The organism is Lacrimispora amygdalina, from assembly GCF_003432035.1.
Taxonomy (GTDB): domain Bacteria; phylum Bacillota; class Clostridia; order Lachnospirales; family Lachnospiraceae; genus Lacrimispora; species Lacrimispora amygdalina.
On record NZ_QOHO01000036.1, the window covers coordinates 1 to 46,598 of the forward strand.

At 44.1% G+C, this 46,598-nt stretch carries 45 protein-coding genes; 30 read left to right on the forward strand and 15 right to left on the reverse strand.

The features are described 5' to 3' along the window. Positions 1–116 precede the first annotated feature (116 nt). The 11 genes from DS742_RS13050 (at position 117) to spoIVB (ending at position 11,634) form a co-directional block, all read left to right on the forward strand. Positions 117–1,544, forward strand: a complete 1,428-nt coding sequence (locus DS742_RS13050; RefSeq protein ID WP_117417426.1) for a sensor domain-containing diguanylate cyclase — start codon at positions 117–119, stop codon at positions 1,542–1,544. Positions 1,545–1,648: 104 nt separating this feature from the next. Further along, positions 1,649–2,092 (forward strand): transcription antitermination factor NusB, encoded by a 444-nt coding sequence (gene nusB / locus DS742_RS13055; RefSeq protein WP_117417427.1) that lies wholly within the window; start codon positions 1,649–1,651, stop codon positions 2,090–2,092. A 2-nt stretch (positions 2,093–2,094) separates the two neighbouring features. After that, the gene (xseA, locus tag DS742_RS13060) at positions 2,095–3,381 is read left to right on the forward strand and encodes an exodeoxyribonuclease VII large subunit (RefSeq protein WP_117417428.1); all 1,287 of its coding nucleotides are present in this window, start codon (positions 2,095–2,097) and stop codon (positions 3,379–3,381) included. Positions 3,382–3,395: 14 nt separating this feature from the next. Beyond that, positions 3,396–3,611, forward strand: coding sequence for an exodeoxyribonuclease VII small subunit (gene xseB, locus DS742_RS13065; RefSeq protein ID WP_117417429.1), 216 nt, complete (start codon positions 3,396–3,398; stop codon positions 3,609–3,611). Then, entirely contained in the window at positions 3,598–4,485 is an 888-nt protein-coding gene (locus DS742_RS13070) for a polyprenyl synthetase family protein (protein WP_117417468.1), read from the forward strand. The genes xseB and DS742_RS13070 overlap by 14 nt, the downstream gene beginning before the upstream one ends. Before the next feature lie 15 nt (positions 4,486–4,500). Further along, a complete protein-coding gene (gene dxs, locus DS742_RS13075; RefSeq protein ID WP_117417430.1) occupies positions 4,501–6,402 on the forward strand; it encodes a 1-deoxy-D-xylulose-5-phosphate synthase in 1,902 nt (633 codons plus the stop codon). Position 6,403: 1 nt separating this feature from the next. Next, positions 6,404–7,219, forward strand: coding sequence for a TlyA family RNA methyltransferase (locus tag DS742_RS13080; protein ID WP_117417431.1), 816 nt, complete (start codon positions 6,404–6,406; stop codon positions 7,217–7,219). Positions 7,220–7,230: 11 nt separating this feature from the next. Further along, entirely contained in the window at positions 7,231–8,088 is an 858-nt protein-coding gene (locus DS742_RS13085; protein WP_117417432.1) for an NAD(+)/NADH kinase, read from the forward strand. Positions 8,089–8,100: 12 nt separating this feature from the next. Then, positions 8,101–8,550: an arginine repressor gene (gene argR / locus DS742_RS13090; RefSeq protein ID WP_097003032.1), complete on the forward strand. Its 450-nt coding sequence runs from the start codon at positions 8,101–8,103 to the stop codon at positions 8,548–8,550. 13 nt (positions 8,551–8,563) lie between these two features. Next, positions 8,564–10,234 carry a DNA repair protein RecN gene (recN, locus tag DS742_RS13095; protein WP_117417433.1) on the forward strand — a complete coding sequence of 557 codons (1,671 nt, stop codon included), beginning with the start codon at positions 8,564–8,566 and terminating at the stop codon, positions 10,232–10,234. 125 nt (positions 10,235–10,359) lie between these two features. Then, positions 10,360–11,634, forward strand: coding sequence for a SpoIVB peptidase (spoIVB, locus tag DS742_RS13100; RefSeq protein ID WP_117417434.1), 1,275 nt, complete (start codon positions 10,360–10,362; stop codon positions 11,632–11,634). A 93-nt stretch (positions 11,635–11,727) separates the two neighbouring features. Here the strand turns inward: spoIVB and DS742_RS13105 are convergent, their stop codons facing one another. Further along, a complete protein-coding gene (locus DS742_RS13105; protein ID WP_117417435.1) occupies positions 11,728–12,075 on the reverse strand; it encodes a PqqD family protein in 348 nt (115 codons plus the stop codon). Continuing rightward, positions 12,072–13,982, reverse strand: coding sequence for an OPT family oligopeptide transporter (locus DS742_RS13110; protein WP_117417436.1), 1,911 nt, complete (start codon positions 13,980–13,982; stop codon positions 12,072–12,074). Before DS742_RS13110 ends, DS742_RS13105 begins: the two co-directional genes overlap by 4 nt. Positions 13,983–14,457: 475 nt before the next feature. Here DS742_RS13110 and spo0A point away from each other — a divergent pair, with 475 nt between their 5' ends. The 9 genes from spo0A (at position 14,458) to DS742_RS13155 (ending at position 21,265) form a co-directional block, all read left to right on the forward strand. After that, positions 14,458–15,264 (forward strand): sporulation transcription factor Spo0A, encoded by an 807-nt coding sequence (gene spo0A, locus DS742_RS13115; RefSeq protein ID WP_117417437.1) that lies wholly within the window; start codon positions 14,458–14,460, stop codon positions 15,262–15,264. Positions 15,265–15,362: 98 nt separating this feature from the next. After that, complete coding sequence (gene glgA / locus DS742_RS13120; RefSeq protein WP_117417438.1) at positions 15,363–16,808, forward strand: glycogen synthase GlgA; 1,446 nt, start codon at positions 15,363–15,365, stop codon at positions 16,806–16,808. Positions 16,809–16,847: 39 nt separating this feature from the next. Next, the gene (locus DS742_RS13125) at positions 16,848–17,417 is read left to right on the forward strand and encodes an HD domain-containing protein (RefSeq protein ID WP_117417439.1); all 570 of its coding nucleotides are present in this window, start codon (positions 16,848–16,850) and stop codon (positions 17,415–17,417) included. 13 nt (positions 17,418–17,430) lie between these two features. Continuing rightward, positions 17,431–17,889 carry a divergent PAP2 family protein gene (locus tag DS742_RS13130; RefSeq protein WP_117417440.1) on the forward strand — a complete coding sequence of 153 codons (459 nt, stop codon included), beginning with the start codon at positions 17,431–17,433 and terminating at the stop codon, positions 17,887–17,889. 111 nt (positions 17,890–18,000) lie between these two features. Then, positions 18,001–18,558: a putative ABC transporter permease gene (locus tag DS742_RS13135; protein WP_117417441.1), complete on the forward strand. Its 558-nt coding sequence runs from the start codon at positions 18,001–18,003 to the stop codon at positions 18,556–18,558. 79 nt (positions 18,559–18,637) lie between these two features. Next, positions 18,638–19,234 carry a Maf family protein gene (locus tag DS742_RS13140; protein WP_117417442.1) on the forward strand — a complete coding sequence of 199 codons (597 nt, stop codon included), beginning with the start codon at positions 18,638–18,640 and terminating at the stop codon, positions 19,232–19,234. Beyond that, positions 19,231–20,016, forward strand: a complete 786-nt coding sequence (locus DS742_RS13145; protein ID WP_117417443.1) for an HAD family hydrolase — start codon at positions 19,231–19,233, stop codon at positions 20,014–20,016. The genes DS742_RS13140 and DS742_RS13145 overlap by 4 nt, the downstream gene beginning before the upstream one ends. A gap of 15 nt (positions 20,017–20,031) precedes the next feature. Next, entirely contained in the window at positions 20,032–21,003 is a 972-nt protein-coding gene (locus tag DS742_RS13150) for a peptidylprolyl isomerase (RefSeq protein WP_117417444.1), read from the forward strand. Positions 21,004–21,031: 28 nt separating this feature from the next. Beyond that, positions 21,032–21,265: a hypothetical protein gene (locus DS742_RS13155; RefSeq protein ID WP_117417445.1), complete on the forward strand. Its 234-nt coding sequence runs from the start codon at positions 21,032–21,034 to the stop codon at positions 21,263–21,265. Between the two features lie 39 nt (positions 21,266–21,304). Here the strand turns inward: DS742_RS13155 and DS742_RS13160 are convergent, their stop codons facing one another. Then, positions 21,305–22,591, reverse strand: coding sequence for a M18 family aminopeptidase (locus DS742_RS13160; RefSeq protein WP_117417446.1), 1,287 nt, complete (start codon positions 22,589–22,591; stop codon positions 21,305–21,307). 190 nt (positions 22,592–22,781) lie between these two features. Here DS742_RS13160 and DS742_RS13165 point away from each other — a divergent pair, with 190 nt between their 5' ends. The 4 genes from DS742_RS13165 (at position 22,782) to DS742_RS13180 (ending at position 28,005) form a co-directional block, all read left to right on the forward strand. Next, positions 22,782–23,279 carry a DUF5721 family protein gene (locus tag DS742_RS13165; protein ID WP_117417447.1) on the forward strand — a complete coding sequence of 166 codons (498 nt, stop codon included), beginning with the start codon at positions 22,782–22,784 and terminating at the stop codon, positions 23,277–23,279. A 149-nt stretch (positions 23,280–23,428) separates the two neighbouring features. After that, on the forward strand, positions 23,429–25,432 hold the full coding sequence (gene htpG, locus DS742_RS13170) for a molecular chaperone HtpG (RefSeq protein ID WP_117417448.1): 2,004 nt from the start codon (positions 23,429–23,431) through the stop codon (positions 25,430–25,432). Positions 25,433–25,623: 191 nt separating this feature from the next. Further along, on the forward strand, positions 25,624–26,466 hold the full coding sequence (locus tag DS742_RS13175; RefSeq protein ID WP_117417449.1) for a DegV family protein: 843 nt from the start codon (positions 25,624–25,626) through the stop codon (positions 26,464–26,466). Positions 26,467–26,799: 333 nt separating this feature from the next. Further along, positions 26,800–28,005 (forward strand): CapA family protein, encoded by a 1,206-nt coding sequence (locus DS742_RS13180; RefSeq protein ID WP_117417450.1) that lies wholly within the window; start codon positions 26,800–26,802, stop codon positions 28,003–28,005. A 1-nt stretch (position 28,006) separates the two neighbouring features. Here the strand turns inward: DS742_RS13180 and mnmL are convergent, their stop codons facing one another. Then, positions 28,007–28,951 carry a tRNA modification radical SAM protein MnmL/YtqA gene (gene mnmL, locus DS742_RS13185; protein WP_117417451.1) on the reverse strand — a complete coding sequence of 315 codons (945 nt, stop codon included), beginning with the start codon at positions 28,949–28,951 and terminating at the stop codon, positions 28,007–28,009. Positions 28,952–29,119: 168 nt separating this feature from the next. Between mnmL and DS742_RS13190 the strand changes: the two genes are divergently transcribed. The 3 genes from DS742_RS13190 to DS742_RS13200 all read left to right on the forward strand — a co-directional run bounded on the left by DS742_RS13190 (position 29,120) and on the right by DS742_RS13200 (position 33,117). Further along, entirely contained in the window at positions 29,120–30,415 is a 1,296-nt protein-coding gene (locus DS742_RS13190; RefSeq protein ID WP_117417452.1) for a galactokinase, read from the forward strand. 83 nt (positions 30,416–30,498) lie between these two features. Then, a complete protein-coding gene (locus tag DS742_RS13195) occupies positions 30,499–31,146 on the forward strand; it encodes a cytidylate kinase-like family protein (RefSeq protein WP_117417453.1) in 648 nt (215 codons plus the stop codon). Positions 31,147–31,266: 120 nt separating this feature from the next. Beyond that, a complete protein-coding gene (locus DS742_RS13200) occupies positions 31,267–33,117 on the forward strand; it encodes a sensor domain-containing diguanylate cyclase (protein ID WP_117417454.1) in 1,851 nt (616 codons plus the stop codon). 55 nt (positions 33,118–33,172) lie between these two features. On the opposite strand, the gene DS742_RS13205 is transcribed toward DS742_RS13200, so the two are convergent. The 7 genes from DS742_RS13205 to DS742_RS13235 all read right to left on the reverse strand — a co-directional run bounded on the left by DS742_RS13205 (position 33,173) and on the right by DS742_RS13235 (position 39,008). Beyond that, positions 33,173–33,595, reverse strand: coding sequence for a DUF134 domain-containing protein (locus DS742_RS13205; RefSeq protein WP_117417455.1), 423 nt, complete (start codon positions 33,593–33,595; stop codon positions 33,173–33,175). A gap of 137 nt (positions 33,596–33,732) precedes the next feature. Beyond that, positions 33,733–36,189 (reverse strand): DsrE/DsrF/DrsH-like family protein, encoded by a 2,457-nt coding sequence (locus tag DS742_RS13210; protein WP_117417456.1) that lies wholly within the window; start codon positions 36,187–36,189, stop codon positions 33,733–33,735. 134 nt (positions 36,190–36,323) lie between these two features. Beyond that, a complete protein-coding gene (locus DS742_RS13215) occupies positions 36,324–36,860 on the reverse strand; it encodes a flavodoxin family protein (RefSeq protein ID WP_242996469.1) in 537 nt (178 codons plus the stop codon). Positions 36,861–36,873: 13 nt separating this feature from the next. Next, positions 36,874–37,716, reverse strand: coding sequence for a nitroreductase family protein (locus DS742_RS13220; protein WP_117417458.1), 843 nt, complete (start codon positions 37,714–37,716; stop codon positions 36,874–36,876). 17 nt (positions 37,717–37,733) lie between these two features. After that, a complete protein-coding gene (locus DS742_RS13225; RefSeq protein WP_117417459.1) occupies positions 37,734–38,024 on the reverse strand; it encodes a putative quinol monooxygenase in 291 nt (96 codons plus the stop codon). Positions 38,025–38,039: 15 nt separating this feature from the next. Continuing rightward, positions 38,040–38,546: a nitroreductase family protein gene (locus tag DS742_RS13230; RefSeq protein WP_117417460.1), complete on the reverse strand. Its 507-nt coding sequence runs from the start codon at positions 38,544–38,546 to the stop codon at positions 38,040–38,042. A 12-nt stretch (positions 38,547–38,558) separates the two neighbouring features. Then, a complete protein-coding gene (locus DS742_RS13235) occupies positions 38,559–39,008 on the reverse strand; it encodes a MarR family winged helix-turn-helix transcriptional regulator (protein ID WP_117417461.1) in 450 nt (149 codons plus the stop codon). Between the two features lie 192 nt (positions 39,009–39,200). Here DS742_RS13235 and DS742_RS13240 point away from each other — a divergent pair, with 192 nt between their 5' ends. Beyond that, a complete protein-coding gene (locus tag DS742_RS13240; RefSeq protein WP_117417462.1) occupies positions 39,201–39,746 on the forward strand; it encodes a glutathione peroxidase in 546 nt (181 codons plus the stop codon). Positions 39,747–39,780: 34 nt separating this feature from the next. Further along, positions 39,781–40,221: a MarR family winged helix-turn-helix transcriptional regulator gene (locus tag DS742_RS13245; RefSeq protein ID WP_117417463.1), complete on the forward strand. Its 441-nt coding sequence runs from the start codon at positions 39,781–39,783 to the stop codon at positions 40,219–40,221. Between the two features lie 51 nt (positions 40,222–40,272). Here DS742_RS13245 and DS742_RS13250 read toward each other — a convergent pair whose 3' ends face one another. The 4 genes from DS742_RS13250 to DS742_RS13265 all read right to left on the reverse strand — a co-directional run bounded on the left by DS742_RS13250 (position 40,273) and on the right by DS742_RS13265 (position 45,680). Beyond that, complete coding sequence (locus DS742_RS13250) at positions 40,273–41,637, reverse strand: FAD-binding oxidoreductase (RefSeq protein WP_117417464.1); 1,365 nt, start codon at positions 41,635–41,637, stop codon at positions 40,273–40,275. Positions 41,638–41,705: 68 nt separating this feature from the next. Beyond that, entirely contained in the window at positions 41,706–42,455 is a 750-nt protein-coding gene (locus tag DS742_RS13255; protein WP_117417465.1) for an MBL fold metallo-hydrolase, read from the reverse strand. Positions 42,456–42,505: 50 nt separating this feature from the next. After that, positions 42,506–42,979 (reverse strand): glutathione peroxidase, encoded by a 474-nt coding sequence (locus DS742_RS13260; protein WP_117417466.1) that lies wholly within the window; start codon positions 42,977–42,979, stop codon positions 42,506–42,508. 157 nt (positions 42,980–43,136) lie between these two features. Further along, positions 43,137–45,680 (reverse strand): PAS domain S-box protein, encoded by a 2,544-nt coding sequence (locus DS742_RS13265; RefSeq protein WP_117417467.1) that lies wholly within the window; start codon positions 45,678–45,680, stop codon positions 43,137–43,139. A 670-nt stretch (positions 45,681–46,350) separates the two neighbouring features. Here DS742_RS13265 and DS742_RS29465 point away from each other — a divergent pair. Then, the coding region (locus tag DS742_RS29465; protein ID WP_242996470.1) for a hypothetical protein at positions 46,351–46,598 on the forward strand (248 nt) is incomplete at its 3' end.

Consider the following 46,598-nt stretch of genomic DNA (forward strand, 5'->3'; position numbering starts at 1 on the left):
AAGCCGGTGGTCATGATTTATGAAAAGATGAAATTCTCCTTGTAATGGAATAGGACAGGATTTATAATGGACCATATTGTGAGTCGAAAGATTCTTAAGGACAGGTGTTTTTTTATATGATGAATCGTAGAAACGGGGGGCACTATCCGCCGAATTTGCTGATCCTGGCAAGTCTTGTAATGTCGGTGATTATCGGAATCTGCGTTTTGAATTTCTATTATTTTCATGAAGTGGACCAGAGTTTGTTTTTGCAGACCCATAGAGATTTAAAGCAGGAGAACGATAAAGCACTGAATTATATTGAATCCATGATGCAGACAAAATTCGAGTGGCTGGAATTGTTTGCGGTTTACTGTGATCTGCCCGATGGCTCAGGGAACGAGCAGTGGTGGGAGCAGGTACAGGATTATGAAAAAGAGGATTCCCGGTTTGGCGTCGCAGATGCGTCTGGAACTCTTTACTATGGAAATCGTGAAACTCAGGATATTTCTTCCCGTGACTATTTTAAAAAAGCGTTAGACGGTGAAAAAAATGTATCCGGATTGCTGAAAGCAGGTTTTCAGGGTCAGGACAGTGTGGTTTTGGCTGTCCCCATTATCAGAGAGGGCACCGTAAAGGGTGTGGCATGTCTGGAATTGTCTGCAGATAAGCTGAAGCAGTATTTAAGTGATACAGATTTAAGCCGTTACGGGGCCAACATGATATTTAAAAAAGATGGAGAGATTCTGATTTCCTGCACAGCGTGCGAGAACGAGATTTCTCTCTTTGAAATGCTTAAAACCAGGAAGTTGGGACAGGGACAGACCTTTTCTGAGATGGAAGCCGGGATTAAGGCTGGTCAATCCGGTTATATTACTTATTATGAAAATGATTACAGACGGCTTCTTTACTATCAGCCTATGGGGATTAATGACTGGTTTATGGGAACCTTTGTGGAGACTGAAGGATATGAGAATACCTTTCTACAGATCAAGGCCCTTTCCGCAAAATTCATTGCAGGATCCACCTTCCTGCTGGTATGCGGGGTGGTGCTCACTCTTTTAATTTTCCATACCAGAAAGAAAGAGGAAAAGCGGCTGCAGAAGGATTACCTCACCGGAGTTTATACCAGAGAGACGGCAAAAAAGCTGGTGGAGCACGGACTGAAGGCGGGAGGAAAAAACCGCTTCTATGCATGTATGTTCCTTGACATCGATGATTTTAAGAAAATAAACGATACCTTTGGCCACCATAAGGGAGATTTGGTTCTCGTTCAGGCAGGCCAGATTTTAAATGCCTGTACAAGACAGGAGGATGTGATCGTACGGTTCGGAGGAGATGAATTCTGTATCTGGCTCTATGGAATGAGAGGAAGAAAACAGCCGGAAGCCATTGCCCAGCGCATTATTAATGCGTTCCATATTTCAGGAAAGGTCCATGCAAGCATTGGAATCACTCTGATCGAAGAAGAGGAAACGGAATACGATGCGATTTTAAAACGGGCGGATCAGGCATTATACCAGGCAAAGGGAAAAGGGAAAAACCAGTATGCTGTTTATAATTAAGCCTCCTATACCGGCGTACAAAAGTTTCTATTGTATAAAAAACCCTGTTAAGGTATAATAATTCCAAACGTCCAGCAAAATCACCAATAGGAGGACCATGGTAAATGACCAGAAGTAAAATGCGCGAACACTGCTTTAAGATGCTTTTCTGCGCCGATTTTCACCCCGCAGAGGAGAAGCTTTGGCAGATTAATCAATATTTTGAGGAACCAAAAGAGGATGATTTCAATACGGAAGGCGTAGAAGAAATTGTTCATGACGTAGATATGAGTGATGAGAATTCTGCCTTTTTAAAGGAAAAGACAGAAGCAGTCATGAATAAAATTCCGGAACTGGATGAAAAGATCAATGAAGTGGCAGAAGGCTGGAAGACAAAGCGTATGGGAAGGGCGGAGTTAACCATCCTTAGGCTGGCTCTTTATGAAATATTATTCGATGAAGATGTGCCGGAAAAGGTAGCCATCAACGAGGCAGTGGAACTGGCTAAAAAATACGGCGGGAACGAAGCTCCGGCTTTCATTAACGGAGTTCTGGCAAAGCTGGTGTAATTATGGCAGGTGTTTATTCCGTAACCCAGATTAATGCTTATATTAAAAATATGTTTGCCCAGGATTTTGCACTGAACCGGATTTCCATCAAAGGGGAAGTGTCCAACTGCAAATATCATACTTCCGGTCATATATATTTTACCTTAAAAGATAAAGCCTCTTCTATTTCGGCAGTGATGTTTGCCGGATCCAGGAAAGGTCTTTCCTTTCATCTGGAAGAAGGACAGCAGATCGTCGCAAAGGGAAGCGTTGAGGTCTATGAGAGGGACGGAAGATACCAGCTTTATGCCCAGGAGATTACGAAGGAAGGAATGGGAGATTTATTTGAACGTTTCTTAAAGCTTCGTAATGAACTGGAGGAGATGGGGATGTTTTCCCCTGAATATAAAAAAGAAATTCCCAGATATGCAAGGCGTGTGGGAGTGGTGACTGCCCCCACAGGCGCTGCAATCCGGGATATTATGAATATATCCGCCAGGCGGAACCCCTTTGTACAGCTTTATCTTTACCCGGCTCTTGTACAGGGAAACGGTGCTGCAGAAAGCATAGTAAAGGGAATTGAAATGTTAGACCAGATGGGACTTGATGTTCTCATTGTGGGAAGAGGCGGCGGGTCCATCGAGGATCTGTGGGCATTTAATGAAGAAGCTGTTGCCAGGGCAATTTTTAACTGCTCTGTACCGGTAATTTCAGCAGTTGGCCATGAAACCGACGTGACTATAGCAGATTATGTTGCGGACATGCGGGCGCCAACCCCTTCGGCAGCTGCAGAGCTTGCTGTTTTTGATTACAGACAGTTTAAGGAACAGACGGACAGCATCCGGTATACGTTAAGAACCATGATGGAGAGGAAGCTGGAGCGCTGCCGCTTTTCCATCAGACAATATGAGCTAAAATTAAAGTATTTTGATCCAAAACGCAGTATTCGTGAGCAGCGGCAGCGGCTTCATGATCTGGAAGAGAAGTTAAAAAACTTAACTCTTCATCAGATTGAGGCCGAACGGAGGCATCTTGATGAATCAGCTTTTCTTATGAGCCAGCTCATTAAGAAGCAGACTTTACGGGACAGGCACAGGCTGGAACTGCTTGCCGGACGTCTTCATGCCTGTTCCCCTCTGGGAAGGATAGGCGGCGGATATGGTTTTATCACTGATTCGCAGAACAGGAGAATTGACTCCGTTTTGCAGGTGGGAACCGGGGATACGCTTCGTCTTAAACTGCGGGATGGTATGATTGAGTCCGTAGTATCAGGGGTGGAACCATCAGAAGTGTCAGAAGCAGACAAATAAGGAGAAATAAGCTTATGGCAGTAAAAAAAGAAAGAACCATTGAAGAGACCTTAAAAGATTTGGAGGAGCTGGTCAAAAAGCTGGAAAGCGGAGAAAGCTCATTAGAAGAATCTTTTGCGTATTATGAGACAGGCATGAAGCTTGTAAAGTCCTGCAATGATAAAATAGATAAAGTGGAAAAAAAGATAATTGTGCTGGAGGAAAATGGTGAAGAACATGAACTTTCATGAAGAACTGTCCGGACGGACCAATGAAGTATGGAAGATTGTGGAGAGCTTCCTTCCGGCTGTAGAAGGATATCAGAGTACCGTTCTTGAGGCTATGGATTACAGTATGAGGGCCGGAGGAAAGAGGCTTCGCCCCATGCTGATGCAGGAGACATACCGCCTTTTTGGAGGAACGGGAAAAGAGATAGAGCCCTTTATGGCGGCCATAGAGATGATTCATACCTCTTCTCTGATTCACGACGATCTCCCGTGTATGGATAACGATACCCTCCGCAGAGGACTTCCTACTGCATGGGTGAAATTTGGATATGATATGGCAGTGCTGGCAGGTGACGGTCTTTTGATTTATTCCATGGAGACGGCAGCGAAGGCACTTGACTTTTCGGACAGGCCGGACCGGGTTGCCACAGCTATGGGAATTCTGGCGCAAAAGACAGGAATATTCGGCATGATAGGCGGTCAGACCGTTGATGTGGAGCTGGCTGGAAAGCCGATTCCAGGTGATAAACTGGATTTCATCTACCGGTTAAAGACGGGAGCTCTTTTAGAGGCTTCCATGATGATCGGAGCGGTGCTTGGCGGAGCGGGGGAAGACGAGTTAAAAGCAGTGGAAGAGATGGCATCTAAAATCGGACTTGCATTTCAGATTCAGGATGATATTTTAGATGTGACCAGCGATGCAAAGACTTTGGGAAAACCCGTATTCAGTGATGAAAAAAATCATAAAACCACCTATGTAACATTGGAGGGAATGGAACAGGCGAAGAAGGCTGTGGAGAGAATTTCTGAGGAAGCAGTTGCCTGCCTTCAAAAGCTGCCGGGAGAGAACGGCTTTCTGGAAGAACTGATCCGGATGCTGGTTAACCGGGAAAAATAAAGGATCTGAAAAAATATGATACTGGAACTGATTAACGGACCTGACGATATTAAGAAATTCTCCAAACAGGAGCTGACGATTTTAAGTCAGGAAATCCGTGATTTTTTAATAGAAAAAATAAGTACAACAGGCGGTCATCTGGCCTCCAATTTAGGTGTGGTGGAACTTACCATGGCTATTTATCTTGCGTTTAATCTTCCAAAGGATAAAATTGTCTGGGATGTGGGGCATCAGTCCTACACCCATAAAATCTTAAGCGGAAGAAGAACGGAATTTGATGAACTGCGCCAGTACGGCGGCATAAGCGGTTTTCCAAAGCGTAAGGAAAGCCCTTGTGATGCCTTTGATACCGGTCACAGTTCCACTTCTATTTCTGCAGGACTTGGACTTGCCCAGGCAAGAGATGTGCTGGGAGAAGATCATTTTGTTGTTTCCGTAATCGGAGATGGTTCCTTAACAGGAGGAATGGCATACGAGGCTTTAAATAATGCAGCCCAGATGAAGAAAAACTTTGTTATTATTCTGAACGATAACAATATGTCCATTTCCGAAAATGTGGGGGGCATGTCAACCTATTTAAACAGCATACGGACCGGCAACGGATATCTGGATTTGAAAAAGCATGTAACCAACACGCTTTCCAGAATTCCGGTTATTGGAGAACAGCTCATTGATAAAATCAGCCGGACGAAAAACGGCATTAAACAGCTTCTGATTCCCGGAATGCTGTTTGAAAATATGGGAATCACCTATTTAGGACCGGTAGACGGCCATAATGTGAAGGCTCTTACAAGGGCCTTAAAAGAAGCAAAGAATCTGGATCATACCGTACTGGTTCATGTGATTACCAAAAAGGGAAAAGGATATGCCCCGGCAGAAAAATATCCATCTAAATTTCATGGAGTGGAGCCCTTTGATATCCTGACGGGCAGACCCAAAAACGAAAAGAAGAATTTAAGCTATACAGATGTGTTTTCAAAGACCATCTGCCGTCTGGCAAAAGACGATAAAAAGATTGTGGCTGTTACCGCCGCAATGCCTGACGGAACCGGATTAAAACGGTTCTCCAGTTTATACCCGGACCGCTTTTTCGATGTGGGGATCGCAGAAGAGCATGCGGTGACTTCGGCAGCGGGAATGGCAGCAGGCGGCTTGAAGCCGGTAGTGGCAGTTTATTCCTCATTTTTACAGAGAGGTTTTGACCAGGTGCTGCATGATGTGTGCATTCAGAACCTCCCGGTGGTCTTTGCAGTTGACCGGGCAGGGCTTGTGGGCAGTGACGGAGAAACCCATCAGGGTATCTTTGATCTTTCTTTCCTAAGCGCCATACCCAATATGAGTATTTTTGCACCGAAAAATGACTGGGAGCTGGCAAAAGGGCTGGAATTTGCATTTTCCCTTGACAGTCCCATCGCAGTGCGCTACCCGAGAGGGACGGCTTATCAGGGGCTGGAAGATTTTAAAGCACCTATTGAATACGGAAAAGGCGAGATCATCTATCAGGAAAAGGAGATCGCCCTTCTGGCAGTGGGAAGCATGGTAAGCACAGGCGAGCACGTAAGGCAGAAGTTAAAAGCGGAGGGCTGGAACTGCACTCTTGCAAACGGGCGCTTTATCAAGCCCTTTGATAAAAAGCTGATCGATGATCTGGCGAGCAGACACTGGCTGATTGTGACCATGGAGGAGAATGTTCTTCAGGGCGGATTTGGCTGTCAGATCAACGGTTATATTCATGAGCATTATCCTGATGTAAAGATATTAAACATTGCCCTGCCGGATGCATATGTGGAGCACGGAAACGTTTCACTGCTGCGCAAAGGACTTGGGATTGACAGTGATTCCATAATCTGGCGCATGAAGAAGGAATATTTAGATATGGAACGCCAGAACAGGGAATGGAAGGATAAGATGAATTGAAATGAAAGAACGATTGGATGTGCTATTAGTAAAGCAGGGACATGCGGAGTCCAGGGAAAAGGCAAAGGCCATCATCATGTCCGGAATCGTATACGTTGACGGTGATAAAGAGGACAAGGCAGGTTCCACATTTGAAGAGACAGCAGTCATTGAAGTGAGAGGCAGCACGTTAAAATATGTAAGCCGCGGCGGGCTTAAGCTTGAAAAGGCCATGACTCATTTTGACGTCACACTGGAGGGGAAGGTCTGTATGGACGTAGGCTCTTCTACCGGCGGTTTTACAGACTGCATGCTTCAAAACGGTGCTGTTAAAGTTTATGCCGTGGATGTAGGGCATGGACAGCTTGCATGGAAGCTTCGCAACGATGACCGGGTGGTCTGTATGGAAAAGACCAATATCCGTTATGTGACGCATGAGGATATTAAGGACAGAATTGAGTTTTCTTCTATAGATGTATCTTTTATCTCCCTTACCAAGGTACTTTTACCGGTTAAAAATCTTCTTACGGAAGATGGGGAGATCGTCTGCCTGATTAAGCCGCAGTTTGAAGCAGGGCGTGAAAAGGTAGGCAAAAAAGGCGTAGTAAGAGAAAAATCCGTACATCTGGAAGTGATCCGGTCGGTGATATCCTATGGAATCAGCATTGGATTTGAGATTCTTCACCTGGAGTTTTCTCCAATCAAGGGGCCGGAAGGTAATATCGAATATCTTCTCCATTTAAAGAATCATACGGATGGGGAAAGCTTCCCGGACTACAGTGTAAATCCTGAAAAAGTGGTGGAAGAAGCTCACAAAGACTTAAGCGATGGCAAATAAGGAGTCTTAGAATGAAATATTTTTACGTAATCATGAATCCGGATAAAAAGGGAGCCCGGGAGACCGCGGAACAGATCCGGGAATTTCTCACTGCCAAGGGAGCAGTCTGTCTGATCGGCAGAGGAGAAAAGGTAGAATGGCAGGCAGGGAAACATTACACTGATTCAGCCATGGTGCCCCAGGAAACGGAATGCGTGATTACTCTGGGGGGAGACGGAACTTTAATTCAGGCAGCCAGAGATTTATCCGGACGCAATCTTCCAATTCTTGGGATTAACAGGGGAACTCTGGGTTACTTAACCCAGGTGTCCAGAACCGAAGATATTGAATCAGCCCTTTTGGCCCTTTATTATGATGACTATAAGCTGGAAGAGCGGATGATGTTAAGCGGGAGTGCATTCCGGAAAGGGCAAGAGATTTACCGGGATATCGCTCTGAATGAGATTGTCATAACAAGAGGCGAATACTTAAAGATGCTTCAGTTTAAGGTGTTTGTAAATGGAGAATTCTTAACGGAGTACAGAGCGGACGGGCTCATTGCGGCAACTCCAACAGGTTCCACCGCCTACAATTTATCTGCAGGCGGACCGATTATCGTACCTGATTCCAGGATGCTGGTGCTCACACCCATCTGTTCCCATGCCCTCAATGCAAGAAGCATCGTGCTTTCTGCAGAAGACAGGATACGGATTGAAATCATGGGGCAGGAAGGAATCAGCCAGGCAGCGGTGTTTGACGGAGATTCGGCAGTCAGTCTTTTGCCTGGAGACTGGATTGATCTTGGGCGTGCTGAGATCAAAACTGTATTGGTGAAATTAAAAAATTTATCATTTTTGGATAATCTTCGAAATAAGATGGCCGGTATATAAGGAGGTGACAGGATGAAACTGGAAAGACACAGCAAAATAGTAGAACTGATCGGAAAATATGAGATTGAGACTCAGGAAGAACTGGCGGATTATTTAAATCAGGCCGGTTTTGCAGTAACACAGGCAACCGTATCCAGAGATATCAGGGAGCTGAAGCTGACGAAGGTGCAGTCAGAATCCGGAAAACAGCGTTATATGGTGCTTCAGAATCAGGGATCTTTCAGCGATAAATACATACGGATCTTAAGAGACGGTTATTTATCCATGGATATGGCACAGAATATACTGGTAATCAAGACGGTGTCCGGAATGGCAATGGCGGTAGCTGCAGCACTTGACGCCCTTCATTTCAGTGAAATGGTAGGCTGCATTGCAGGAGATGATACCATCATGTGTGCCATCAGGACTGTAGATGATACCATATTGATGATGGACAAACTGAAAAAACTCGTTACGGGATAAAAGGAGGCAAGCCATGCTTTCAGAATTACACGTAAAGAACTTAGCGTTAATTGAAAAAGCCGATGTGGAATTTAAAGAAGGACTCAATGTCTTAACCGGTGAGACTGGTGCCGGAAAATCCATTATCATCGGCTCGGTAACCATTGCCTTAGGAGGCAAGGTGCCGAAGGACATGATCAGAAATGGGGCGGAGTATGCCTACATAGAGCTGATTTTTACAGTCAGCGATCCGCGCAAGATTCATCTGTTAAAAGAAATGGATGTATATCCGGATCAGGACGGCATCGTTATCATTTCAAAGAAAATCATGCCGTCAAAAAGTTTCAGCAAAATTAACGATGAAACTGTAACTGCAGGAAAACTGCGGGATATCACCGGTCTTCTGATCGATATTCATGGACAGCATGAACATCAGTCTTTACTTTACAAGTCAGTACATCTTGAGATCCTGGATCGTTATCAGGAGAAAAAGTCCCATGAGCTAAAACTGAATATTGCAGAGACTTATAAGGAATATGTGCGGTTGAAGGACCGCCTTGCGTCGTTTCAGCTTGATGAGGATACCAGACTCCGGGAGATGGATTTTATCCGCTATGAGATAGAAGAAATTGAGAACGCCGGACTGAGAGAGGGAGAAGAGGAAGAACTTTCCTCCAGGTACCGTCTGTTTCTTCATGGAAAAAGGATCATGGAAAGTCTGTCTGTAGCTTATGACGCAGTGAATTCAGATGTGACAGGACGGGCATTAAAAGAGGTGGAATCGGCAGCAGTCTATGATGAACGTCTGCTGACCATCAGAGACCAGCTTTTTGATGTGGATTCCATCTTAAGCGATATCAATCATGAGATTACTTCATATCTGGAGGATTTGTCTTTTGATGAAGAAGACTATCAGAAAATAGAAGAGCGTCTGGATTTAATCCATAATCTGGAAGCAAAATATGGAAAAGGCGCTGATCTGATTTTTAAAAATCTGGAAGAAAAGAAAATAAGACTGGGTGAGCTGGAAGATTATGATCTTTTAAAACAGCAGACAGAAAAAGAGATACTTATGACAGAGGATAAACTGGAAGGTTTATGCGGACAATTATCTTATATGAGAAAAGAAACGGCAAAGGAACTTACTGAAAAAATCAAGGAAGGCCTGCACGATTTAAATTTTATTGATGTAAATTTTGATATGGAGTTTGGCAGACTGGACCATTATACGGCCAATGGGTTTGATGAAGCGGAATTTATGATTTCCGCCAACCCGGGAGAGGCCTTAAAGCCTTTAAAATCCGTGGCTTCCGGAGGTGAGATGTCAAGAATTATGCTGGCCATTAAAACCGTTCTTGCCGATTCCGATGATATCCCAACCCTGATTTTTGATGAAATTGATACCGGCATCAGCGGCAGAACCGCTCAGAAGGTTTCAGAGAAACTTTCCTATATTGCAAAAAATCATCAGGTAATCTGCATCACCCATCTGCCGCAGATTGCAGCCATGGCAGATGCTCATTTTGAAATTAAAAAATCGGCAGAAGCTGGTAAAACCACCACAGGAATCCATGCGCTGCATAATGAGGAAATGGTGGAAGAACTTGCAAGGCTTCTTGGCGGAGCAGAGATTACAGATGCAGTAAGAGAGAATGCAAGAGAGATGAAGCGTCTTGCAGCTGAAAAAAAGTTAAAAAAGTCATAACTGGTCCAATCACCAGAATTAAATGAATTCAACTAAAATATAACAGAGTGTTTTTAACGAATTCTCACATACTATGAAAGGAGTCAAAAAATTGTCTCCTTTATTCTTCTAAGGAGGTATGTGAGATGGCAAAAAAGAAATTTCATAAACTAATTGTAAGGGCGTTCTGGATCAGCCTGATCTTTTGTATCGGTTTTACCTGGTTCTATATGAAACGGGTCATTCCGGACAAATTGAACATCGTTGCAGCAGAAGAAGAACAGTTTCATTTCTCCATGCCTTTTGATGTGACGCTGCATTCCGACAGCGAGGAAGTGGTACTGAAAAATAGTTCCAACATTCCTTCTGATCAAATCCACTTACAGGTGAATCAGCCGTTCTCCGTGTATTCAAAGAATCTTGGAAGCTATAAGCTGGGATTAAAGCTGTTCGGCTGGATACAGTTAAAAGATATTCAGGTAAATGTAGTAGATACCAAATACGCTGTTCCATGCGGCACTCCGGTGGGAATTTATTTAAAATCAAACGGAGTTATGGTAATCGGTACTGGAGATGTAACAAAAAAAGATGGAATGGTTGTGGAACCCGCTTTCGGAATTTTACAGTCAGGGGATTATCTGGAATCAATCAATGGAATCGCCCTTAGCGATAAGGAAACACTGATGAATGAACTGAATAAACTAGGCGGTTCTGAAGCAGTTTTAAAGGTGAGAAGAGGCCAGGAAAACATTGATATAAAGATGAATCCCATAGAAACGGAGGACGGATCCTATAAACTGGGAGTCTGGGTTCGTGACGATACCCAGGGAATCGGAACCATGACCTATGTGGATATGAATGGACAATTTGGAGCGCTGGGCCACGGGATCAGTGACAGTGATACTGGAAATGTTGTTCAGATCACAGATGGGGCACTCTATGAAACAGCAATTCTTGGAATCGAAAAGGGGACGTTTGGAAAACCGGGTGTGATGAGCGGGATCATTTATTACGGTCCGGGATCTAATCTGGGTACAATTAAAGAAAATACAGAAGAAGGAATATTCGGTACAGTAAATGAACGGTTTAAGGAGAGCATTGCCCAGGACGCCGTACCCATCGGTTACAGACAGGATGTAAAGAAGGGAAAAGCTTATATACGAAGTGATGTATCCGGAAAAGTGCGGGATTACGAAATTGAAATCCAGCGGGTAGATTATTCCACTACGCATAAAAGCAAGGGCATGGTAATCAAAGTCACGGATCCCGATCTTCTGGCACTGACCGGGGGAATTGTTCAGGGGATGTCCGGAAGTCCTATCATTCAGGATGGAAAGCTGATAGGAGCTGTTACCCATGTTTTTATACAGGACTCAACAAGAGGCTACGGAATCTTTATAGAAAATATGATCAATCATTGACAGAAAGTGCCAGGAAAGAAAAGGACAGAATCGTAAGTAGCCTTACGGTGCCGTCCTTTTTTTTCAATTTAATATGTAATTTTATAATGATTTTTACCTGAAACTGATAAATCCATAGCTGTGGAGTACCTGGAAGTACTTGGAGAGACGTTCATATAATGGTGAGGCTTCTTCACCAAACCGTTCCTTTACGGAAGCGGAAAGGTTTAAAATATCCCTGCTGCCATCAATCAGGCACCAGACAAAGCTTCCCATGGGATCCAGATGAATGTGGCTGATCTTTGGTTTATGAAAAAATCTCTGGGCAAAACGGTGAAATATTCCCCTGTTTTCCACATCCAGTGTCACCAGACCGCTTTCCTCCACAGTCCAGAGAATATGTTCCGCCCGTACCGGAATCCGATCCAGATAGTTTCCGCTTTTTTTATTTCTATCACTCATTTTTTCACTTTCTTCCAGACTGTAAATTTAAGCAGGCTTAAGATCACAAGCCCAAACAGAACAAGGCTGCCAAGATCCATTACAGGAGAAGGAAGATTGAGTTTTGTGGATAAATCCAGGGACTTGTCCAGACCAAATACTGCTAAAAGCGCCAGCAGGATACCTACCAGACCTTCTCCGGCAATCATTCCGGAACAATAGAGCATTCCGTCGCTGATGAGCTGCTCTTTTTCTTTTTTGTCTTCCTTTTTCATTCTGTCAAAGTAGAGGCGTACCAGACCGCCCACCATGATGCAGGCATTTAACTGAACGGGAAGATAGACACCGATTGCAAAGGGAAGAACCGGAATTCCAAGTATCTCCACAGCTGCAGCTAAAAAGACTCCCATAAATACCAGTGCCCAGGGAAGGTTGTTATCCATAACGCCTTCAATGATCATCTTCATCAGCATGGCCTGGGGAGCACCCAGCTGCTCAGAACCAAAGCCCCATGCTGCGTTTAACAGATATAAAACGCCGCCGATGGCAAAAGCGGCAGCAATGACTCCGATCAGCTCACCGATCTGCTGCTTTTTCGGTGTGGCTCCCAGCAGATAGCCGGTTTTTAAATCCTGTGACGTATCACCGGCAATCGCAGCAACGATACAGATAATGGAACCGATGGCAATCGCGCCTTTCATTCCATGGATTCCGCTGTCCCCGGTTGCTTTTAACGCGATGGTTGCAATCAGAAGTGTTGCAATTGCCATACCGGAAACAGGGTTATTGCTGCTTCCTACCAGACCTACCATTCTGGAAGATACGGTGGCGAAGAAAAATCCGAAGATTACAACAATGACGGCGCCTATAAAACTCACCGGAATGACCGGGACCAGCCAGACGAGAATGGTGAGAAGTGCGATGCCTCCCAGGATTATCTGAAAGCTTAAATCCTGGTCTGTACGAAGACCGCTGCCGGCACTGTTCTGACCGAGTCCTTTTATGGCATCCCGGAAGGTACGGATAATTAAGGGCAGAGATTTAACAAGACTGATGATACCTCCTGCAGCAAGTGCACCGGCGCCGATGTAACGGATGTAGGTTCCCCAGATTGCTCCGGCTCCACCCTGTGCAAACATTTCGCCAATGGGAGCAGAACCCGGATACAGGGTTAAATCCGCTCCGAACAGAACGATTGCAGGAATGAACACCAGCCAGCTGATGATACCTCCTGCAAACATATAGGAGGAAATCCTTGGCCCGCAGATATATCCCACGCTCATGACCGCCGGGTAAATCTGTGTTCCGATCTCACCGGCATAGCCCTTTACCCGGAAGGAAACTTCCCCTGGAACCAGTTTGATACCATCGATGATAAACTTAAAGACTGCGGCAAATCCCATTCCGGCAAATACCGTAGACGCATTGGCGCCGCCCTCCTCGCCCGCAAGCAGAACCTCCGCACATGCGGTTCCTTCCGGATAAGGAAGAATTCCGTGTTCTTTTACTATCAGTGCGTTTCTGAGCGGAACCATGAAAAGAACACCGAGGATGCCTCCGATCAGAGAGATGAGGGTGATCTCCAGGATACCAGGTGTTTCCATTTTTCCTTCTGCAGCCCATAAAAAAAGAGCAGGAAGCGTAAAGATAGCTCCTGCAGCCAGGGATTCGCCTGCGGAACCGACCGTCTGAACGATGTTGCTTTCCAGAATGGAGTTTTTCTTCATGATTACCCGGATCACACCCATGGAGATCACTGCGGCGGGTATGGATGCGGAAATGGTCATACCTACGCGGAGCCCGAGATAGGCGTTTGCAGCACCGAAGACTACAGCCAGAATGATACCCAGAACAATAGAGGTAACAGTAAATTCCGGAGTGACCTTTTCAGCAGGTATGTACGGTTTAAATTCGTTTTGTTCTTTCATATGTATTTCCCCCTAATTTTTTATTCAGTACCAATTATATCCATTTCTTTAAAAAGGAGCAAGCATAATTGTACTTTTTTTATAATAAAAAATACTTAAGTCATAATTTTATTAGCATAATGCTTAAATAATCATTGCCATAAATATGCCAAATCTCCATGAAAGGCTTTTCATCCCATTCCTTATGTGTTAGTATAAGAGATAGTAGTATTGGGATAGGCATTTTTTTTGACGACAAGTAGTTTCAATTTTCAACACCGGTAAAAAAAAGGGGGAAACATGGATTCAGACCGGACAAGACCTTTTCTTCATTCGACAGTGGGACAGTAAGACCAGAATCCCATATTCGATAAAACAAACGTTTTTCTTGTCGAATAATGCGATAGAATCACGTTGCGGCATAAGCTGGGGCAAGATTATAATGGCTATACACTAGTTTTCATTTATTTTGAAGAATCAGGAGGAGAGTATCAATATGTCAGAAATCAGTATCGCTATTGCAGATGATAACCTGCAGACCTTAAATCTGCTGAATGATATACTGGAAGGAGAGGAGGATTTTCATGTAGTAGGAAGAGCGGATAACGGCGAAGACGCCTATAACATGATCCTCAAAACAAATCCGGATGTTGTCTTATTGGATGTGATTATGCCGAGAATGGACGGAATTACAGTAATGGAGCGGGTAAGAGGAAATGGTGCTGTGACAAAGATTCCCTCTTTTATTATGGTAACCGCCGCAGGAAGTGAGAATATTACCGAAGATGCGTTCCGAATGGGGGCGAATTATTACATAATGAAGCCGTTCAACAAGGAAGTTATCGTCGATAAGGTGCGAAGAGTAGGGCAGAGAAAGACAAAAGCGCCCAGTCTTCAGGGAATGAAAAAGGTGAAACCTTATGTCAATAAGACAGAGTATATGGAGCAGAATTTAGAAAATGATGTAACCCAGATGCTTCATGAAATCGGAATTCCTGCACATATTAAAGGATATCAGTATTTAAGAGATGCCATTGTGATATCGGTTCAGGATCAGGAGATGCTCACTTCTGTCACAAAAATCCTTTATCCTTCCATTGCCAAGAAACATCAGACGACTCCAAGCCGTGTGGAACGTGCCATCCGCCATGCCATTGAAGTGGCCTGGAGCCGGGGAAAGATGGATACCATCAACGAACTGTTCGGATATACCGTGAGTACAGGAAAAGGAAAACCTACAAATTCCGAGTTTATTGCACTCATTGCTGATAAAATAAGGCTTGATTACAAAAAACTTTCATAAATCTTAATGGAAAGATACTTCCTTATTTTCTGAAAATGCAGTATACTATAGCATAACAGACAATGCCCGGAGGGGAAAAGGATAAGGGAGGTTTTTGGATGAAGAAGATTTTGTTCGTTGCATCGGAGGCAGTACCTTTTGTAAAAACCGGCGGTCTCGCAGATGTAGTGGGATCCCTTCCAAAGTGCTTCGATCAGGAATATTATGATGTGAGAGTTATGATTCCCAAATATCTTTGTATCAGGGAAGACTTGAGAAACCAGATGACTTATGTAGATCATTTCTATATGGATTATCTGGGACAAAGCAGATATGTGGGGATTCTTCAGTGTGTCCGGGACGGAATTACCTTCTATTTCATTGATAATGAAGGCTATTACCAGGGGGCAAAGCCCTATGGAGACTGGTATCAGGATTTAGAAAAGTTCTGCTTCTTTTCACGGGCCGCCTTATCATCTCTTCCGGTAATCGGTTTTCAGCCGGATGTGGTTCACTGCCATGACTGGCAGACCGGTTTGATTCCTGTTCTGTTAAAAGACCGGTTCCGGGAAGGAGAATTCTTCCGGAACATGAAGTCGGTGATTACCATTCACAATCTAAAATTCCAGGGTGTCTGGGATGTAAAGACGATACAGGCGTTAACTTGTCTGCCTGATTATTATTTTACCCCGGATAAGCTGGAGGCCTACAAGGATGGTAATTTATTAAAGGGCGGCATTGTATATGCAGATGCCATCACAACAGTCAGCGAGACTTACGCACAGGAGATAAAGATGCCTTTCTATGGAGAAGGCCTTGACGGTCTGATGCGGGCAAGGGAAGGCAGCTTAAGAGGCATTGTAAACGGAATTGATTATGACGAGTTTGATCCCGGGTCGGATTCGTATATTATACAGAACTATAATCTGCGTAATTTCCGCAAGGAAAAGGAAAAAAATAAAACTGCGCTTCAGAAAGAACTTTCACTGGCGCAGGATGAAAGTAAGTTTATGATTGGAATCGTCTCCAGACTGACCGACCAGAAGGGACTGGATTTAATCCAGTGTGTGATGGATGAGATGTGTCAGGACGATATCCAGCTGGTTATTCTTGGTACCGGAGAAGAGCGGTATGAGAATATGTTCCGCCACTATGCATGGAAGTATCCGGATAAGGTCTCTGCCAATATTTACTATTCGGAGGCAATGTCTCATAAGATTTATGCCGCCTGTGATGCGTTTTTGATGCCGTCTTTGTTTGAACCCTGCGGTTTGAGCCAGCTGATGGCGCTGAGATACGGCACTGTGCCCATTGTAAGGGAGACCGGAGGTTTAAAAGATACGGTAGAACCCTATAATGAGTATGAGAGTCAGGGAACCGGATTTTCCTTCTCTAACTATAATGCTCATGAGATGCTTGGGGCTGTCCGGTATGCACAGCGCATCTATTATGACAAGAGACGTGAGTGGAACAAGATCATCGACCGTGCCATGTCGAAGGATTACTCCTGGAAGACTTCAGCCATGAAGTATCAGGAGCTGTACGACTGGCTGACTGGCTGTTAAGCCGGTTCATATTATTAAGAAGGAAGCGACAGAATAACCATGAAGAATATGTATTTAACTCCGGAGGAGAAGCAGGAAGCACTTGAATGGGCAGAAGATACCTCCTGGGTGGAACTTGAAGATTATAATATGGATTTGGAGTACCTTGCCTGTGTGAAGGACATCTTAGATCACAAGGTATTCCAGTCCATGGATAACTATATGCAGCATGGAGATACTACCTGCAAAGCTCATTGCATTAAGGTATCCTATCTAAGCTACTGCATATGCAGAAAATTTGGCTGGGAATATAAAGAAGCAGCAAGAGCAGGTCTGCTTCATGATTTCTTTCTGTATGACTGGCATACCCATGCCAGAGAGACCGGGGAACGTTTCCATGGTTTTACTCACCCGAGGGCTGCTTTAAAGAATGCAGTGAAACATTTTGACTTAACAGAGAATGAGAAGAACATGATCCTGCGGCATATGTGGCCGCTGACACCGGTTCCGCCAAAAACAAAAGGCGGAATGGTGATTATTTATGCGGATAAATTATGCGGTTTCGTGGAAACCACCGCAAGGATTAAGCGTTGGGTATTATACGGTTTTGGCAGAAAAAGCACGGCATAAGATGGAGGAAACCATGAAATTATGGGAAGTGATTCTTAAGAATCAGGTTTTAGTGACTGCCGTTACCGGCTGGCTGGTGGCGCAGGTGTTAAAAACACTGATTGACCTGGCTCTTAGTAAGAGTTTTAACCCGGAGAGGCTTGTGGGATCCGGCGGTATGCCCAGCTCCCATTCCTCTACGGTTTGTGCATTGACGACCGCCGCCAGTTATCGTTATGGCGTCGGTTCTTTTGAGTTTGCCATCAGTTTTGTTCTCTCCATGATTGTAATGTATGACGCCATGGGAGTACGAAGAGAAACAGGAAAACAGGCAAAGCTGTTAAACAGTATCCTGTTAGAAAATCCCCTGAAGCTGAATGGTGAGATTTTACAGGAAAAATTAAAGGAATATGTTGGACATACTCCTCTTCAGGTTGCAGCAGGAGCCATTCTTGGCATTTTACTTGCTGTCTTTATGGCGCAATATTACTAATAACAAAGAAAAATTTTGGGGAATCGTAAGAAAATAACCCTTGATTTCTTTAGATATCCATATTATACTTTAACAAGTTAAAAAATTGTTAAATTTGGAGGCAAATTGGATATGTCAATTTATCACAGGATAAACTGTTTTTTCCTATTCAGCTTTCTGGGTTATCTTCTTGAATGCGCTGTACTCAGCTATGAAAATAAAAGACCGGTCTTTAATCGGGGATTTGGACACGGACCGTTCTGCATCATATATGGATTCGGATCTGTTGGGGCGACGATGCTGCTCAGCCCTTTCATTGACAGTCCGGTGCGCCTGTATTTCGCCTCTATGGTGATGGCAACTTTCATGGAGCTTGTTACGGCTTATATGATGATTAAGCTGTTTGGATCATTCTGGTGGGATTATAGCAGGAAGCCGTTTAATTACAAGGGAATTATCTGTCTGGAGAGCAGTATTGCCTGGGGATTTCTGGGTATCTTCTATTTCCGCTTTCTGAATGGATTTGTAAACCAGGCGGCAGGAATGATTCCGGATAATTTTCAGCGTATAACGGGGATGTTTTTCCTGATTTTTTATGCAACAGATTTTGTATATACTATGAGAATGCAGCTGAGAGCAGATTGTGAAGAAGATGAGTCGTCCTTAGTCGGACGTCTGAAAGTATATTAAAGATTGGCGGGATTCGTAATGGGTCCCGCCTGTTTGCAATTTCACGAGACTGTCAGTTTAAGAATAAGAGAGGGTACCAATGATAAGTGATATTAAGATTGTGCTTGCTTCGGCATCACCAAGAAGAAAAGAACTTTTAAACCAGGTCGGTCTGAATCCTGTTATAGAACCCAGTGGGATTGAAGAGATCATAACTACCACAATTCCAGAAGAAGCAGTAATAGAGCTGTCCCGGCAAAAAGCGGAGGATGTGGCAAAAAACCAGCTGCCGGGCACTGTCGTCATAGGAGCAGATACTGTGGTTGCTGCAGAAGGAAAGATTTTAGGAAAACCGAAGACCCATGAAGAAGCCTTTGAGATGATTGATTCCTTTCAGGGGAAAACGCATAATGTTTTCACCGGTGTGACGCTGATCCTTTGCGGAGAGAATAAAATGACAGTCCGTTCATTTGCAGAGCAGACGGATGTTCATGTATACCCTATGACACAGGAAGAGATACGTTCCTATGCAGAGGAAGATGAGCCTATGGATAAAGCGGGTGCATATGGCATCCAGGGACGGTTTGCTGCATTTATTAAAGGGATTGACGGAGATTACAGTAATGTAGTAGGATTGCCTGTAGGACGTGTCTATCAGGAATTAAAGAAGATATGTGAGCAGGAGGAAAAAGCATGATTAAACTGATTGCATCAGATATTGACGGAACGCTGGTACCGGACGGAGGCTATGAGGTGCCGGCCGAGCTTCATGAAGTGATTCTGAAATTACGGGCAAAGGGAATTCAGTTTGCCGCTGCAAGCGGAAGACAGTGGGCAAGTATTGAATCCATTTTCGATCCGGTGAAAGAAAAAATATTCTATCTTTCTGACAATGGTGCTTACATAGGCTGTCATGGCAGAAATCTGTTTCTAAATCCAATAGAACGAAAGACGGTTATGGATATGGTGGATGATGTCAGGGGGATGGAAGGGCTTGAGGTCATGCTGAGCGGCCCTGATGTGGTTTACTTAGAGACGAAAGACCGGGATTTTATTGACTGGCTGGTAAACGGATACAAATTCCGTGTGGAAATGGTGGATGATTTAACAAAAGTTCAGTCCGAATTTATCAAAATAAGCGTTTACCGGAAAACAGATGTGGAAACCCATACCAGACATTTGAGAGAAAAATATGGAGACCGGTTAAAGATCACCATAGCCGGAGACATGTGGATGGACTGTATGAGACCGGGAACGAATAAAGGTGAGGCAGTAAAGCTTTTGCAGGAAAGCCTTTCCATTACACCGGAAGAGACCATGGCATTCGGCGATCAGTTAAATGATATTGAGATGTTAAATCAGGCATATTACAGCTTTGCTGTAGGCAATGCCAGAAAAGAAGTAAAACAGGCAGCACGTTTTCAGACCGATACGAATTTGAATCAGGGCGTATTAAAGATACTGAAGCTGCTTTTATAAGAAAGAGGGGTGCGTATGAAGAATCTGCGCAGATATTGGGGAAGACTCCTTTTGATTGCGGCGGCAGTATCCGCCATGCTTTCCGGCTGCAAGACGGAGATTCCCCTTGTATCGGAAATTAAGGATACGAAGCTTTACACTCTGCCCCAGTCCATGATCATTCTGACGACGGAGAGAAATAAATATCAACAGCTTTATACCAGTCAGATCTGGGGAGTGGAACTTCCTGGCGGCCAGACCTTTGAAACCTATCTGATGGATCAGGTAAAAGAATTCCTTCAGGAGATGAAGATGATGAATCTTCTTGCTGAGAGTAAGGGAGTGACGCTGACGAGCGGGGAAAAGGAAGAGGTACGCAAGGCTGCGGAGGAATATTATAATTCGCTGACTCCCGATGATATTGCATATATGGGAGTGAACCAGTCAGATGTGAAAACCATGTATGAGGAATATTATCTGTCGAATAAAGTAGTGGTGGAGCTGACCAGGGATATGAATCTGGAGATCAGTGACAGTGAAGCCAAGGTAATTGTTGTGGAAGAGATTGTGATGTCAGATAAGGCGGCGGCTGAAGAAGTTCTTTTAAAGACAAAGGAGCAGGGCGCTGATTTTTCGGCGATTGCCAGAGAATACTCACAAGATGGCACCATCGAGCGTAAGCTTGGAAGAGGAGAGAAGCCGGGAGCATTGGAAGATGCGGCTTTTCGGCTGGCTGCAGGCGAGATCAGCCAGGTGACTGAATATGAGGGGAAATATTATATTATCCGGTGTGTCAGCGATTATGATGAGGCTGCGACCCAGGAACGAAAGACCGGTTTATATACCAGCCGGAAGAAAGAGGCATTTGACCAGATCTATGCCCGGTTTAAGCAGGACAATGCAGTTACATTCAGCAATGACACTTGGAAGGGTCTTAAATTCTCCAAAGAAGATAAAACCACAACCGCCAGCTTTTTTGAAATATACAAAAAGCATTTTCCAGATTGAGTCATAAGGAAGGAAGAGTAGGACACCAATGAAGCAGGAAGAGATTCGCAGTGGGAATAAACGCAGCCGCAGGCGGAAGGGAAAACGCGGACAGCAACTGTTTACGAAAGGCATCATGCTTTTATTATTCTTTCTGCTTTTGGTTATGCTGACTGCAGGAGGGGTGTTTGGATACCGTTACATTCAGGGGGACAAAACTTCTCCTGAAACCCTGGAATCCAGCAGGGAGGTATTGCCGGAAACCATGGGGCAGCTTCCATAAAAAAAGGAAATCAGCCGGTTTATGGCTGATTTCCTTTTTTTAAGCGTGAAAGAAGGCTTCTGCCAGTCTGACAAGTGCTTCCTGGTCTTTGACACCCATAAGCTCTCTGGCTGAATGCATGGCAAGCATGGGAACACCTACATCCACTGTGCGTATGGTCAGAAGGGCAGAAGAAATGCTTCCCAGAGTAGAGCCGCCTTTTACATCGGAACGGTTTGAAAACTTCTTATAAGGTATGTCAGAGGCGCGGCAGATGCCTTCGATCACGCCTGTACTGGAGGCATCGGTTGCATAGGCCTGACTTGATGCCAGTTTAATGGCTACTCCGTCTCCCATCATGATCTGATTCTTTATATCACATTTTTCTGCGTGGTTTGGATGAATGGCATGAGCCACATCCATGGAGAGAAGAAATCCGCTTAGCAGAGCATTCAGAAAATCGGTTCTCGTATATCCAAGGGATGCGTAAATCTTTTCCAGAATATGTTCGGTCAGTGCGGAAGCAGCTCCCTGTTTTGTGTGGCTTCCGATTTCCTCGTTGTCATACAGGGCAATGGCGTGGATTCCACCCTTGTTTGTATCTGCAAGAATGCCGCTTAAGCATGCACAGACGGAAGTGATATTATCCAGTCTGGGTGCGGAGTAAAATTCGTTTTGCAGACCAAGTGTGGTTCCTGACTCATAATTGTAAATGCAGATTTCATAATCCAGAATGTCCTCTTTCTTTACACCTGCTTCTTTTGCTAGGGCATCGATAAAAAAGCTGTCTTTGTTTAACTCATCTGTGATCCGGGCTATGAGTGGAAGCATGTCCACCTGGGCATTTAAGGCAACTCCTTCATTGGCATTGCGGTTCATATGTATGGCCAGATTGGGAATAGTAAGAACAGGACGGGAAAAATCAACAAAGATTGTTCTGGGCTTCATGAGCGTATCGCCTGTTACGCTTACCTTGCCTGCCATGGATAAGGGACGGTCAAACCATGTGCCTAAGAGAGGTCCTCCATAAACCTCCACATTTAACTTTCCATATTCCAGGGAGGTTACTTCCGGAGAAGGTTTTACTTTTAAACAGGGCCAGTCCGTATGGGAGGCTGCCAGCTTAAGGCATGGGGTATCTCCCAGCTCGCTGCCTACGGTAAATGCGATTAAGGTGGAGTCGAATGCGTTTATATAATAGGAACCGCCCTGTTTTAATTCCCAGGACTCTGCTAAAGGCAGCTCTTTAAATCCACTGGCAGTAAGCTGACCGGCAGCCGCCAGAATGCAGTGATAGGGAGAAACGGATGCGGCAATCAGTTCTTCCAGCTGTTTCATATGATTCATATCATTATCCTCTTTTCTGATGTCCTATTGGTTTCCTGTTTGAAACCGGTGAATCTATTATAGCATAGAAGACTGTGGTTTGGAATACCGGGAGAGTGTGAGATATTGAGGGGGAGAAATCCTGCGTTGACATTGGAAGAGTATCCGTTGTATAGTTAACGGAGAAAATAAGGACGGGGAGAATGAAACCATGATTGCGCTGAATATAGAAGAGATGAAGCCTTTTACCACCAAGCTGTTTGTAGGAGAAGTCTTTGACCGGTTTCTTGTAAAAGAGGCTTCTGTTACCACCTTTAATACATTTACCATTGACGGAGCCATACGGTCCGGCTATTATACAGCGGAAGAGAAGGAAGCACTGAACCTGGGGGAGCTGTCTACCTGGGCCATGATGAAGCCATTTTGTTTTTCCCTGATAAAAGGGAAACGGCTGCCTGGAAGCTTTAAGATTGTCATGCAGATGCCAAAAGAAGAAACGCAGCGTTTCCTTTCTGAAAGAAGTATTTCCTTAACCACCAATGAGGTTAAGGGACTGTATATTAATATAAGATACGAGGAAGACCGCCTGACCTGTGTGACAGGAACCTCGGTTTCTGTTTTTACCCTGGATAAGACGTTAGATCAGGAATGGGACCAGGCATTTAAGGAGTTTTTAAAACAAAACCAGATCGTTTATCTGGAAGAATAATATTATCAGCACTCAAACGGTTTGAGTGCTGATTTTCTATTGACATTTCCATTTCTGCGTATTAAAATACTCTTTGCAGGTATAATTTGTAAAAATTCCATGATGGTCATGGAACAAAAATAGAAAAAGAGAGTAAGGAGTGTTCTGATATGGCAAAAACAGGAAGCTTAACAATCAACAGCGAAAACATTTTCCCGATTATTAAAAAGTGGTTGTACTCAGACCATGACATTTTCTACCGTGAGCTGGTGTCCAACGGAAGCGATGCCATCACAAAGCTGAAAAAGCTTGATATCATGGGTGAATGGCAGAAGCCGGATGATCTGGAGTTTAAGATTGAAGTGATTACGGATTCCAATGAAAAGACCATTACCTTTAAAGATAACGGTATCGGTATGACCATGGAGGAAGTGGATGAATACATCAATCAGATCGCTTTTTCCGGAGCTAAGGATTTCCTTGAGAAGTATAAGGACAAGACCAATGAAGACCAGATTATCGGACATTTCGGACTTGGTTTTTACTCAGCTTTTATGGTTGCAGATAAAGTTACGATCGATACGAAGTCCTATAAAGAGGGATCCGTTCCCGTTCACTGGGAGTCTGACGGCGGTACGGAATTTGAGATGGAAGAAGGGGATAAAGAGGAATTCGGTACTACCATTAAGCTATATCTCAATGAAGACTGCCTTGAGTTCTGTAATGAATACAGGGCCAGAGAGGTTTTAGAGAAATACTGTTCCTTTATGCCTGTTGCAATTTATCTGTCCAATTTATCGGCAGAGCCTCAGTTTGAGACCATTGAAAAGGAAGAACTGACTGATAAGGATACTGTGGTTGAGACCATTGTTGAGGAAGCAAAAACAGAGGAAGTGGAGAAAGAAAACGGGGAAAAGGAAACCGTAGAGGTTTCTCCTGCCAAAGAAAAATACAAGATTAAAAAGCGTCCGGTTGCAGTCAATGATACTAACCCTCTGTGGAATAAGCATCCCAATGACTGCTCCGAAGAGGATTACAAGGGCTTTTACCGCAAGGTATTCCATGATTACAAGGAACCGTTATTCTGGATTCATTTAAATATGGATTATCCGTTTAACTTAAAGGGAATTCTCTATTTCCCCAAGCTTAACTTAAATTATGACAGCCTGGATGGAACCATTAAGCTGTACAATAACCAGGTATTTATTGCAGATAATATCAAGGAAGTAATACCGGAATTCTTAATGCTCTTAAAGGGAGTGATTGACTGCCCGGATCTTCCGCTGAATGTATCAAGAAGTGCACTGCAGAATGACGGCTTTGTAAAGAAAATTTCAGACTACATCACAAAGAAGGTAGCGGATAAGCTGACCGGTATGTTTAAGACAGATCGTGAAAATTATGAGAAATACTGGGCAGATATCAATCCATTTATCAAATTCGGCTGCTTAAAAGATGAGAAATTTGCGGAAAAGATCAATGATTCCCTTCTCTTTAAGAACCTGGAAGGAAAGTATTTGACACTGGCAGACTGTCTGGAAGAGAATAAGGAAAAGCATGAAAACCGCGTATTTTACATTACAAATGAAAAGGAACAGAGCCAGTACATTAACCTCTTTAAAGAAGCAGGTCTGGATGCGGTATATTTAACAGAGAACATCGATAACCCGTTTGTGGGATATTTAGAGCAGAAGAATGAAAACGTGAAGTTTTTATGCATTAACTCTGACTTATCTGATATTTTCAAAGAAGAGGTAACGGAAGAGGATAAAGAAGCCATGAAGTCTGATGTGGAAGCACTGACTGAGCTTTTCCGCAAGGCTTTAAATAAGGAGAATTTAGAGGTTAAAGTTGAGAAGTTAAAGAACGACTCCGTATCTTCCATGATCACTGTTTCTGAAGAATCAAGACGTATGCAGGAGATGATGAAGATGTACACCATGCCTGGTATGGATGCCTCCCTTTTTGGAGCAGGCGGCGAAACTCTGGTTCTTAATTATAACAACAAGCTGGTTCAGTATGTGTTAGGCCACAGGGATGGAGCTCATACCAATGCGATTTGTGAACAGCTTTACGATCTGGCCGCTTTAAGCCACGGATCCCTGACACCGGAGCGTATGACAGGCTTTATTGCAAGAAGCAATGAGCTTATGTTAGTAATGGCTGAAGAATAATAGAGTTAAGTTTCACAAGGAATCATAAAATAGATGGATGGCAAAAACAGCAGGTCTTCAAATGGAAGGCAGCTGTTTTTGCCATCCATTTTTTTCATATTAATTCTATTGACAGACGAACTTTGTTTCTCTATAATATATAGTAATGAATACTACATGATAAGTTTCGTGCCAGGAGGAAAAATATAGATATGAGCTATAAAATCATTGGGGACAGTTGTACAGACCTGACGCCGGATCTGAAGAAAGATCCCCACTTTCAGATCATTCCGTTAATTTTACAGGTCGGCAATACTCAGATAATAGATGATGAGACGTTTGATCAGAAGCGGTTTCTAGAGCTGGTTAAAGGCAGCAGTGAGTCTCCTAAGACAGCCTGTCCGTCTCCTGAGTTATATAAAGAGGCATTTGAATGCGAGGAGGAAGAGGTTTTTGTTGTCACTCTTTCCGAACATTTAAGCGGAAGCTATAACAGTGCGGTTTTAGGTAAGAAGCTGTATGAAGAGGAACATGGAAAAGACAGTAAGAAGATTGCAGTGTTTGGATCAGATTCTGCTTCATGCGGACAGCTTAATATCGCTATTTACATCCAGTCTCTCTGCCAGGCATCTCTTCCCTTTGAAGAGATTGAAGATAAGGTGAGAGCCTATATTAAGAATATGAGGACCTATTTTGTGCTGGAAAGCCTTGATACGTTAAGAAAAAACGGACGGCTTACCGGACTGCAGGCCTTTTTTGCGACAGCCTTGAATATAAAGCCTGTTATGGGAGCTGAATCCGGTGTGATTATCAAGTTGGACCAGGCCAGAGGAATTAACAAAGCACTGACCCGTATGGCTGATATTGCCATAAAGGAAGCTGGAGATACCAGGAACAAGGTACTGGCAATTGCTCATTGCAATAATCCGGAGAGGGCAGAGTTTGTAAAGCAGGAGATGTTAAAAAGAGGAGCATTTAAGGACATCATGATTACTGATACAGCAGGTGTGGCTACGGTATATGCCAATGACGGCGGGATTATCATGACCCTGTAAGTCGGGATGACTGTTAGTTCATACATGGAAGAAAAGCCGGTTTTGCAGAGAACAGGAAGAGGGGTTCCTTTCTGCAGACGAGGCTTTTTTTGTTGTCTTTCTCTGCAGCCTGCTGGGTCCTCTTCATTTGACAAAACACTGGAACCAGTGTAAGATGTAAAAATGGGAATTAATACCAGAAAATATATAATGGAAATGTTATGTAATATCCACAGAAAAACGGTGGATAAGTGAGTTGCTGGGTCATAGATGGGGAAAAGAGACCAGTAATTGTGGAAAAAGTTATGAATCAATCAAAAACATGTGGAAATTATTAACAATCTGGAGGAATAAATGAAGAAGACAAATGCAACGATGAAATTTCTGATTATCCTTCCCGTATTGCTTTTTGTATTGCTGGCAGGGTGGATCGGGGGAACGGAATGGAAGGTGAGACAGGGCGGAAAAGAAGCAGTCAGCAAAGCTGACAGGAATACTCTGGTTTCTTCTGACCAACAGGCCGCTAAAGCAACCGTGGAAGAAAGCAGCAGCCTGGAAGTTCCGACTGAGGCGGAAGAGACGAAAGAGTCCGGTACGAGCCAGGAGCAAAAGCCGGTGGTTCATCTGCTTTTTGCTGGAGATATATTACTTTCTACTCATGTTACCTCGGCATACGATAAAAGCGGGGGTATAAATGGGATACTTGATGAGGGAATGCGCAGCGAGATCAGTAAGGCAGACATCTTTATGGCAAACCAGGAATTCCCATTCAGCAGCCGCGGTTTCGCAGCGCCGGACAAGCAGTTTACATTCCGGTTAAATCCTGACCGGGTGACAATGATGAATGAAATTGGAGTTGATATTGTAACAATTGCCAACAATCATACGCTGGATTATGGTACGGATGCGCTTTTGGATACCTGTACGGCATTAGACGGAGCAGGAATACGCTATGTCGGCGCAGGGCCGGACATGAACCGGGCGAAGCAGCTGGAAACCATGGAAGTGAATGGAAAGACCTTTGGCTTTCTTGCAGCTTCAAGAGTTTATCCTGATCCGGACTGGGTGGCGAACAGCAAAAAGCCGGGTATGGTAAGCGGATACGATCCTTCCATACTTCTTGAGGAGATCCAAAAAGCCAGGAGTTTATGTGACTATCTGGTAGTTTATGTACACTGGGGCGTGGAGCGGGAAGAAAAGCCCAAAGACTACCAGCGGCAGCTGGGACAGCAGATCATTGACGCAGGAGCAGATCTGGTTGTGGGAAGCCATCCCCATGTACTCCAGGGAGTGGAGTATTATAAGGGAAAACCAATCTGCTACAGCCTGGGCAATTTTATTTTCGGAAGCAGTATTCCTAAAACAGCACTCATGAGAGCAGAGGTGGATTTTGAAGGGAATACTACCAGCCTTTCCCTTGTCCCAGGAACCTCTGGCGCCGGATTTACGAAAACACTGACAAAACCGGAAGATATAAAAGGTTTCTACCAGTATTTCCAGGACATATCCTTTGGGATTACAATTGATGACAATGGTGTCATTCATAATAACGGCAATTGATTCAGACGAGGTATCTGTCACCCTGGCAGATGCCTCTTTCTTTTAATCGCTTTGCCAGAGTATTTAAGACCAGCCGTTTGTTGCCGCTCCATAAAGGTGCAAGAAGAAGTTCTTTTGGACCATCTCCGCTTAACCGGTGTATTACGACAGATGGAGGCAGAAGGGCAATACAGTCAATAACCAGATCCGTATATTCCAAAAGAGAATATACGGGGATTGTTCCATTTTTATAAAGAACCGCCAGGTCAGTTCCCTCTAGTATGTGGAGCAGCTGCAGCTTGATGCCGTCTATGCCGTGTTCTCCCAGATGCCCCAGATAGCGGATGGTTTCAAAAATCATCTCCCTGGATTCTCCCGGGAGCCCTAAAATAACGTGGGCAATCACAGTAATTCCGGCTTCTTTTAAGTTTTGGTAAGCATGATAAAAATCGGACAGGGGGTAACCTCTGCGGATGAATTCTGCCGTGGATTCATGAATGGTCTGAAGTCCCAGCTCCACCCAGACCGGCTTGATCCGGTTTAACTCTTTTAATAAAAGAATGATATCAGGTGGGAGGCAGTCCGGTCTGGTAGCAATGGAAAGAACCGCTACATCAGGCTGGGAAATGGCCTGTGTAAAGAGTTCCCGCAAATATTCTGCTGGAGCGTAGGTATTGGTATAGGACTGAAAATATGCGATATAGAGCCCGTCTTTTGTATTCATTTTTACAGACACCCGTTTTTTGGCAGACTGAATCTGTTCTGCTACGGAAGCATGAAGCTTTCTGGCTTCCGCAAATTCTCCGGAGCCACCGCTGCTGCAGAAAATACAGCCCTTTGTCCCCAGTGAACCATCACGGTTGGGGCAGGTCATACCTCCGTCTAAGGCAAGCTTATAGACTTTCTGTCCGTATTGCATTTTCAGTTCATAATCCAGGGAGTGGTAAGGCTTGTCATTCCAGAGCATGAGGACCTCCAAAGTTTGATTGTTTCATTTTACAAGAGGAGGAGAGGGAAGTCAAATTATTTTATAGCTTTTCGTAAAATATTATATTGTGAAAACTTTGGCACTTATGTTATACTCGAGACAATGGCGTTTGTTTGCCAATGAATGGGGAAAAGGAGAATTTGCAGCATGAAAACAGATGAGACAATCCGGTTTCTGGAATCCGAAAAGGCAGGAAAACTGATGACTGCTTTATATGGGGAAGAAGCGGCAGGAGAGAATATTGTAAGATATCAGAACCTGATCAATGACTTTAAAAAACATTTTCCGGAAGAGGACGTGCTTCTATTTACATCACCCGGACGTACGGAAATAAGCGGGAATCATACAGATCACAATCACGGCAAAGTGCTGGCAGGAAGCATTAATTTAGATTGTGTTGGTGTGGCTGCAAAAAACAACAGCACCGTCGTAAATATTGTCAGTGTGACTTATAACCAGAGCTTTACCATTGATCTGACTGATTTATCCCCAAGCGATAAAAAGGCCGGAACCATAGATCTGGTAAAGGGACTTTTAAAGGGATTTTTAGAGAAAGGTTATCAGATCGGTGGGTTTAACGCCTATATAACCAGTAATGTAATCAGTGCGGCAGGAGTCAGCTCTTCTGCTTCCTTTGAGATGCTTCTCTGTTCTATATTGAATACATTTTTTAATGACAGCCGGATGGATACAGTGGCTTATGCGCATATCGGAAGATTTGCGGAGAATGTCTATTGGGATAAGGCTTCCGGTCTGCTTGACCAGATGGCGTGTGCAGTGGGGGGGCTGATTACCATTGATTTTAAGAATCCTTCCCAGCCGGTTGTGGAGCAGATTGATTTTGATTTCGCATCCCAGAACCACAGTCTGATCATTGTCAACACAGGAAAGGGACATGCGGATTTAAGCGCCGATTATTCTTCCGTACCGGCTGAGATGAAAAAGGTTGCTGAATTTTTTGGAAAAGAAGTCTGTGCGGATATATCAGAAGAAGATGTCATTGGCCGCTTAAATGAGGTGAGGGAATTTGCAGGCGACCGTTCCGTACTCCGTGCTCTTCACTTCTTTGAGGAAAATAAGCGTGTGGATGCAGAAGTGGCAGCATTAAAAGAGGGAAGATTTGACGAATTCTTATCAAATATTACTGCTTCCGGAAACTCTTCATGGAAATGGCTGCAGAACTGTTTTACCAACACAAGCTTCCAGGAACAGGGAATTACGGTTGCTCTGGCACTTACGGAGCTGTTTATTGCCAGGAAAAAGAAGGGGGCGTGCAGAATACACGGAGGCGGTTTTGCCGGGGTGATTATGGCTGTTCTGCCTAATGAGATTGCAGATGAATACATTTCCTATATGGAAAAAACCATGGGAGAAGGCAATGCTTACCGGATGAGTATCAGACCTTACGGTTCCATCTGTTTTAATACAGTTGCAGAACAATAATAATTGTAAATCCTGCCATAATAGAGTACAATAGAAGCAAGAAATCCTTCATATATCATGTAAGGGAAAAGGAGGCAGGCATTATGAATGAAAAAAGTAATCTGATCATCACCATAGGAAGACAGTACGGAAGCGGCGGACGTATTGTGGGAAAAGCTCTTGCAGAGGAACTGGGAATTCATTTTTATGATGAGGAGATTCTGACGATCACTTCGGAACAGAGTGCGGTTGGAGAAGTTTTTTTTCGCCTTGCAGATGAAAAAGCCGGCAATAATTTACTATACCGGATTGTCAGCGGATTAAAGCCTCAGCTTGGAAGACCTTCCACCGATGCAGACATAGTAAAACCGGAGAATTTATTCCGTTTTCAGTCACAGGTCATAAAAGAACTGGCGAAAGAGGAATCCTGTATCATTGCCGGAAGATGTGCGGACTATATTTTAAGCCGTGATGAAGAGAATGTTCCGGGACTTGTGAAAATATTTGTTTATGCGGATACACCCACACTGGTTCAAAGAACCATGGAAGTTGATAAGGTGGATGAGAAAGAAGCAGCGAAGCGTGTAAAGAAAATTAACAAAGAGCGGAAAGAATACTACCGCTATTATACCGGAGAAAACTGGGAAGACTGGAACAACTATGATCTTATCATTAATACCAGCCGGATTGATTTGGAGCAGACAGCCAGGCTGATTAAGGATTATATAAAATTAAGAGGAATTGAAGCCTGAAAGATATTGTAAAACCGTTGACGCAGAGATATAATGAATATTAGAAGTGAGAAAAGCCGGCTGGAATAATTTCCACTGGCTTTTTTCAGAAAACGTATTTTCAGAACGGAGATCACTTATATGAACTACGGAAGAGACTCCAGGATTACATCTGTGATCGCGGGCATGTTCAGTGTTCTTATTTTGCTGGTCCTTGCTTTTATTTTCTTATCCAGTCAGCAGGAAAAGCTGAATCAGGAATTCAATCAGTTGATTTACTCAAGTCTTACTTCCTTTACAGATGCACAGAAAAATCAGATCTTAAAGATAGCCGATGATGCAGGGGATATAAGATCCGGCGTGGAATGTATGATGGAGGCAGCCGGTCTGTCTCCGGAAGATCAATGGCTGAATACTTACCTGACGAAGATGGAGCAGGAGAATCCGGATTATCAACTGAATTATGTCTCATGCAGCAATTGGAAAGAAACCATATCCGGAGAAGGAAGACGAGAGCTTTATGAACAGGTTTTAAACAGGAAGACGGGTGTACTGGATATTGAGGGTCCCCTGGAAAACCAAACGGGATACATATTTTTAGCGGCCGGGCCGCTGAACGTAAATGGCAGGATAGCAGGGGTTTTGTTTACCGGTTTTGAGACGAAAGAGCTGGGTGAAGGAGCCGGAACGCATATGCCGTTTAAAAAGATCTATACACTGATCATAGAACCGGATGGCAGAATTCTTTATTCCAATGGTGATCAGAATTTAAGAAACGGCAATTTATTTTCCTCCGTCAAAAGCGATGAGATTGAAAGCCAGAGTACAGAAGCTATTAAAACAAGAATTAAAAAAGAAGATTCTTTTACTACCTCTTTTTCCAGGAACGGAAAAGATTATTATATTTCGGTGATGAAAACAGGGGTAAATGACTGGAGCCTTGTTAATTTTGTCCGTTCTCCTGATGTCATGCTGCATTCGGAATATGTATTCGGTATGTTTTTTGGAACGGCTCTTCTGCTGATCCTGCTGACACTTGCTGGATGCAGCTGGATATTCTTATTATTTTACAAACAAAAACAGAAACTCCAGCTGGAGACAGAACGTTATTCGGTTCTGTCCCAGTTCACAGACACACTGCTTTACGAGTACGATTATGATACAGACACCATAGAATTTACATCCAATGCCAGAAGAAAACTATTCCTGGAGAGATTAAAGACTAGAGGGGTTTTAAGGCTGAACAGAGGCGGGTATTTAATCCACCCCGATGACTGGCAGAACGGAGACCGTCTCCGGTGGGCGCTGCTTGGCAGTAAGCCGGAAGAGGTGCGGTATTGCAGAATCCGCTTAAAAGGACAATCGGGAGAATACCGGTGGTTCAGCTGCCAGTATAAAATACTTTCCGGACAAGCTGACCGTAAATCCCGCATGGTTGGCAAGCTGGAAGACATTACCGATCAGCTGGGAAGAGAGGAGATGCTCCTTAACCGCGCAAGAAAGGACCCGTTAACTGGTGTGTATAACCGGTCGGGTGAGCAGATTATCGACGGAAAACTGGCGCTTTTAAGCAGCGGTGTTTTCTTCATGATTGATCTGGATAATTTTAAGGAAATCAATGATTCCTGCGGACATGCGGCAGGCGACCAGGTTTTAACCAGAGTAGCGGAAGCGCTTGATAAGCTGGTGGGCAGGGATGGGATTGTGGCAAGAGTAGGCGGAGATGAGTTTGTGGTCTTCATTCCTGAGAACTTGGAGGTACAGCAGATTACTGATATGGCGGAGTCTATTCTTGAACTGATGGATCATACGGAAGAGGGATACTACACGGTGATCCGGGTTTCTGCAAGCATCGGCATCGCCGTTGCTCCAAAAGATGGGAGCAGCTATGAAGAACTGTATAGTGCGGCAGATAAGGCCATGTACTACATCAAGCAGAACAGTAAAAAGGGGTTTGCCTTTTATAAAGGAGAAGGAAAGGAACATATATAAAACCGGAATCAGCTGACCTGTCATTTTGGAACAGCTGTCTCCGGTTTTTTGTTGTTCAATCCGGGAAATGGGTATTTTTTTTACAAAATTTGTTTTTTCCGCAGCAGATATCCGCTTTGCTCTGATCCGTGCAATGTCCCAGCAGACCTCTCCGTCTGGAGCAATTCTTTCCGCAGCAGAACCGGGATTCGGGGCACAGAGTATAGTTCCCGCCCTTTATGATCAGTTTTTTTCCATTCACGATAGCATCAGAGACTTTACTTCTGGCACTGTCATAGATTGCCTGGACCGTTGTTCTTGCCACATTCATTTGTTGGGAGCATTCATTCTGGGTTAGATGAAGGTGGTCTATCAAACGGATCACTTCATATTCGTCCACGGACATCTCTACAGTCATTAACTTCTCTTTGTTGCAGGGGGCGAATTCTATTGTTTCAGGCAATTCACATACACGGCGTTGTTTTACGGGTCTGGCCATCTTATCTGTCACCTCATTTCAAATAAGGTTAGTATATCTGTAGTTGACTCAAATGTCAATCATACTGCAGGGGAAGGAATACATATCAGTAAAAAAACGGAATCAGAAGCTGAACTTCCGATTCCGTGCTTTCCCGATCAGATAAATAAGTTTACATTGGATTCCTCTGCGTCGCCCAGATAAGCTCCTACACCGCCAAGCTCTACACCATCGATCAGTTCTTCCGGATGAATTCCCATCACATCCATACTCATGGTACAGGCCACTATGCGGACACCTGCTTTCATGGCTTTCTTTATCAGGATTTCCAGAGAATCCACGTTTTTATCATTCATGATCTTTTTCATCATGGCAGTTCCCATTCCGCCCATATTCATTTTAGACAGCTTGAGGCGTTTGCTTCCCCGTGGGAGCATGGCACCGAACATGGACTCCATCATGGTCTTTTTAACAGGTTGTTTTTCCTCTTTTCTTAATGCATTCAGTCCCCAGAATGTGAAGAACATGGTGACCGGTCTTCCCATGGCGGCAGCACCGTTGGCAATGATAAAGCTGGCAAGGACCTTATCTAAGTCCCCGGAAAATACAATCAGTGTCTTTCCGTCAGCCGCTTCTTTCTGGGGAGCAGCAGGGGAAGCGGTGCTTTTCTTCACCAGCGCCACATAATCATCACCCCGGCGTTCATTGGATAAAAGGGTGTGGCCTGTTCGGCGGCACCATGCTCCGATGTCTCTGGCAAAACCCGGATCAGAGGCGGATACTTCCATAACAGAGCCTTCCTTCATCTCTTTCATGGTTTCAAAGACCTTCATGATAGGACCCGGGCACTGCATACCGCTGCAGTCCAGCCGCATGGCAGCTGTAGGAATATCCTTTGTATCCATCTGTCCGTTATCTGAAAAAGAAACCGGTGCAGTGATCTTTGGAGTGGTGTCATTCTGGTAGTGTGTGGACTGGTAGAATCTTACCCCGCCGGGATAGATTTTAACATTAGCAAAACCGTTCTGCATCAGGATACGTGCTGCATTGTAAGCACGGACTCCAATGGCACAGAAGGTAATGATCTCTCTGGAAGGATCCAGTTCTTTTAACCGGTCACGCAGCTGTCCAAGGGGAATGTGCACGGCCTGTGGCAGTGAATATGCCATCAGCTCTGCATCTTCTCTGACATCAAGAAGCTGTGCGCCTGTATTATGTTCCACTGCATCCCAGGAAGCAAAGGAAACTCTTCCGCCTAAAAGGTTATCTGCGGTAAATCCAGCCATATTAACCGGATCTTTGGCAGAAGAAAATGGGGGAGCATAAGCAAATTCCAGACGCTTTAAATCTTCAATTGTGGCTCCAAGGCGAATGGATACAGCAAGTGTATCAATCCGCTTATCCACGCCGTCTCTGCCCACAATCTGTGCTCCGTATATGGTTTTTCCGTCCATGGAAAATAAAAGTTTCAATGTCAGCGGAACTGCCCCCGGATAATAACCGGCGTGAGAGTTCTGGGTGATGATTACACTTTCATAGTCTGTTCCCTTTTTTAAGCCCCTTTTTATCAGAGCTTTTTCATTGGCTCCGGTTGAAGCAGCAGTTAAATCAAATACTTTGGCAACAGAGGTTCCCTGAGTCTTTTTATAGGTCTCTTTTGCACCTGCAATGTTATCCGCAGCAATGCGTCCCTGCTTATTGGCAGGACCTGCAAGGGGAACCATGGCAGCATCTCCAAAGGTAAAATCAGTAACTTCAATTACATCGCCCACAGCATAGATATCGGGATCTGAAGTTTTTAAGGTATCATCAACAATGATTCCGCCCCGTTCATTGACAGCCAGCCCGCAGGATTTGGCCAGTTCGCTGTTTGGACGGACACCGATGGAGAGGATGACCAGTTCTGCTTTTAAGATCTTACCGCTTTTCAGTGTAATGGAGACAGAATCTTCTTCATCTGTAAAGGATGAGACTCCGTCACCGAGATAAAGGGATACTTCGTTCTGGACAATATTTTCATGCAGCAGCTGAGCCATCTCATAATCAATGGGGGCCAGCACCTGATCCTGCATTTCAATGAGGGACACCGATAGACCGGCATGACGAAGGTTTTCAGCCATTTCAAGCCCGATAAAGCCTCCTCCGATAACAGCAGCGGTTTTGATTCCCTTTTCTTTAATAAGGCCGCGGATGCGGTCGGTATCAGGAACCGTCCACAGAGTCTGAATACGGGAAGATTCAATTCCTTTAATCGGTGGGCGGACGGGAGAGGAGCCTGTGGAAATTACAAGAGTATCGTAGGATTCTTCGTAGGTTTCCCCTGATTCCAGTCTGCGCACCGTAATTTTTTTGTTTTTCCTGTCTATGGATGAGACTTCATTTTTAACCCTGACATCGATCCCGTATTTCTTTCTCATGGCTTCCGGTGTCTGTAAAAGCAGGGCATCTCTGGATTTGATCACATCGCCCACGTGATAGGGAAGACCACAGTTTGCATAGGAAATATATTCGCCCCGTTCCAGTATGATAATCTGAGCCTCTTCATCCAGTCTTCTGAGTCTGGCCGCACAGCTGGCTCCGCCTGCGACTCCGCCGATTATAACAATTTTCTTCATGGTACCCCTCCTGATATATAAAATATTAAATATAATAAGTTTGTTATGTTTTTGACACTCTCAGTATAGGACTTTAGAAGAAAAATGTCTGTGACAGAGTCACATAAAATGATTTTTGTTAATCGGGCTGCGGTTTACAGGCTGTTAGCGAAACTACGGACTTTATCCAATCCTTCGGATTTGAGCATGCTTCCTTTTTCGTTCATTCCGGATACAGTAATTACTCCTTTGTTTTCCCATTTTAAATAAGAGCAGATGGAATTCAGCTGAGCTTTGGCTGCATCGTATACACCGTCAGAAACGGAATTTAAAAGCATGGCTATGGATTTGATATGAAATCCTTTTTTTGCAGACGCATACATCCGGTCTATGAAGCACTTTGTCTGTGCAGATACGTCGAACCAGTATACAGGGGATGCCAGCACTAACATGTCTGCCTGGTCCAGATCCGTCAAGATGCTGTTCATGTCGTCATTTTGAATGCATACTCCGTCATGAGAGAAGCAGTAGGTGCATGCCAGACAGGGTTCTACCTTTAAGGTGCTCAACTTTTTAACTGTCACCACATGGCCGGCCTCTTTTGCTGCGTTTGCAAAAGCAGATGCCATGATCTCTGTATTACCGTTTTTTCTTGGACTTCCTGTGATAACTAATATGTTCAAACCAACCATCCTCCCGATTTTATTATGAATTAAGGACCCATGAAAATAAGTATATCAATTCCGAAGAAGTATTAATATTGGGAACAGGCAGCTTCTTAAACCCGCCAGGCAGATTCTTCTCTGCAGCAGCCAGACCAAAATGGCAGGCAGCGATACCTACATCAACTCTCTGAAGATCGACAGAGTTCTTCCCTTCCTTCAATGTTTTTGCTTTATAAAAATGAAAGGCATTCTGGCATTTTACCACTCTCCAGGGCTGTTTATTCACAGCGGAGGGCGCCAGTCTTGTCATCTCCAGGGCATATGCAAAATCCCCCGCATCGGATTTTGACAGAGGAGAAGAAAAGTTTTCACTGAAAAAAAGCTCTTTCCATTCCTTTCTCTGGTCAGATTTGGCCGCCCATCTCATCACCGATTCCATTGGCCTTTTTTTATCAGCCGGATATCCAAGGGGGGTGATAACCGGAAATAAATCTCCCTTTTTTAAATCCATCGCATGAGAGAAGGCGCTGCGGTCAAAGGTGCCGCCCAGCCAGCACGTACCATATCCCAGTGCTACAGCATAAAGAACTAAATGCTCCAGGGAATAACCCAGTGCTTCCAGAGCAAGATCCGTATCAGGTGCGGAAGCGCCAATGAAATCCCTGGCACCTTTAATAACTCCGTAGGTTCCTAGTTTTTCTCCTTTCCATGCGTCACTGCTTTCCAAAAGGCGGAAGTTTACGTTTACAGAAAATGGATTGTTTAAAGTCTTAATAAAATCATGGAACAGATCTTTTTCCTTTGTAGAGAGTGCACGGGGTTCATAAGATCTGACACTGGTGCGCTCCCGGATGGTTTTTTCCACGGGAAAAACAGGTTTCATAGAGCTTATTCCTTTCTTTATATAAGAGTTTTATAAAAATTGCTGTCTCCGGGCTTTTCTATCATTTCTTTCATGGCTTCCATGGCCTTTTTAAAATGAGGAGAAGCCCCGTGGTCTGCCAGGCTGGCCTGGTCCTCCCACTCTTCAAGCATGGTTAAAATATGGGGATCTTTCATATCCTGAACAAGTTCGTAGCGGATACAGCCAGTATCTTTTTCTCTGGTCTGTTTTACAAGTTCTGTGGCGGCTTCCACAAATGCAGTGATTTTTTCATCTTTGATATAATTTTTTGCAACAACTTTAATCATTGGATTCTCCTTCACTTATGCCCATTTCTCATAATGAACGCGTTCTTCTTTATACCGGTCTGTAAATTCATTTTTCTGTCCATCCGGATAACCTACGGCTATCAGACCATAGGGTTTGATATGGTCCGGAAGGTTAAAGAAACTGCGTACATGATCTGTTACTTCATCAGAAGTGGCTACGCCAAGCCAGACTGCTCCAAGGCCTAAGTAAACAGCTTCTAACAGAATATTCTGGGAAGCAGCACCCATATCTTCTTCCCATCCCTTTGGAACCTTAAATTCCTTTTCATTTCCCAGAAGGGCTATGGTTACAGCCGATCCTGCTACCGGTTTTGCATAGGGGGATACTTCTGAGAGTTTCTTTAAATTCTCTTTGTCCTGTATTACAATAAATTCCCATGGCTGTTGATTGGCTGCTGATGGTGCCTGCATGGCGGCACGGAGAAGTCTGTCAATTTTCTCCGGCTCTACGGCATCACTGGTAAATTTGCGGATACTGCGTCTGTTAAAAATCTCCTGCATAAAAAATCCTCCTTAATTGTTTTCGAGTTTACCCAGCAGTTTTTTGCTGAGATTTAAAAATTGGGCTGTCTCTTCTTCTGTCAGTATTCCCTGGTATTGTTCATGAAGTGAAATCCAGGATTCCATAATGCTTTTCTGAAGTGCTATACCTTGCGGCGTGGTACTTAAAATTACGGACTTCCCCTCGCATCGTTTGGAAACAAGCGTTTTACGTTCCAGCTTTTCAATCAGCCGGGTAATGGTGGAGGGGGTTAAATGCAATGTTTCTCCCAGTTCCTTTTGCAGGATCTCTTCCTTTTGGTTAACCAGATAGAGCAAAAGAGCGTGGCTGGGAGAGAGTCCTGTTTTAGAAAAGGCTTCCTCTGCAATTTTGCCAAAAACCCTGGAAAGCTTTACTGTAGTAAAAAACAGGCAGCCGTTAAGGGAACAGGCCTGTTTCTGTGTTGCATCATTTTTGCTCAAAACATCACCTCTCTTGTTTGTACATACAAATATTATCACCCTGTATTTCTGCTGTCAACTAAAAAATACAAATAGAACAAATTAATTTATCTCAATTAAATGTAGTAAAACTATTGACAGGAATTCACAACTATTTTATAATGGGATTAACTAAAAAAATTAACTTTTATAATAGATAAAGGAGGTCTTACAATGTCTGTTTATGATTTTACTGTAAAAACTATGTCCGGTGAAGATAAAAATTTATCTGATTACAAAGGAAAGGTACTTCTGATCGTGAATACTGCAACAGCCTGCGGTTTTACCCCTCATTATACCGATCTTCAGGCAATCTATTCAGAATATAAGGAGAAAGGTTTGGAGATACTTGATTTCCCATGCAATCAGTTTGGAAATCAGGCACCTGGAGATGATGAAGAGATTCATACGTTCTGTACCGGACGTTTTGGCGTAACATTCCCCCAGTTTTCAAAGATTGAAGTAAATGGTGAGAATGCCATCCCGCTTTATCAGTATCTGGTTAAGGAAAAAGGTTTTGAAGGCTTTGATCCGGAGCACAAGCTGACCAGTGTACTGGAAGAGAAGTTCCAGGAGGCAAACCCCAATTATAAGAATGAACCGGATATCAAGTGGAATTTTACAAAGTTTCTTGTAGACAGAGAAGGAAAAGTTGTGAGAAGATTCGAGCCAACCACTGATATGAAGCTGGTGAAAGAGAGTATAAAAGAATTACTGTAAAAAATGCAGAACAGCAGGAGAACGGAGAAACGTGATGAATTATGACAGATTGAAAATAGAGAACCAGCTTTGCTTTCCGCTTTATGCCTGTGCCAGGGAGATTGTCAGGCTGTATAAGCCCTTTCTCGATGAGATAGGTTTAACCTACACACAGTATATTGCCATGATGGTATTGTGGGACAGGAAGAAAGTCACTGTAAAGCAATTGGGTGAGATCCTTTATCTGGACAGCGGTACGCTGACTCCCCTGCTGAAGAAGATGGAAGCCGGCGGTCTTCTAACCCGGAACAGGGACAAGGAAGATGAACGGAGCGTCATTGTGGAGCTGACTGAGAAAGGTGAACTGCTCAAAGAGCAGGCGGTATCCATACCGGAGAAGATTACACAGTGTGTTCCCATTAACCAGGAGGAGGGCCGGCAGCTTTATCATCTACTATACAAAATTCTTGGCAATACAGGCAAGGATCTGGAATAAATTAAAAACTCAGGAAGGCGGTGAGCCGTTCCTGAGTTTTTTTATGATGTGTTATAAATTCGAACAGCAGCAGGATCCGCCGATTGCCTGAGGATAGGTGAAAATACCCTGGGGATCATATTCTTTCCTGACCTTTTTAAGCCGGCAGACATGGCTGCCATAATATTTTTCCAGATAGCACGAGAGACCCTGGTATGGGAAATTCACATAAGAGCCTTTTGTCACAGAAGCCAGATAACTGGACTGGTGTGCCAGCCACAGGGCATTTTCCCTTTTGCTGTGTTCCAATACTGTATTGAGCCAGACAATAGATCTGGCATCTCTATAATAAAAAGCAGTGGTATCTTTAGGAACCTCTGAAACCCTGCCGCCCAGTGCGTAAATAGAGAGCCCTGTGTAAACAGATCCGGCCGGACGTTTATTAATGAGCCCTGCCAGATTCAGGCATTCACATTCAGAAAGCTCTCTGTTTACAAAGCCGCTTGCGGATAAAAAGGATTCAAAGGGAGGATAAAAGCTTCCGATTATCGTAACTGCTTCCAGAAATGTCACGTATTTTAGACGGTATTTGACCCCGCCAAGCTCCAGAAGCGGTGCAATGCTTCCAAGGGCAGCTTCCGGCGGGCCATAAAAAAAGCCTCTGGAAATAATGGAAAGTCCATCTTCCTGTGAGTTAAAAATTCTGCCAACCAGTGTAATTCCAGGATTGGCGTGTTCCAGCCAATCCTGCCAGGAAAGAAGAAAATAAGCCTGCTTTTCCTGGTCAGCCTTTGGATACATGATTTCAACCAGAGTAATTTTATCTGTTTTTTCGGGAAGCCGGAAGGTCATAGAGACAATGACTCCGAAATTGCCCCCGCCTCCGCCCCGGCATGCCCAGAATAAGTCAGGATTCTCTTGTGAACTTGCAGTGATCAGACTGCCTTCATAATTAACCATGGAAAGACTTAAGAGGTTGTCACACCCCAGTCCAAGATAGCGGCAGGAAAGTCCCCAGCCCCCGCCCATGACATAACCGCTCACTCCTACAGAGGGGCAGGTACCGCCTGGAAACGGATATCCTCTTAAAGATACAAATTCGTAAAGCTGTCTGTTGTTTACACCGCCCTCTGCAGTGAGAGAGCGGTTTTCCTCGTCAATGGAGAGGTGATTCATTTCACTAAGATCAATATCAAGTACATCGTTGCCTGTAGAATATCCTTCATAATTGTGGCCCCCGCTTCGTATGCGAAGACAGATACCCCGATTTCTGGCCCATAATACGGCATTGCTGACGTCGGAACTGTTCCGGCAGTAAACAATGGCCAGAGGAAACCGGTTGACAGCCCGGTTATAGACTTGTCTGGCCTCTTGATAGAAAGGATCATCTGGAGTTACTACACGGCCGGTCAGACCGTCAAAACTACAGGTGCTCATACTGTCTGCCTCCTTTCCTACTACCATGGTATTAAGGAAAGAGGCATTTGGTGCCGGCGGGGAAAATTCTAGAGCTTCATGATCTTTTTTTCTTCTAAACTGGATATGCCTTCGGGTGTATGGGTGGAGAGATAGACAGTAGGATTTTCGTTTATAAACGTACGAACCTTTAATAGCGTATCTCTGGCAGCTTCAAGATCTTCAAAGACTACAGACAGGCGGTTTTCCTTTAAGGCAGCATCTGTATAAGTGATATCACCATGTATGAGATAAAACAGTCCGTCAGTTTCCGCCACAACAATGCTGTTGCCCTTTGTATGTCCTGGTGCAGGCAGGAAATAGACTCCGTCTGTGATCTTTTCGCTGGCATCGAAGTTATGATAGGGGCCATCCTTAAATGATACAGGAACAATATGATCGCCGCTTAACTTTAAGGCCTCAGCCTCAGCCTGGGATAGATAGATTTTTGCGTTGGGGAAGCTTCTGAGTTCACCGGAATGGTCCGGATGCTTGTGGGTCAGAAGAATCCGGGTAACATCTTCCGGCTGGTAGCCCAGCATGGAAAGAGCAGTTACATAGTCATGAATCCGTTTTCCCTGGTAGATTTTCTGGCCTTCCTTAGCAGGGGTGTCAGGGACCTCCCTGGGAACTCCGGTATCAATCAGGATGACCTCACTTCCTGTATCAATGAGATAATTCTGAAGGCTGGATTCATAGGTTTTACTTTCATCAAAAACCGGTTCACTGACTCCGCCTCCCATTGCGAAGGGTTGTGTCATAAAACCTCCCTCATATAATTTAACAGCTTTAATTTTCATGTGAATACTTCCTTTCCTGCTCTTTGGGCTTTTTATTTAATCCGCATATATTATAAAAGTGCGAGAATATCTTTTTCCAGTTTTTCCGGCTTATCGGTAGGTGCATAACGGTTTGTTACGTTCCCGTTTTTATCAACCAGGAATTTTGTGAAATTCCATTTAATTTTGGAACCGAGAATTCCGGGCTGCTGAGATTTCAAATAGGAATATAAAGGGGATTCTCCGGGACCATTTACTTCAATCTTTGCAAACTGGGGAAAAGAAACTTCGTAGTTCATGGTACAAAACTGATGAATTTCTTCCTCTGTTCCAGGGGCCTGATGACCGAACTGATTGCACGGGAAATCAAGAATTTCAAATCCCTTATCCTTATAATTTCGATAAAGGGCTTCCAAGCCTTTATATTGGGGAGTAAACCCACAGCCTGTCGCAGTGTTTACAATCAGCAATGTTTTTCCTTTGTACTGGGACAGAGTAACAGGAGTTCCTTTTCTGTCTTTAACTGTGATATCGTATAAATTCATATCTGCTACCTCGCAATTCGATTTATTTATTTTAATAAATTAAATTGTACACAATTAAATTTGAAAAGTCAATAGTTTTTTATAATAAAAAGAAAAGACGCATTTCTGACCATTGGGGCATTCCTTTGCGGTCATATGCGTCTTTTCTTCTATTTTGTTAAAAAATATGATTGAGATTTAAAAAAATATTAACAATAAACGGGTCGAACTGGGTTCCGGAGCAGCGGCCAATTTCATCCATCGCGGTCCTGGAATCCATCGCTTTCCGATAGGAGCGGTTATTGGTCATGGCATCGTAAGCATCGGCTACTGCAAGAATCCGGCATAGAAGCGGGATGTCAGTCCCTTTTATGCCTCTGGGGTACCCAGTGCCATCCCATCGTTCATGATGGGAGAGAATGTATTCGGATACAGTGGAAAGCTCAGGTGTGTTCTGGGCAATCCGGTAGCCGATTTCCGGATGGCGCATCATTTCTTTCCATTCTTCGTTATTTAAAGGCCCTGGTTTATTTAAAGTTTCTATATTGACGCCTACCTTACCGATATCATGAAGAATAGCTAATAGAGACAGCTCATTTTTATCCTCAGTTGACAGATTCAGCTTGTCAGCAATTGCCATGCAGTAGGTTTCCAGCCGTACTGCATGTTCTTCTGTTTCCATACTTTTTTCATAAAGAGTGGCCAGGAGTGTTGTAATAATGCTGTTGCGGTAGCTTTTTCCCTCCAGCAGTTTTTTATGATACATTTTCTCCTCCGCTTTTTGAAGAGACTGACTGAGTGACTGGGTCATGTCTTCTTTTACATCAAAGCCCATTGCGACACTGACCTCCAGCGGGAGCCGGTCACTTTTGCGGAAGGCTTCTTCCAGTCTGCTTATAATGTCCTGGGCCTTCCGGTGATCGGTATGAGGCAGCAGAATCAGAAATTCGTCCCCGCCCCACCTGGCAGCAATGCCTGTATTATGGAGGCTGTACTGAAGTGTTTTGGCAACCTCTGTTAATAAGAGGTCTCCGGTTTTATGCCCAAATACATCATTAATGACTTTCAAACCGTTCACATCTCCCATAATAATTGCAATGGGAAGCTGGCTGGTCTGATCCATTCGGTTTAATTCTTCTTCCATATATCTTCGGTTGAATATCTGGGTCAGGGGATCATGATAGCTTAAATAAAGAATGCGTTCCTGCTGGCGTTTCTCCTGGCTGACATCCCGAAATACCATGACGACTCCGTATACATGCCCGCTTTCATCCCGTATGGGAGCGGCACTGTCCGCAATGGGAATGAAGTTCCCATTTTTATTTAAAAGCACGGTATGATTAGCAAGACCAACAATCATTCCTGTTTCCAGCACTGCACTGATGGGATTTGGTACAATGTTTCCGGTAGTTTCATTACGAAGATCAAAGATTTCCATAAATGATTTAGAATAGGCTTCCTTTGTACTCCAGCCGGTAATTTCTTCAGCTGCCTGGTTTAAATAGGTTATTTTTCCATCCAGATCGGTTGTTACAACTCCATCCCCGATGGAATTTAAAGTAACGCTGAGCATCTCTTTTTCCCGGTAAAGATCATCTCTGTACTGCTCCCTGTCTGATACATCAAAAATAATGGAATAAAGTCTGGTATTGTCTCCATAAGTGACAGGGCTGGAGTATACATCTACCATTTTTATTTCACCGCTCTTTAAACGGTGTGGAAACAGAAAATACTGCCGTTCCCGGTTAAATGCCTGAATGCGCAGCTGTCTGGTGGAGTCATTGGACAGAGTATTGATCTCATCAATACACATACGAAGCATCTCTTCTTTGGTATAGCCGTAAAATGAACAGGCCTGAGGGTTGGCATCCAGGATTTTTCCGGAAGCAGCGTCAATGATCAGCATGATGGCAGAATGCTCCGTAAACATGGAGTTAAAATTCTTAAGCAGCTGTTCTTTTTCCTCTTTCAGCCGTTTCAGTTCGGTGATATCCAGGCGGGAGCCAATGATATAGGAGATCTTATCATCTTCCTTTACCGGAGTAAGGCGTACAAGCCAGTCTCTGGTGCCTTCAGGAAAATCTACGGTTTCTTCATATGTCAGACCTTTTCCGGACGCAATGCACCGCTCATAACTCTCTTTTAAAGCAGTGCCTACCTTCTCTCCCAGAACTTCAACAGGGGTCTTACCAAACATTGGTGTTGTAATACCGGTCATCTGCTGGTGTAATGAATTATTTTTTATATAACGGAATTCTCCGTCTTTGTAGGCAGCCAGAAATAGTGCGTCCTGCGTGCTGTTAAAAAAGATATCAATATCCCGCATCAGTTTTTCATTTGTTTCCTTTACGTTATGAAGCTCACCTACCAGCTCTGTAATGTCGTCAAAAATTGTAATCATTGTGTTGGGATCAGGATAGCTTAAAGTCACCTTGTAATAATGATTATCGGCTTTCATGATTGAATTCTGTTCCTGATTCCATTGATCCGGATTTTTATAAAAATTAAACCAGGCAGGTTGGTCAGATGCAGAATGAAGAATCAGGGATATACTCTGCTGCAGGGCATCTTCTTCTTTTAAATTCAGATAGCGTAAAAATGTATCATTCGCCTCTGTAAGAATATAATCCTTTGTATGGGAATCATCTTTAAACAGGATGGTGTGGCGGGCATAGCCCAACGGCAGCTGCATAAAAGCCTGATCGAAAGGTTCTTTTGTCATAATGGGACCCCCTTTGCCTTATTGAAAATATTGTCTTAAATGGTAAATATTTGTAATAAAATAATATCAGATGTTTATTGCAAATGCAACGGAAAGGAAATGAATCAATGTGCATGTACAATATTAAATTGCCGGACAGAGGTTATGTGAATAAGAGAAAGGCAGAGTGGGATTAAGGATGATAAATATAAAAAAAATTAAATTATATCAGGTTGACAGGTACTTTTCTAATATTTTCATCATAAAATAAGACAAATTGTTTAATTGAAAGGCAGTATTATTATGACTTCTTGCCCTGAAGGATTGTTTTCCTATACGATTCAATCCGGAGATACCCTTTGGCTGATATCCAGACGCCACTATACCACGGTTGAAGCGATTATGGCAGCAAATCCTGGTATCAATCCAGGCAATCTCCAGGTTGGACAGATGATCTGTATTCCATCAGGAAACAGAGCTGCCCAGCCGGCGCAACCGACCCAGCCGGCGCAGCCACGGATGCAGCCAACCCAGCCGGCGCAGCCGGCGCAACCGGCGCAACCGACCCAGCCAGCGCAGCCACGGATGCAACCGACCCAGCCGGCGCAGCCACGGATGCAGCCGACCCAGCCAGCGCAGCCCGGCGCAACCGACCCAGCCAGCCCAACCGGCGCAGCCGCGGATGCAACCAATGCAACCGGCGCAGCCGCAGATGCAGCCGACCCAGCCGGCGCAGCCGCAGATGCAACCAATGCAACCGGCGCAGCCGCAGATGCAGCCGACTCAGCCGGCGCAGCCGAAGATGCAGACAAACCACCACGGGTCAGACAGGGATGCAGCCGACCCAGCCGCAGCAGCCACCGATGCAACCGAACCAGCCGATACCTCCAACGAAGCAGCAGACTCCGACAACCCACCTACACCAACACCACGCAACGT

What these genes read in the sequence shown, in the direction of transcription:
- DS742_RS13050 (WP_117417426.1), top strand. Translation starts at nt 117, where the DNA reads ATGATGAATCGTAGAAACGGGGGGCACTATCCGCCGAATTTGCTGATC.
- nusB (WP_117417427.1), top strand. Translation starts at nt 1,649, where the DNA reads ATGACCAGAAGTAAAATGCGCGAACACTGCTTTAAGATGCTTTTCTGC.
- xseA (WP_117417428.1), top strand. Translation starts at nt 2,095, where the DNA reads ATGGCAGGTGTTTATTCCGTAACCCAGATTAATGCTTATATTAAAAAT.
- xseB (WP_117417429.1), top strand. Translation starts at nt 3,396, where the DNA reads ATGGCAGTAAAAAAAGAAAGAACCATTGAAGAGACCTTAAAAGATTTG.
- DS742_RS13070 (WP_117417468.1), top strand. Translation starts at nt 3,598, where the DNA reads ATGAACTTTCATGAAGAACTGTCCGGACGGACCAATGAAGTATGGAAG.
- dxs (WP_117417430.1), top strand. Translation starts at nt 4,501, where the DNA reads ATGATACTGGAACTGATTAACGGACCTGACGATATTAAGAAATTCTCC.
- DS742_RS13080 (WP_117417431.1), top strand. Translation starts at nt 6,404, where the DNA reads ATGAAAGAACGATTGGATGTGCTATTAGTAAAGCAGGGACATGCGGAG.
- DS742_RS13085 (WP_117417432.1), top strand. Translation starts at nt 7,231, where the DNA reads ATGAAATATTTTTACGTAATCATGAATCCGGATAAAAAGGGAGCCCGG.
- argR (WP_097003032.1), top strand. Translation starts at nt 8,101, where the DNA reads ATGAAACTGGAAAGACACAGCAAAATAGTAGAACTGATCGGAAAATAT.
- recN (WP_117417433.1), top strand. Translation starts at nt 8,564, where the DNA reads ATGCTTTCAGAATTACACGTAAAGAACTTAGCGTTAATTGAAAAAGCC.
- spoIVB (WP_117417434.1), top strand. Translation starts at nt 10,360, where the DNA reads ATGGCAAAAAAGAAATTTCATAAACTAATTGTAAGGGCGTTCTGGATC.
- DS742_RS13105 (WP_117417435.1), bottom strand. Translation starts at nt 12,075, where the DNA reads ATGAGTGATAGAAATAAAAAAAGCGGAAACTATCTGGATCGGATTCCG.
- DS742_RS13110 (WP_117417436.1), bottom strand. Translation starts at nt 13,982, where the DNA reads ATGAAAGAACAAAACGAATTTAAACCGTACATACCTGCTGAAAAGGTC.
- spo0A (WP_117417437.1), top strand. Translation starts at nt 14,458, where the DNA reads ATGTCAGAAATCAGTATCGCTATTGCAGATGATAACCTGCAGACCTTA.
- glgA (WP_117417438.1), top strand. Translation starts at nt 15,363, where the DNA reads ATGAAGAAGATTTTGTTCGTTGCATCGGAGGCAGTACCTTTTGTAAAA.
- DS742_RS13125 (WP_117417439.1), top strand. Translation starts at nt 16,848, where the DNA reads ATGAAGAATATGTATTTAACTCCGGAGGAGAAGCAGGAAGCACTTGAA.
- DS742_RS13130 (WP_117417440.1), top strand. Translation starts at nt 17,431, where the DNA reads ATGAAATTATGGGAAGTGATTCTTAAGAATCAGGTTTTAGTGACTGCC.
- DS742_RS13135 (WP_117417441.1), top strand. Translation starts at nt 18,001, where the DNA reads ATGTCAATTTATCACAGGATAAACTGTTTTTTCCTATTCAGCTTTCTG.
- DS742_RS13140 (WP_117417442.1), top strand. Translation starts at nt 18,638, where the DNA reads ATGATAAGTGATATTAAGATTGTGCTTGCTTCGGCATCACCAAGAAGA.
- DS742_RS13145 (WP_117417443.1), top strand. Translation starts at nt 19,231, where the DNA reads ATGATTAAACTGATTGCATCAGATATTGACGGAACGCTGGTACCGGAC.
- DS742_RS13150 (WP_117417444.1), top strand. Translation starts at nt 20,032, where the DNA reads ATGAAGAATCTGCGCAGATATTGGGGAAGACTCCTTTTGATTGCGGCG.
- DS742_RS13155 (WP_117417445.1), top strand. Translation starts at nt 21,032, where the DNA reads ATGAAGCAGGAAGAGATTCGCAGTGGGAATAAACGCAGCCGCAGGCGG.
- DS742_RS13160 (WP_117417446.1), bottom strand. Translation starts at nt 22,591, where the DNA reads ATGAATCATATGAAACAGCTGGAAGAACTGATTGCCGCATCCGTTTCT.
- DS742_RS13165 (WP_117417447.1), top strand. Translation starts at nt 22,782, where the DNA reads ATGATTGCGCTGAATATAGAAGAGATGAAGCCTTTTACCACCAAGCTG.
- htpG (WP_117417448.1), top strand. Translation starts at nt 23,429, where the DNA reads ATGGCAAAAACAGGAAGCTTAACAATCAACAGCGAAAACATTTTCCCG.
- DS742_RS13175 (WP_117417449.1), top strand. Translation starts at nt 25,624, where the DNA reads ATGAGCTATAAAATCATTGGGGACAGTTGTACAGACCTGACGCCGGAT.
- DS742_RS13180 (WP_117417450.1), top strand. Translation starts at nt 26,800, where the DNA reads ATGAAGAAGACAAATGCAACGATGAAATTTCTGATTATCCTTCCCGTA.
- mnmL (WP_117417451.1), bottom strand. Translation starts at nt 28,951, where the DNA reads ATGCTCTGGAATGACAAGCCTTACCACTCCCTGGATTATGAACTGAAA.
- DS742_RS13190 (WP_117417452.1), top strand. Translation starts at nt 29,120, where the DNA reads ATGAAAACAGATGAGACAATCCGGTTTCTGGAATCCGAAAAGGCAGGA.
- DS742_RS13195 (WP_117417453.1), top strand. Translation starts at nt 30,499, where the DNA reads ATGAATGAAAAAAGTAATCTGATCATCACCATAGGAAGACAGTACGGA.
- DS742_RS13200 (WP_117417454.1), top strand. Translation starts at nt 31,267, where the DNA reads ATGAACTACGGAAGAGACTCCAGGATTACATCTGTGATCGCGGGCATG.
- DS742_RS13205 (WP_117417455.1), bottom strand. Translation starts at nt 33,595, where the DNA reads ATGGCCAGACCCGTAAAACAACGCCGTGTATGTGAATTGCCTGAAACA.
- DS742_RS13210 (WP_117417456.1), bottom strand. Translation starts at nt 36,189, where the DNA reads ATGAAGAAAATTGTTATAATCGGCGGAGTCGCAGGCGGAGCCAGCTGT.
- DS742_RS13215 (WP_242996469.1), bottom strand. Translation starts at nt 36,860, where the DNA reads ATGGTTGGTTTGAACATATTAGTTATCACAGGAAGTCCAAGAAAAAAC.
- DS742_RS13220 (WP_117417458.1), bottom strand. Translation starts at nt 37,716, where the DNA reads ATGAAACCTGTTTTTCCCGTGGAAAAAACCATCCGGGAGCGCACCAGT.
- DS742_RS13225 (WP_117417459.1), bottom strand. Translation starts at nt 38,024, where the DNA reads ATGATTAAAGTTGTTGCAAAAAATTATATCAAAGATGAAAAAATCACT.
- DS742_RS13230 (WP_117417460.1), bottom strand. Translation starts at nt 38,546, where the DNA reads ATGCAGGAGATTTTTAACAGACGCAGTATCCGCAAATTTACCAGTGAT.
- DS742_RS13240 (WP_117417462.1), top strand. Translation starts at nt 39,201, where the DNA reads ATGTCTGTTTATGATTTTACTGTAAAAACTATGTCCGGTGAAGATAAA.
- DS742_RS13245 (WP_117417463.1), top strand. Translation starts at nt 39,781, where the DNA reads ATGAATTATGACAGATTGAAAATAGAGAACCAGCTTTGCTTTCCGCTT.
- DS742_RS13250 (WP_117417464.1), bottom strand. Translation starts at nt 41,637, where the DNA reads ATGAGCACCTGTAGTTTTGACGGTCTGACCGGCCGTGTAGTAACTCCA.
- DS742_RS13255 (WP_117417465.1), bottom strand. Translation starts at nt 42,455, where the DNA reads ATGAAAATTAAAGCTGTTAAATTATATGAGGGAGGTTTTATGACACAA.
- DS742_RS13260 (WP_117417466.1), bottom strand. Translation starts at nt 42,979, where the DNA reads ATGAATTTATACGATATCACAGTTAAAGACAGAAAAGGAACTCCTGTT.
- DS742_RS13265 (WP_117417467.1), bottom strand. Translation starts at nt 45,680, where the DNA reads ATGACAAAAGAACCTTTCGATCAGGCTTTTATGCAGCTGCCGTTGGGC.